The 57671-nt window shown below is 48.4% G+C and carries 59 protein-coding genes and 1 pseudogene; 36 read left to right on the top strand and 24 right to left on the bottom strand.

Annotated features, from left to right (window positions below; all coding sequences use genetic code 11):
• The first annotated feature begins 47 nt into the window (after positions 1-47).
• The gene (locus JHL22_RS03415) at positions 48-815 is read left to right on the top strand and encodes a crotonase/enoyl-CoA hydratase family protein (RefSeq protein WP_200233838.1); all 768 of its coding nucleotides are present in this window, start codon (positions 48-50) and stop codon (positions 813-815) included.
• A 48-nt stretch (positions 816-863) separates the two neighbouring features.
• The gene (locus tag JHL22_RS03410) at positions 864-2393 is read left to right on the top strand and encodes a fumarate hydratase (protein WP_200233836.1); all 1530 of its coding nucleotides are present in this window, start codon (positions 864-866) and stop codon (positions 2391-2393) included.
• 138 nt (positions 2394-2531) lie between these two features.
• Here JHL22_RS03410 and folK read toward each other — a convergent pair whose 3' ends face one another.
• Genes folK through JHL22_RS03385 form a run of 5 tightly spaced genes read right to left on the bottom strand, consistent with a single transcriptional unit; the run spans position 2532 to position 6830 of the window.
• Positions 2532-3002 carry a 2-amino-4-hydroxy-6-hydroxymethyldihydropteridine diphosphokinase gene (folK, locus tag JHL22_RS03405; RefSeq protein ID WP_200233830.1) on the bottom strand — a complete coding sequence of 157 codons (471 nt, stop codon included), beginning with the start codon at positions 3000-3002 and terminating at the stop codon, positions 2532-2534.
• A complete protein-coding gene (gene pcnB, locus JHL22_RS03400; protein ID WP_200233828.1) occupies positions 2999-4387 on the bottom strand; it encodes a polynucleotide adenylyltransferase PcnB in 1389 nt (462 codons plus the stop codon). The genes folK and pcnB overlap by 4 nt, the downstream gene beginning before the upstream one ends.
• A 25-nt stretch (positions 4388-4412) precedes the next feature.
• Positions 4413-5096, bottom strand: coding sequence for an HAD family hydrolase (locus JHL22_RS03395; RefSeq protein ID WP_200233823.1), 684 nt, complete (start codon positions 5094-5096; stop codon positions 4413-4415).
• Entirely contained in the window at positions 5093-5770 is a 678-nt protein-coding gene (gene hda, locus JHL22_RS03390) for a DnaA regulatory inactivator Hda (protein ID WP_200233822.1), read from the bottom strand. The genes JHL22_RS03395 and hda overlap by 4 nt, the downstream gene beginning before the upstream one ends.
• Positions 5763-6830: an AI-2E family transporter gene (locus JHL22_RS03385; protein WP_200233821.1), complete on the bottom strand. Its 1068-nt coding sequence runs from the start codon at positions 6828-6830 to the stop codon at positions 5763-5765. The genes hda and JHL22_RS03385 overlap by 8 nt, the downstream gene beginning before the upstream one ends.
• Positions 6831-6891: 61 nt before the next feature.
• Here JHL22_RS03385 and purM point away from each other — a divergent pair, with 61 nt between their 5' ends.
• Positions 6892-7941 carry a phosphoribosylformylglycinamidine cyclo-ligase gene (purM, locus tag JHL22_RS03380; RefSeq protein WP_200233820.1) on the top strand — a complete coding sequence of 350 codons (1050 nt, stop codon included), beginning with the start codon at positions 6892-6894 and terminating at the stop codon, positions 7939-7941.
• A gap of 38 nt (positions 7942-7979) precedes the next feature.
• Here the strand turns inward: purM and miaA are convergent, their stop codons facing one another.
• The 5 genes from miaA to JHL22_RS03355 form a co-directional block, all read right to left on the bottom strand.
• Positions 7980-8954, bottom strand: a complete 975-nt coding sequence (miaA, locus tag JHL22_RS03375) for a tRNA (adenosine(37)-N6)-dimethylallyltransferase MiaA (RefSeq protein WP_200233818.1) — start codon at positions 8952-8954, stop codon at positions 7980-7982.
• Positions 8955-9093: 139 nt separating this feature from the next.
• Complete coding sequence (gene mutL / locus JHL22_RS03370; protein ID WP_200233817.1) at positions 9094-11013, bottom strand: DNA mismatch repair endonuclease MutL; 1920 nt, start codon at positions 11011-11013, stop codon at positions 9094-9096.
• 129 nt (positions 11014-11142) lie between these two features.
• Positions 11143-12477, bottom strand: a complete 1335-nt coding sequence (locus JHL22_RS03365; protein WP_200233815.1) for an N-acetylmuramoyl-L-alanine amidase — start codon at positions 12475-12477, stop codon at positions 11143-11145.
• Positions 12444-12971, bottom strand: coding sequence for a tRNA (adenosine(37)-N6)-threonylcarbamoyltransferase complex ATPase subunit type 1 TsaE (gene tsaE / locus JHL22_RS03360; RefSeq protein ID WP_200233813.1), 528 nt, complete (start codon positions 12969-12971; stop codon positions 12444-12446). The genes JHL22_RS03365 and tsaE overlap by 34 nt, the downstream gene beginning before the upstream one ends.
• Positions 12972-13220: 249 nt before the next feature.
• On the bottom strand, positions 13221-14126 hold the full coding sequence (locus JHL22_RS03355) for an AEC family transporter (protein ID WP_200233807.1): 906 nt from the start codon (positions 14124-14126) through the stop codon (positions 13221-13223).
• Between the two features lie 138 nt (positions 14127-14264).
• On the opposite strand from JHL22_RS03355, the gene xerD reads away from it, so the two are divergent.
• The 3 genes from xerD (at position 14265) to JHL22_RS03340 (ending at position 16124) form a co-directional block, all read left to right on the top strand.
• The gene (xerD, locus tag JHL22_RS03350; protein WP_200233806.1) at positions 14265-15158 is read left to right on the top strand and encodes a site-specific tyrosine recombinase XerD; all 894 of its coding nucleotides are present in this window, start codon (positions 14265-14267) and stop codon (positions 15156-15158) included.
• Positions 15159-15162: 4 nt separating this feature from the next.
• Entirely contained in the window at positions 15163-15651 is a 489-nt protein-coding gene (gene ybaK / locus JHL22_RS03345; protein WP_200233805.1) for a Cys-tRNA(Pro) deacylase, read from the top strand.
• A gap of 245 nt (positions 15652-15896) precedes the next feature.
• Positions 15897-16124, top strand: a complete 228-nt coding sequence (locus JHL22_RS03340; protein WP_200233802.1) for a hypothetical protein — start codon at positions 15897-15899, stop codon at positions 16122-16124.
• Positions 16125-16177: 53 nt separating this feature from the next.
• Here JHL22_RS03340 and JHL22_RS03335 read toward each other — a convergent pair whose 3' ends face one another.
• Entirely contained in the window at positions 16178-16444 is a 267-nt protein-coding gene (locus tag JHL22_RS03335) for a response regulator transcription factor (protein WP_234041089.1), read from the bottom strand.
• Between the two features lie 169 nt (positions 16445-16613).
• On the opposite strand from JHL22_RS03335, the gene JHL22_RS03330 reads away from it, so the two are divergent.
• The 3 genes from JHL22_RS03330 (at position 16614) to JHL22_RS03320 (ending at position 18822) form a co-directional block, all read left to right on the top strand.
• Positions 16614-17117, top strand: coding sequence for a macro domain-containing protein (locus JHL22_RS03330; RefSeq protein ID WP_200233798.1), 504 nt, complete (start codon positions 16614-16616; stop codon positions 17115-17117).
• Between the two features lie 241 nt (positions 17118-17358).
• Positions 17359-17904: a DUF2889 domain-containing protein gene (locus JHL22_RS03325; protein WP_200233794.1), complete on the top strand. Its 546-nt coding sequence runs from the start codon at positions 17359-17361 to the stop codon at positions 17902-17904.
• Positions 17905-18051: 147 nt separating this feature from the next.
• Positions 18052-18822, top strand: coding sequence for an IclR family transcriptional regulator domain-containing protein (locus JHL22_RS03320; RefSeq protein ID WP_200233792.1), 771 nt, complete (start codon positions 18052-18054; stop codon positions 18820-18822).
• Positions 18823-18860: 38 nt separating this feature from the next.
• Here JHL22_RS03320 and JHL22_RS03315 read toward each other — a convergent pair whose 3' ends face one another.
• Positions 18861-19907: a cyclase family protein gene (locus tag JHL22_RS03315; protein WP_200233790.1), complete on the bottom strand. Its 1047-nt coding sequence runs from the start codon at positions 19905-19907 to the stop codon at positions 18861-18863.
• 183 nt (positions 19908-20090) lie between these two features.
• On the opposite strand from JHL22_RS03315, the gene JHL22_RS03310 reads away from it, so the two are divergent.
• From JHL22_RS03310 to JHL22_RS03220, 19 genes are all read left to right on the top strand, one after another.
• Positions 20091-20369, top strand: a complete 279-nt coding sequence (locus JHL22_RS03310; protein WP_200233786.1) for a muconolactone Delta-isomerase — start codon at positions 20091-20093, stop codon at positions 20367-20369.
• 34 nt (positions 20370-20403) lie between these two features.
• Positions 20404-21288: an MBL fold metallo-hydrolase gene (locus JHL22_RS03305; RefSeq protein WP_200233784.1), complete on the top strand. Its 885-nt coding sequence runs from the start codon at positions 20404-20406 to the stop codon at positions 21286-21288.
• Between the two features lie 59 nt (positions 21289-21347).
• Complete coding sequence (locus JHL22_RS03300) at positions 21348-22472, top strand: ABC transporter substrate-binding protein (protein WP_200233782.1); 1125 nt, start codon at positions 21348-21350, stop codon at positions 22470-22472.
• Positions 22473-22486: 14 nt separating this feature from the next.
• The gene (locus JHL22_RS03295) at positions 22487-22951 is read left to right on the top strand and encodes a nuclear transport factor 2 family protein (protein WP_200233780.1); all 465 of its coding nucleotides are present in this window, start codon (positions 22487-22489) and stop codon (positions 22949-22951) included.
• A gap of 149 nt (positions 22952-23100) precedes the next feature.
• Positions 23101-23781, top strand: a complete 681-nt coding sequence (locus JHL22_RS03290) for a 3-oxoacid CoA-transferase subunit A (RefSeq protein ID WP_200233773.1) — start codon at positions 23101-23103, stop codon at positions 23779-23781.
• Between the two features lie 46 nt (positions 23782-23827).
• Positions 23828-24463, top strand: a complete 636-nt coding sequence (locus JHL22_RS03285) for a 3-oxoacid CoA-transferase subunit B (RefSeq protein ID WP_329610634.1) — start codon at positions 23828-23830, stop codon at positions 24461-24463.
• Between the two features lie 43 nt (positions 24464-24506).
• Positions 24507-25631 (top strand): ABC transporter substrate-binding protein, encoded by a 1125-nt coding sequence (locus JHL22_RS03280; RefSeq protein ID WP_200233769.1) that lies wholly within the window; start codon positions 24507-24509, stop codon positions 25629-25631.
• A gap of 133 nt (positions 25632-25764) precedes the next feature.
• The gene (locus JHL22_RS03275) at positions 25765-26634 is read left to right on the top strand and encodes a branched-chain amino acid ABC transporter permease (RefSeq protein ID WP_200233767.1); all 870 of its coding nucleotides are present in this window, start codon (positions 25765-25767) and stop codon (positions 26632-26634) included.
• Positions 26631-27506 carry a branched-chain amino acid ABC transporter permease gene (locus JHL22_RS03270; protein WP_200233766.1) on the top strand — a complete coding sequence of 292 codons (876 nt, stop codon included), beginning with the start codon at positions 26631-26633 and terminating at the stop codon, positions 27504-27506. The genes JHL22_RS03275 and JHL22_RS03270 overlap by 4 nt, the downstream gene beginning before the upstream one ends.
• Before the next feature lie 2 nt (positions 27507-27508).
• Positions 27509-28264 (top strand): ABC transporter ATP-binding protein, encoded by a 756-nt coding sequence (locus tag JHL22_RS03265; RefSeq protein WP_200233765.1) that lies wholly within the window; start codon positions 27509-27511, stop codon positions 28262-28264.
• Complete coding sequence (locus JHL22_RS03260) at positions 28254-29006, top strand: ABC transporter ATP-binding protein (protein WP_329610624.1); 753 nt, start codon at positions 28254-28256, stop codon at positions 29004-29006. Before JHL22_RS03265 ends, JHL22_RS03260 begins: the two co-directional genes overlap by 11 nt.
• An 8-nt stretch (positions 29007-29014) precedes the next feature.
• Positions 29015-29875, top strand: coding sequence for an alpha/beta fold hydrolase (locus JHL22_RS03255; protein ID WP_200233764.1), 861 nt, complete (start codon positions 29015-29017; stop codon positions 29873-29875).
• Between the two features lie 264 nt (positions 29876-30139).
• Positions 30140-31309 (top strand): thiolase family protein, encoded by a 1170-nt coding sequence (locus tag JHL22_RS03250; protein ID WP_200233763.1) that lies wholly within the window; start codon positions 30140-30142, stop codon positions 31307-31309.
• A gap of 35 nt (positions 31310-31344) precedes the next feature.
• Positions 31345-32550, top strand: coding sequence for an acetyl-CoA C-acetyltransferase (locus tag JHL22_RS03245; protein ID WP_200233762.1), 1206 nt, complete (start codon positions 31345-31347; stop codon positions 32548-32550).
• A 23-nt stretch (positions 32551-32573) separates the two neighbouring features.
• Positions 32574-33320, top strand: coding sequence for an SDR family oxidoreductase (locus JHL22_RS03240; RefSeq protein WP_200233761.1), 747 nt, complete (start codon positions 32574-32576; stop codon positions 33318-33320).
• 14 nt (positions 33321-33334) lie between these two features.
• Complete coding sequence (locus tag JHL22_RS03235; RefSeq protein WP_200233760.1) at positions 33335-34138, top strand: enoyl-CoA hydratase/isomerase family protein; 804 nt, start codon at positions 33335-33337, stop codon at positions 34136-34138.
• Between the two features lie 33 nt (positions 34139-34171).
• A complete protein-coding gene (locus tag JHL22_RS03230; RefSeq protein WP_200233758.1) occupies positions 34172-34459 on the top strand; it encodes a DUF1330 domain-containing protein in 288 nt (95 codons plus the stop codon).
• 23 nt (positions 34460-34482) lie between these two features.
• Entirely contained in the window at positions 34483-35637 is a 1155-nt protein-coding gene (locus JHL22_RS03225; RefSeq protein ID WP_200233756.1) for an acyl-CoA dehydrogenase family protein, read from the top strand.
• Positions 35638-35696: 59 nt separating this feature from the next.
• Positions 35697-36656 (top strand): tripartite tricarboxylate transporter substrate binding protein, encoded by a 960-nt coding sequence (locus tag JHL22_RS03220; RefSeq protein WP_200233750.1) that lies wholly within the window; start codon positions 35697-35699, stop codon positions 36654-36656.
• A gap of 97 nt (positions 36657-36753) precedes the next feature.
• Here the strand turns inward: JHL22_RS03220 and JHL22_RS03215 are convergent, their stop codons facing one another.
• The 10 genes and pseudogenes from JHL22_RS03215 to JHL22_RS03165 form a co-directional block, all read right to left on the bottom strand.
• Positions 36754-37569, bottom strand: coding sequence for an alpha/beta fold hydrolase (locus JHL22_RS03215; protein WP_200233749.1), 816 nt, complete (start codon positions 37567-37569; stop codon positions 36754-36756).
• Positions 37570-38396: pseudogene (locus tag JHL22_RS15910) on the bottom strand (Bug family tripartite tricarboxylate transporter substrate binding protein).
• Positions 38397-38633: 237 nt separating this feature from the next.
• Positions 38634-39617, bottom strand: coding sequence for a Bug family tripartite tricarboxylate transporter substrate binding protein (locus tag JHL22_RS03200; protein ID WP_234041088.1), 984 nt, complete (start codon positions 39615-39617; stop codon positions 38634-38636).
• A 200-nt stretch (positions 39618-39817) separates the two neighbouring features.
• Positions 39818-40567 (bottom strand): ABC transporter ATP-binding protein, encoded by a 750-nt coding sequence (locus JHL22_RS03195; protein ID WP_407926759.1) that lies wholly within the window; start codon positions 40565-40567, stop codon positions 39818-39820.
• Positions 40568-40575: 8 nt separating this feature from the next.
• On the bottom strand, positions 40576-41415 hold the full coding sequence (locus tag JHL22_RS03190) for an ABC transporter ATP-binding protein (protein ID WP_200233744.1): 840 nt from the start codon (positions 41413-41415) through the stop codon (positions 40576-40578).
• A gap of 3 nt (positions 41416-41418) precedes the next feature.
• Positions 41419-42306, bottom strand: coding sequence for an ABC transporter permease (locus JHL22_RS03185; protein WP_200233742.1), 888 nt, complete (start codon positions 42304-42306; stop codon positions 41419-41421).
• Positions 42303-43352: an ABC transporter permease gene (locus JHL22_RS03180; protein WP_200233740.1), complete on the bottom strand. Its 1050-nt coding sequence runs from the start codon at positions 43350-43352 to the stop codon at positions 42303-42305. Before JHL22_RS03180 ends, JHL22_RS03185 begins: the two co-directional genes overlap by 4 nt.
• Before the next feature lie 31 nt (positions 43353-43383).
• A complete protein-coding gene (locus JHL22_RS03175; protein ID WP_200233738.1) occupies positions 43384-44985 on the bottom strand; it encodes an ABC transporter substrate-binding protein in 1602 nt (533 codons plus the stop codon).
• Between the two features lie 98 nt (positions 44986-45083).
• Complete coding sequence (locus JHL22_RS03170) at positions 45084-46466, bottom strand: aspartate aminotransferase family protein (protein WP_200233736.1); 1383 nt, start codon at positions 46464-46466, stop codon at positions 45084-45086.
• Between the two features lie 206 nt (positions 46467-46672).
• Positions 46673-47455 (bottom strand): IclR family transcriptional regulator, encoded by a 783-nt coding sequence (locus JHL22_RS03165; RefSeq protein ID WP_200233734.1) that lies wholly within the window; start codon positions 47453-47455, stop codon positions 46673-46675.
• Between the two features lie 107 nt (positions 47456-47562).
• Here JHL22_RS03165 and JHL22_RS03160 point away from each other — a divergent pair, with 107 nt between their 5' ends.
• From JHL22_RS03160 to JHL22_RS03135, 6 genes are all read left to right on the top strand, one after another.
• The gene (locus tag JHL22_RS03160) at positions 47563-48723 is read left to right on the top strand and encodes a CaiB/BaiF CoA transferase family protein (RefSeq protein WP_200233733.1); all 1161 of its coding nucleotides are present in this window, start codon (positions 47563-47565) and stop codon (positions 48721-48723) included.
• Between the two features lies 1 nt (position 48724).
• Positions 48725-49303 (top strand): cysteine dioxygenase family protein, encoded by a 579-nt coding sequence (locus JHL22_RS03155; protein WP_200233732.1) that lies wholly within the window; start codon positions 48725-48727, stop codon positions 49301-49303.
• A 14-nt stretch (positions 49304-49317) separates the two neighbouring features.
• Positions 49318-50040, top strand: coding sequence for an enoyl-CoA hydratase/isomerase family protein (locus tag JHL22_RS03150; RefSeq protein ID WP_200233730.1), 723 nt, complete (start codon positions 49318-49320; stop codon positions 50038-50040).
• A 22-nt stretch (positions 50041-50062) separates the two neighbouring features.
• On the top strand, positions 50063-52168 hold the full coding sequence (locus JHL22_RS03145; RefSeq protein ID WP_200233728.1) for an acetate--CoA ligase family protein: 2106 nt from the start codon (positions 50063-50065) through the stop codon (positions 52166-52168).
• 20 nt (positions 52169-52188) lie between these two features.
• On the top strand, positions 52189-52926 hold the full coding sequence (locus tag JHL22_RS03140; protein WP_200233726.1) for an enoyl-CoA hydratase/isomerase family protein: 738 nt from the start codon (positions 52189-52191) through the stop codon (positions 52924-52926).
• 88 nt (positions 52927-53014) lie between these two features.
• Positions 53015-53935, top strand: coding sequence for a tripartite tricarboxylate transporter substrate binding protein (locus JHL22_RS03135; protein ID WP_200233723.1), 921 nt, complete (start codon positions 53015-53017; stop codon positions 53933-53935).
• A 77-nt stretch (positions 53936-54012) separates the two neighbouring features.
• On the opposite strand, the gene JHL22_RS03130 is transcribed toward JHL22_RS03135, so the two are convergent.
• Both JHL22_RS03130 and galE read right to left on the bottom strand, forming a co-directional pair.
• Positions 54013-54795 carry an IclR family transcriptional regulator gene (locus JHL22_RS03130; protein ID WP_200233721.1) on the bottom strand — a complete coding sequence of 261 codons (783 nt, stop codon included), beginning with the start codon at positions 54793-54795 and terminating at the stop codon, positions 54013-54015.
• Between the two features lie 118 nt (positions 54796-54913).
• A complete protein-coding gene (galE, locus tag JHL22_RS03125) occupies positions 54914-55948 on the bottom strand; it encodes a UDP-glucose 4-epimerase GalE (RefSeq protein ID WP_200233719.1) in 1035 nt (344 codons plus the stop codon).
• A gap of 343 nt (positions 55949-56291) precedes the next feature.
• Between galE and JHL22_RS03120 the strand changes: the two genes are divergently transcribed.
• Both JHL22_RS03120 and JHL22_RS03115 read left to right on the top strand, forming a co-directional pair.
• Positions 56292-56762, top strand: a complete 471-nt coding sequence (locus tag JHL22_RS03120) for a restriction endonuclease (RefSeq protein ID WP_200233717.1) — start codon at positions 56292-56294, stop codon at positions 56760-56762.
• 143 nt (positions 56763-56905) lie between these two features.
• On the top strand, positions 56906-57562 hold the full coding sequence (locus tag JHL22_RS03115; protein WP_200233708.1) for a YdcF family protein: 657 nt from the start codon (positions 56906-56908) through the stop codon (positions 57560-57562).
• Positions 57563-57671: the final 109 nt, after the last annotated feature.

Below are 57671 nucleotides of genomic sequence, written 5' to 3'. Positions count from 1 at the left end.
GAAAGGGTAAAATGCCCGAATTAACCCCGAATAAACAGGAGACAACAGTGACAGAATTAGTAAAATCCGAAATTATTGGCCGCGTACTGGTCATTACCATCAACCGTCCCGAAGCCCGTAACGCCCTTACGTATGATACTTCTTTTGCGCTGGCGGCCGCCCTGGACCAGCTTGACACCAATAACGACCTGACGGTGGGTATTCTTACCGGGCAGGGCAATACGTTTTGCTCGGGCATGGATTTGAAGGAGTTTGCCAAAACCCAGCGTCGTGCTGTGGTGCCGGGCCGCGGCCTGGGTGGCCTGTGCGAAGCGCCACCTCAAAAACCCCTGATTGCCGCCGTAGAAGGTTATGCGCTGGCTGGCGGCTGCGAACTGGCACTGGCCTGCGATTTGATTGTGGCCGCCGACAACGCCCAGTTTGGTCTTCCCGAAGTAAAACGCGGTCTGGTACCCGGATCGGGGGGCATGTTGCGCTTGCCGCAAAGGTTGCCTTACCACGTTGCCATGGAGATTTTATTAACCGGCGACATGATTCCCGCACAGCGTGCCCAGCAGCTTGGTTTGGTCAATCAACTGACAGAACCGGGCAAAGCACTGGAAGCTGCGCTAAAATTGGCTGACAAGATTGCGGCCAATGGTCCCTTGGCCGTTCGCACGGTTAAACAGCTTGTGGTGCAGTCGCAAGACTGGCGCCAGGAAGACATGTTTGCCCTGCAGCAGCCGCGCATGGCGCATATCTTTGCTTCTGAGGATGCCAAAGAAGGGGCTACCGCATTCGCCGAAAAACGGGCTCCGGTCTGGAAAGGCAAATAAAACAGTAAAGTTGTTAACCGTTAGTTTTTTGAAAAAGTTGATCAAACAATGACTACCATTATCAAAGAAGAGGACTTGATCCAATCCATTGCGGATGCGATTCAGTTCATCAGTTTTTACCACCCCGCCGACTATATTCAGCATCTGGCCCGCGCCTATGAGCGTGAAGAAAGTCCGGCAGCCAAAGATGCCATTGCACAAATCCTGACTAACTCGCGCATGTGTGCAGAAGGGCATCGCCCCATTTGTCAGGATACCGGGATTGTGAACGTTTTCCTGAAAGTGGGTATGGATGTCAAGTTTGACCTGAAACAAACCTTGCAGGAAGCCTGTGATGAAGGCGTGCGCCGTGGTTACACCGACCCCGACAACAAACTGCGTGCTTCTGTGCTGGCAGACCCCATTTTTGAGCGCAAGAATACCAAAGATAATACGCCCTGTATTTTGCATGTGGAACTGGTTCCTGGCGATAAGGTGGATGTGCAGGTGGCAGCCAAAGGTGGCGGCTCTGAAAACAAAACCAAGTTTGCCATGCTTAACCCCAGCGATTCTATTATTGACTGGGTCCTGAACACCGTGCCGCAAATGGGGGCTGGCTGGTGTCCTCCGGGCATGCTGGGTATTGGGGTGGGCGGTACCGCCGAAAAAGCCATGCTCATGGCCAAGCAGTCACTGATGGAAGATATTGATATGTACGAGTTGCTGGCCCGTGGCCCGCAAAACAAACTCGAGGAAATGCGTATTGAACTGTATGAAAAAGTGAATGCACTGGGTATTGGCGCACAGGGCCTGGGTGGTTTAACAACCGTGCTTGATGTTAAAATCAATACTTACCCAACCCATGCGGCTTCCAAGCCCATTGCCATGATTCCAAACTGTGCGGCAACCCGTCATGCCCACTTTATACTGGATGGTTCGGGCGTTGCCGTGTTAACACCGCCTTCTTTGTCAGACTGGCCCGATGTGCATTGGGCTCCCGATTACAACAAGTCCAAACAGGTTAACCTGGATACGCTCACCAAAGAGGAAGTGGCCAGCTGGAAACCCGGCCAAACCCTGTTGTTGTCTGGCAAAATGCTTACCGGCCGTGATGCCGCTCACAAGCGCATCCAGGACATGCTGGCCAAGGGTGAACAATTGCCGGTTGATTTCACCAACCGCGTTATTTATTATGTGGGCCCGGTTGATCCGGTACGTGACGAAGTGGTTGGCCCGGCAGGTCCCACCACCGCCACCCGCATGGATAAATTCACCGACATGATGCTGGAAAAAACCGGCCTGATTTCCATGATTGGCAAGGCCGAGCGCGGTCCTGTCGCGATCGAGTCCATCCGCCGGCACAAGTCTGCCTATTTAATGGCGGTAGGCGGTTCTGCTTATCTGGTGTCCAAAGCGATTCGTGGCGCCAAAGTAGTGGGCTTCGAAGATCTGGGTATGGAAGCCATTTACGAGTTTGACGTGAAGGATATGCCGGTAACGGTTGCGGTTGATTCTGAAGGCACTTCCGTGCATCAAACAGGTCCTAAAGAATGGCAAGCCAAAATCGGTAAAATTCCGGTTGCGGTAGAAATGCTGTAAGCCGTTTCTGTCATTGAAGACAAAAACACCGGCCGGGTTTCATTACCCGCCGGTGTTTTTTTGTATGCGCTTAATGTGGCGTTCCTGTTTTTGCAACGGTCCGTATGCCTTGCTAATGACAGGCGTATAATTTCAGGTTTAAAGCAGTTCAATGCCCTGGTCTTTGCATTGTTCCAATAAGCCGCCAAGGGTGCCTTGGGCCAGGATAAGTCCCGGAGACAGTTCCTGCAGGGGCAAGAGCACAAAAGCCCGTTCGTGTATGCGCGGATGCGGCAGGGTCAGTTCGGCTGATTGATTGATCTCATTGTTAAACAGCAGAATATCCAGATCAAGCGTGCGGGGGGCATTTACATAAGGGCGTTCGCGCCCGTAGCGGTTTTCAAGTTCTTGCAGCCAGTGCAGCAGTTCCAGCGAGGCCAGTGTGGTTTCCAGCCGTGCGACGGCATTGACATAGTCGGGCCCTGAAGAATCAACCGGGCTGCTGCGATAAAAACGGGAGCATTCCAGTTTTTGAATGGCTGTATGGGCAGCAATATCGGCCAGTGCCAGTTGCAAAATATTTTGGCTTTCACCCAGGTTGGAACCCAGGCCGATATACGCGATGCTCATGAGTTGTCGTGCTGCGGTAAAGCGGCTTTCTGGCGGGCGGGTGAGCGACGCTTGCGACGTTTGCGTACGGTGCTGGCTGCGCCTGGTGTGCCTTTTTGTTTTTGCGCCAGTTCATCAATCATCTGGGTTTTACCAGCCAGATCGGTATCGGCCAGGTCCATCCACCATTGTGCCTGAACACTATCAAACTCCCCGCTGGCCGCACGTAACTGCAGGAAATCACAGGCGGCCCGGAAACGGGGCTGTTCGGTCATTTTCCAGATTTGACGCGGAATGGGGCGCTCGAAACGGGGTTGCATGAACCAGATTTCGCGCATGTCGGTGCTATGGCGGCGTTGGATGGCCAGCTTGTGAACCTGTTCTTCAAGCACCTGGTCGGCCGCATGGATAAGTGCCTGCATGGGCGGCTCTTTTTGGGCAATATTGCGTTTCCAGTACACATCCACCAGGCGCCATAAGAGGGCAGCGTATAAAAAGCTGGGGCTGACCGACTTGCCCAAACGGATTCGGTGATCGGTACGGTCAAGCGTGAGCTCTACAAACTTCTGGCCGCCCGGCTGCTTTAAGACCACATCCAGCAAGGGAAGGGTTCCTTCGTGCAAGCCTTCTTCGCGAAGTTGCTTCAGGCAGGCCAGGGCGTTGCCGCAAGTCATGAGTTTAAGCGTTTCGTCAAACAGGCGCGAGTCGGGCACGTTGGAGATGAGCTCGGCCAGCTGCTTGATGGGCTCCTTGGTACGGGGGTCGATGGTGCCGTTTAGTTTGGCGGCAAAGCGAACTGCCCGCAACATGCGGACCGGGTCTTCACGGTAACGGGTTTCAGCGTCGCCAATAATGCGTACGATATGCTTGCGCAGGTCTGACAGACCGTTGTGGTAGTCAATCACTTCTTCGGTAAGCGGGTCGTAATACAGGGCATTAAGGGTGAAGTCGCGGCGGGCGGCATCTTCTTCCTGGGTGCCAAAGACGTTGTCGTTCAGGATGCGGCCGTGTTCATCGGTTTTGTTCTGGCCATTGCTATTGGCCCTGAACGTTGAGGTTTCAATGATTTCGGGCCCGAAAACCACGTGTACGAGCTGAAAGCGCCGGCCAATAATGCGGGCCCGGCGAAAAGAGGCGCGTACCTCTTCGGGGGTGGCATTGGTGGCGACATCAAAATCCTTGGGCTCCAGGCCCAGGATAAGGTCGCGCACGGCCCCGCCCACGACAAAGGCCTGGAATCCTTTTTGGTTTAACACTTCGCAAACCTTGACGGCGTTGCGGGAAACCAGCCGGCGATCGATGCCGTGCTGTTCCTGGTGGTAAACCCGGGCTTTGGTTTTTTTTGTGTCGCTGGCCGGCGGGTTGAACAGGCGGTTAACGAAGCTTTTAATAGTGCTTTTGATCATAGGAACGGGCTTAATGAAGATGTTGTTATTTTAATGCAAATAGATCAAGAACTGGCCAACCATTTTCATGCGCTGTTTTACGTAGTGATTCGTTGGGGTTGGTGGCCACCGGGTGGCTGACGACTTCAAGCAGTGGCAGGTCATTTTGCGAGTCACTGTAAAAATAGGTTTCGGCAAAATCACCCAGTTGCTTGCCCATGGCGCTTAGCCACATATTAACGCGGGTTACCTTGCCTTCCTGGTAACTGGGAAGGCCTTGCACACGTCCGGTAAAACGGCCGTTGATATATTCGGGCAAGGTGCCAATGAGATGCTCTATGCCAAAGGCACGGGCCACTGGTGCGGTGACAAACGTGTTGGTGGCAGTGACAATACAGCACAGGTCACCGTTTTGCTGATGCTGGCGAACCAGGTCGATGGCACTGGCCTGAATAGCTGGTCGCACCACTTCACACATGAACTTTTCATGAAAATGAGCCAGCTCATAGGGGCTGTGCATTTTAAGGAAACCCAGCATGAATTCGGCTGATTCTTCTATTTTGAGGATACCCGCCGTGTATTTATCCATTAGCTCCTGGTTTTTTTGCCGGATGGCTTCAGGGTCGCCGGCCAGGTTGTTGCGGGCTAAAAAGTCAACCCATTCACGATCGGTGTCGATGGGCAGCAAAGTATGGTCAAGATCGAAAAGAGCCAGGTTTGTAGAGGTCATGATTTTGTTTTAATGAAAAAAGCCTTGAGTAAAGGAACAGTAATGGGGCGTCGGGTAGACAATGAATAGGCGTCCAGCGCATCGAGCAGGTTGAACAGGGCGGCAATATCACGCGAATAATGGGTAAAAATCCAGTGCGTGACTTCATGGCTTAATTGCAGGCCTTTATCACGTGCCCGGTTTTGCAAGGCGGTAAGGCGCTGCTCATCACTAAGTTGTTCAAGCCGGTAGACCAGTTCCCAGCCAAGCCGGGTTCGCAGGTCTTCACGCAAAGGCATGGCTAGCGGAGAAACATCGCCCGACACCAGCAGTATGAAAGCCTCGGAGGTGTTCTTGCGCAGTTTCCATTCGTTGTACAGGCTGAACAGTTCGGCCTGCTGGTCTTCGCTTAAATTCTGGATGTCATCAATGGCCACCAGGCGTGGCGTGTTCTGGAATGTAACAGAGGCCAGAAAAGGCTGGCTTTCATGATTGAAATAAGCGCCCTGGTGGCAGGCTGCCATGGCCTTGAGTAAATGGCTCTTACCACACCCCGGGCTTCCCCACAGGTACACAGCCTGCCCCGGCAGGATGGTGCGCAGTGTGTTAATGGCTTCGGCATTTTGCCCTGCAATGAAATTATCAAGGGTTGGCTCGGGAACCGGGGATACTTCAAGCGTTAATTGTTCATTCATTTGTATAAAAAGTACTATTCAGGTATTGACCATAAACGCGACGGATCAAGACCGACAGGGCTGCACTGATTGGCAAGGCAAGCAGAACGCCAAAAAAACCAAAAATTTCGCCAAAAACGAACAGGGCAAAAATGATGACCAGCGGATGCAAGCCAATCCGGTCACCCATAATTTTGGGTGTTAAATATAAACTTTCAAAAACCTGGCCTATGCCGAAAACAATGGCAACGGCAATAAGACCGTAGTAACCATCGAATTGTAATAGAGCAGAGAGGATTGCGAGCAATAAACCCAGCCCGAAGCCTAAATAAGGGATAAAAACCAGTAAACCGGTAATGACGCCAATGGGAATAGCACTGTCAAAGTCGGCAATGGATAATCCGGCGCTGTAATAAATGGCCAGAATTAGCATGACCAGAATTTGCCCGCGCAGGAAACTGGACAGCAGTTTGTCTATTTCATTGCCAATATCAAGCGTGGTATTTAGAAAACGGCGTGGAATGATTTCACTGAAGCGGTTAAGAAAAGTGTGCCAGTCGAACAGTAAGTAAACCAGCACCACCGGTGTTAACAGGCCACTGGCAATATAGAAAACCAGGGTGGAGCCGCTGGCTTTAAGATAGTTGATGGTGGTGGTGACAAGGCTGTCGGTGCCGGTGACGGCATCTTGCAAGAGCAGGCGGATGCGGGAAATATCCAGTTTGCTGTCTACGCCAAGCCATTCATCAATGTTGGGGGCCAGCAGGGTATTATATTGAAGGACCCACAACGGCAATTGTTCCAGGACCAGATTGATTTCCCTGCGCAGCAGCGGAATAATAATGAGCATGACCCCCAAAATGACGGCAAATAGCAAAAACACCATGAGGGAAACGGCTAGCCAGCGTGGCAGATGCAAACGGACCAGTAAATCGACGCCGGGCGCTAAAATATAGGCTAACGCCAGTGCCAGCATGAACGGAGTAAGCACCGGAGACAGGATATAAAGCAGAATTAGCAGGCAAATTCCAACTCCTGACCACAAAAGTGTCTGATTTCTGCGTAAATTTTTCTCATTCATCGTAAAATTGCGTTTACTCCATTTGATTTATGACATTTTTACATATTTAGGCTCGTTTCTCATGACAAATTCAACAAAATCCTCTTTGACCTATCGTGATGCAGGTGTGGATATTGATGCTGGCGACGCATTGGTGGACCGCATCAAGCCTTTGGCAGCCAAAACCATGCGCGAAGGCGTAATGGCCGGGATCGGCGGTTTTGGAGCTTTGTTTGAAGTACCAAAAAAATACAAGGAACCCGTTCTTGTTTCAGGCACCGATGGTGTAGGCACCAAATTGCGTCTTGCATTTGAATGGAACCGCCATGATACGGTAGGTATCGACCTGGTGGCCATGAGTGTAAACGATATCCTGGTGCAAGGGGCAGAGCCACTGTTTTTTCTTGACTACTTTGCCTGCGGAAAACTGGCGGTAGATACTGCGGCCAGCGTGGTGGGTGGTATTGCCAAAGGCTGTGAGCTTTCCGGTTGCGCCCTTATTGGTGGTGAAACCGCCGAAATGCCCGGCATGTACCCGGATGGTGAATATGATCTGGCCGGTTTTGCCGTTGGCGCGGTAGAAAAATCCAAGATTATCAATGGCAAATCCATTCAGGCCGGTGACCGTATTCTGGGTCTGGCATCAAGCGGTGCGCATTCCAACGGGTTTTCACTCATCCGTAAAATTATTGAACGTGCCGGTGCGCAGCCTAATGACGATTTCCATGGCCAGCCTTTGGTAGACGTTGTTATGGCGCCCACCCGTATTTACGTTAAACAGGTGTTGGCCGCGTTGGCCAAGCATGGCACAGATATCAAAGGCCTGGCCCATATTACTGGCGGTGGTCTGTTAGACAACGTGCCCCGTATTTTGCAACCTGGCCTGGCGGCACGGTTAAGCAAAGACGCCTGGGAATTGCCCGAACTGTTCAAGTGGCTGCAAAAAGAGGGCAATGTAGAAGATACCGAAATGCATCGTGTCTTTAACTGCGGTATTGGCATGGTGCTGGTGGTTTCTGCCAGCCAGGCCGCGGACATTACCGCAACCTTGCAAGAACAGGGCGAAACCGTTTACCAGCTGGGTGACATTGTTCAGCACGAAGAAGGCACGGAACAGACGGTAGTTGTTTAAGTTTAAAAATATAAATAAAGGCTTGCTGTTGCAGGCCTTTATTTTTGGCTGATCGACTGCAAAGCGGCATCCATGTCAGGGGCAATGGCGTCAATGACCTGTTCTACTACATTATTGGCCATGCAGTCTATCCGAGCCCTGTCGGGTTGGGCGCGTAACCAGGTAATCTGGCGTTTGGCTAGCTGGCGCGTGGCGGCAATGGCTTTTTCACGGGCCGCTGGCAAATCATACTCGCCATTCAAATGCGTCCATATTTGCCGGTATCCCACGCAACGGATGGAAGGCAGGTCGGCGTGCAGATCGGGGCGTTGTTTCAGTTGTTTAACTTCCTGAACAAACCCCTTTTCAAGCATCTGATCAAAGCGCAAGGCAATGCGGGCATGCAAGTCCAGGCGGTTTTCGGGTTCAAGGCTAATGGTGCGGTAGGGGAACTCACCTGCTTTTTCAGCGGGTTGCTCTAGGAAAGCAGACATGGGTTTACCGGAAATGCGATAAATTTCCATGGCGCGCTGGACCCGTTGGCTGTCATTGGGCGCCAGGCGGGCAGCGGTAACCGGATCAACCTTGGCCAGTTCCGCGTGCAAGGCAGGCCAGCCATGCTGGTGGGCAAAATCATCCAGTTCCTGGCGAATCTGTGTACAGGCGGCGGGTAGTTCATTCAGTCCTTCGCGCAGCGCCTTGTAATACATCATGGTGCCGCCGGCCAGGACAGGAATCCGGCCCCGGGCTTGAATGGCAATAATCAGCCTGGCGGCATCCCGGGTGAATTCAGCGGCGCTATAGGTTTGTGCCGGATCCCGTATGTCCAGCAGGTGCTGGGGCGTTTGCGCCTGTTCTGCTTTGGATGGCTTGGCCGTGCCAATATCCATGCCTTTATAAATGGTGGCTGAATCTACATTGATGATTTCAATGGGCCAGCGTTGGGCAATGGCCAGTACACTGGCGCTTTTGCCCGATGCGGTAGGGCCTGCAATGCAAATAATGGCTTGATGCCTGTTGTCCGGAGTTGGCATGGTATTGGATGGGTGGCAAGAGCCTGTTAAGAAAGAAAAAACACAAAAAAGAACAGGCAGTGTGTGTGCTGCCTGTTCATTGCGTAGTTTAGCATTACCTGACGCTTGATGATTGGGAACTTAAGCGTTTTCTGCCGCTTTATTGGCCGCGCATGAACAGTTTATCAAGGTCGTTCATGGTCCATTGAAACCAGGTAGGGCGGCCGTGATTGCATTGGTTGGCTCTTTCGGTCTGTTCCATTTGACGCAGCAGGGCATTCATTTCTTCTATGCTCAGGCGGCGATTGGCCCTGACGGAACCGTGACAGGCCATGGTGGACAGCAGCTCATTGCGCTGTTCGGTCAGGTGTCTGGACATACCGGCCTGGCTTAGGTCTTTTAAAACATGAAGCACCAGTGATTCGATATCGCCATGGGCCAATAAAGCCGGCACCGAACGCACGGTAATGGCGCTGGGGCCGGCAGCGGTCAGGTTAAGCCCCAGTGTTTGCAAGGCTTCCTGGTGTTCTTCCAGCAAGCCTACTTCTTTTTCTGAACAATGAAAAACCACCGGTACCAGCAGGTCTTGTTTGGGCATGCTGTGATTGTCCAGGGCGGTTTTCAGCTTTTCATAAACCACCCGCTCGTGGGCGGCGTGCATGTCAACCAGTACCAGCCCCCTGGAGTTTTGGGCCAGGATATAAATGCCATGCAATTGCCCCAGGGCCATGCCCAATGGAAACGTATCCTGTTCGGGCAGGGAGGAAGGCTGTGGGTTGCCCGAAGCGCTTGCCGGGTAGGCGGGGTTATTGAAAACAGTACCCGCTGCGCCAGCCGTATCGCCTTCTTGTGTGCGTTCATTGAAGTGAGGCGATGATGGCAGGGTGGGTGATTCTAGCGGGCGGTAAGCTTGGGTCCAGGCCTGTTGATGGTCTAGCCCCAAGGGTGCCTGCCGTTGATAGGGGTTGAAGCTGGACGACGGCGGGTTGGCAGGCGAGGTGCTGCCACTGCCCGTAGTGGTTGTGTTTGGCAAAGGGGCAGGTGCAAGCCCGGCGGGCATTTGGGCCGGTAGCCGGTTCATGGCCTCTTGCTGGCCGCCTGCACTGGCTAGTGTGGCGGCAACGGTTTGCGAGACAAAACGGTAAACCGCGCCACTATCGCGAAACCGCACTTCATGCTTGGCAGGGTGAACGTTCACATCGACTGTATTGGGGTCTATATTCAGGAATAGCACATAGGCCGGTTGGCGGTCACCGTGCAAGACATCGGCATAAGCCGTGCGAATGGCATGGGACACGGTGCGGTCGCGAACATAGCGGCCGTTAACGTACAGGTATTGTTTATCGGCGCGGCTGCGAGCCGCATTGGGTTGGGTGATCAGCCCGTGCAGGCTGGCCAGGCCAACGTCGGCATTTAAGGGAATCCCGGCTTCGATGAATTCGGCACCTAAAACATCGCGAATGCGCTGAAAAGAATCGGTGCTTACCCATTGCCGGTAAGGCTTGTCATTATGAAACAGGCGAATAGCCACTTCGGGAAAGGCCATGGCGATTCTTTCCATGGCCGCCAGGCAATGTCCCAGCTCGGTGGTTTCCGACTTCAGGAATTTACGGCGGGCCGGAATCTGGTCAAACAGCTGACGCATGTCGATGGTGGTACCATAGCCGCCTGCCGCCGGCGTGACTTCATTATGGGCCGCATCTATTTGCCAGGCGTGATCATCGGCTTGTGTGCGTGAGGTAATAAGCAGTCGGGAAACCGAGGCAATCGAGGCCAGGGCTTCTCCGCGGAAACCCATGGAGTTGACCGATTCCAGCTCTTCGAGTGAGGTGATTTTGCTAGTGGCATGGCGCATGAGTGCCAAAGGCAGTTCTTCTTTGGGAATGCCAGTGCCATCATCAATAATGCAAATACGTTTGATACCCCCGCCTTCAAGGCGGATTTCAATCGCCCGCGCCTGTGCGTCGATGGCATTTTCAAGTAGTTCTTTAAGAACCGAAGCAGGACGTTCGATCACTTCACCGGCTGCGATCTGGCTGATAAGTTGATCGGGAAGGGGGGAAATATGGCGTCTTGGCATGTTGCCTAAAGGAAAATTTCAGCTAAATGAAAAAAGGAGCCGAAAAAACGGCTCCGTAAAGGTACTGCAGCAAAATGCATGCGCTACTATCGCATGCATTTTTATTTTGCCTTAAAACTAACGTTGTGTCTAGCCTATACGGGCAAGAGGTGGGTTTGTTGCAAAATAACCTTTGACACCGTTTAAAATTGCACTGGCAATTTGTTGCTGGTTGTTTGTGTTTCTTAGGAAACGTTCTTCTTGCGGATTGGAAATAAACGCGGTTTCAACCAGGATGGATGGAATATCCGGAGCCCTTAAAACGGCAAAACCGGCCTGTTCTACGCGCCTGCTCTGGATGCCATTAACCCCGGCCAAAGAATTAAGTACCCGATGACCGATGTTCAGAGAGTCTTTAATTTGTGCCGTGGTGGACATGTCCAGTAACACACTGGCGGTGTTTTTGTCATGGTCGCCAATATCAATCCCGCCGATCAGGTCGGCCGCATTTTCTTTTTTGGCCAGCCACCGGGCGGCGGCACTGGATGCACCGCCACGGGAAAGGGCAAAGACCGAGGTTCCACGAGCCGATTTGTTGGTGAAAGCATCGGCGTGAATGGAGATGAAAAGATCGGCTTTAACCCGGCGGGCTTTTTGAACGCGAACATGCAATGGCACAAAAAAATCGGCATCACGTGTCATATAGGCCCGCATATTGGGTTGTGCATTGACAAGGTTGCGCAAGCGTCGGCCAATGGCCAGGACGATATCTTTTTCTTTGGTACCCATGCCGCCGATGGCACCCGGATCTTCGCCGCCATGACCTGGGTCTATGGCGATAAGAATGGGCCGATTGGCAGTGTTACGGTTTCCGCCGGTGGCGGGTGTACGGGGCTGCACTTGCCCGTTAACGGATGGTGCAGGGACGTTGCTGCGATTTTTGGCTAGCCGGTCCAGTACGCTGGCCAAAGGGTCGTCGCCGGCCATGTTGGTGCTAAGTGCCAGTAACGGATCTTTGGCTACCTTGGGGTATAAGTCCAGAACCAGACGATATTGGTAATCGCCAACCGGTTTGAGGGTAAAAACCTGTGGCGCAATGGTTTGTTTTAAATCCAGGACGATACGGACAACATCGGCCCGGTTTTGGGCGACCCGCACGGCAGAAATGTAGGGATCATTGGGTTTGATCTTGGAAATGAGCGAGTTCAGGGCACTGCTCATGCTAAGGCCCTGCAAGTCTACCACCAGACGATTGGGGTTGGACAGGGTAAAGTGCTCGGCCTTGAGGGGCGCGTTCAATTCCAGGGTTACGCGCGTGTATTCGTCGGCAGGCCATGTACGCACGGCCAGAATTTGGCTGCTGGCTGCCTTGGCCACTTTTGAAATGACGGGAAGTGACAACAGAGTTGCAGCTGTGCCCAAAATACGACGACGCGTCATTTGACGGGTGGTTATATGTCCATTTGTTGTAGCTGTTTTATCCATGATTGACCCTTTTCCGAAAACGCTTGTATTTTTGCATCGCGACCAGTGGAAGCGTAGTTGAGTGACAGTTCAATATCTGGGGGGGGCAGGCTTGAACCTGCTTTTTCGGCCCATTCGATAAGAACGATGGCATCTTCAAGTAAATTCTCACGAAAGCCCGCATCTTGCCATTCGTTTGTGTCACTAAATCTATAAAAATCAAAGTGATACAAGTATAAGCTAGAAACTTTATAGCTTTCAAGCAGGGTATACGTAGGGCTTTTGATGCGCCCGGTTACCCCCATTGCCTTTAAAAAAGCTCTTGCAAAACTTGTTTTTCCTGCACCAAGGTCTCCTTTCAAGTGGATGCGTCCCCCTTTTTGGGAGGGCTGTTTTTGCTTGCAACCATTTGATATTTCAGTGCTTATTAAAGCCGAAAGCTGTTGCGCCAGACGATTGGTAGCGCTTTCATCTGGTAAATAAACGGTTATAAAATTGTCATGTTGGCTGGACATAAGACCTGAAAATGTGGTTTTTTTAATACTTTTATTATAAATTCAGTTAAAGTAAATTCTAGGAAAAAATAAAAAATTGTGTAAAAACAACAGTTCAGTGTCGTTTCTTCATGCATTTTCATGATTGTCTTTGCCGGCAGGGGTGTTTTTCAGGATTGACAGGCGGATTTCCGTTTTTCGGGCAAAATAATGCGGTTTTTTAGGCCAAAACGGAAATTACGCGAAATTCTATTCAGGGCATGTGCCGCTTTAACTCAACAGTTGCTGGGTAATATAGACCCAGAATGGGATGGTCAGGACGCTAAGAATGGTGCCTGCTGAAATGGTAAAGGCCACCAGACGGCCGTCACCGCCCATGCGGGTAGCCAGAATAAAGGCGGCCGATGCAGTAGGCAGTGAGGCAAACAGCACAAACATTTGGGTGTCGATGACCGAAAATCCCAGTGCAATCGAAATAAGCATGGCAAACACGGGCATGAGGCCAAGGCGGATGGCCAGAATCCAGCCAACCAGCTTGCCATCACGGCTGCCGCCTTGCAATGAAAGGCTGGCGCCTACGCAAAGCAAGCCCAAGGGGATGGAGCTGTTACCCAGCTTGAGAAGAGTGGTGTCCAGAACGGAAGGCAGGGAAAGACCGCTGAAATTCAATAAAAGACCGGCAAAAGTCGCCAATACCAGTGGGTTTTTAAGGATTTCCCTGAACAGATTGCTGCCCTGGTGGCTGGCCAGGGATTTGACAGCCAGGATGTTTACAAGGGGAATGGCAAACCCCACAATCACGGCCATACTGGCCAGACCGGCCTGACCAGCCAGTGATGGAGCCAAAGACAAGCCTATATATGTATTAAAACGGTAGGCACATTGACCCACCGACGCCAGGGCAATGGGGCGGGGTTTTAGAACCGGCTTGGCCAGCCATACGCATAAACTGCCCACTATGGCCAGGGCAGTGGTTGCCAGCAGGAAATTACCGGTGGTGGCCAGTGACATGGGGGTACTGGCAATAGAGCGAACCAGCAAAGCAGGGAATAAAATGAAATAAACCAGTTTTTCAAGCCCTGAAAAAAACTCTTTGGAAAAATGTAGTTTGTTATACAGTATCCAGCCTAAAATAACGATTAAACAATCAGGTAAAACAAGAAAGGCAATCTGCATACACTACGCTTCAATGAAAAATGGTTAAGGGTTTTGTGCCAAATAGCACAATGTCATATCATAAAACAGAACGGGGCCGTAAAGCCTTTTGCATTGCAGACAGGTATGTTCAATAATTCTAAAGGCTGTGAGTAAAACATGAAACAGGCTGATATAGATGCATTTATCGATTCAATATGGCTGGAGGACGGGCTGTCGGCCAATACCCTGGCCGCCTACCGGAGGGACCTGAACGGGTTCGAGCGCTATCTGGGCCGGCAGGAACCCTCCAAATTATTAATTGAAGCCGATGGCAATGATATTCAGGATTGGTTTGCCAGCAAATATGACAGTAGCAAGGCCAGTACGGTAAACCGCCGTTTGGCCTCGCTCAAGCGATATTTTGCCTGGGCACTTAGGGCGGGTTTTATACATAAAGACCCTTGTCTTGACCTGCAGTCTGCCAAACAGCCCCCGCGGACGCCTAAAACCCTGACCGAAAACCAGGTCATGGAGTTGCTGGAAGCCCCCGATATTGATACCCCGGGAGGTCTGCGTGACCGTGCCATGCTGGAAACCCTTTATGCAACCGGACTGCGCGTATCAGAGTTGGTCACGCTTAAAGTGCTGCATTTAAGCCTGAACGAGGGCATCGTGCGGGTGGAAATGGGTAAGGGTGGCAAGGATCGTCTGGTACCGTTAGGTGCGGAAGCCGTGCATTGGCTTGAGGCCTACCTGAAAAACAGCCGCAGCCTGCTGTTGGGTAACCGGCAATCCGATGACCTGTTTGTGACCCGAAGAGGTTGTGCCATGAGTCGGCAGGCCTTTTGGCAATTGATCAAAAAATATGCCCTGCTGGCAGATATCAATGCCCCCCTGTCACCCCATGTACTGCGACATGCCTTTGCCACGCACCTGTTGAATCATGGCGCCGACTTGCGGGTGGTGCAGCTGTTGCTGGGGCATTCCGATATCTCCACCACCCAAATTTACACGCATGTGGCCCGTGAGCGGCTTAAAGCCCTGCATGCACAACATCATCCAAGAGCTTGATCATATGGCTAAAGCAAAACACGTATCTGAAACCCCCGCAACCCAATTCCTGAAAAAAAACGGGATTCCCCATGTTGGACATGCCTATGAGTATGTGGATCATGGTGGTACGGCAGAATCGGCCAGGCAATTGAAGGTGGCAGAACATGCCGTTATCAAAACCCTGATCATGGAAGACGAACAGGCAAAACCGCATGTGGTGCTGATGCATGGGGATCGTGAGGTTTCATTAAAAAACCTGGCGCGGCAAATCGGGACCAAAAAAATGCAACCCTGCAGGCCTGATGTCGCCTCGCGGCATTCGGGATATCAGGTGGGGGGTACATCACCCTTCGGGACGCGCAAGCAAATGCCGGTATGGGTTGAAGCCAGTATTCTTGATTTGCCACTGATTTATATCAATGGGGGAAGAAGAGGGTATTTGGTTGAGATTGATCCGCAGGTGCTGGTGAGTGCCTTGGGGGCGGTTGCGGTGAATGTGGGCAATGAGTAAAACATTTCAAAATGGTTACTTATGTGCCGTATGGCTTGCAATTTAGTCAGGCAGGCTCCTAAAAAACCTGATATTAAAAAAAACAATATGATTTCGCGTTAAAAAAATCCGGTAAAACATGAATCCGTGGTTTTATAAACAAAAAATATATAGATAATTCAATTGTTTATAAGGGTTTGCTTGCAATATTCTAGGGTTTACCCTATAATACTAATATATTCCATAATATGAAAAAGGAGTTTGTTATGCGAAATTACAGCAATCAAATCGTATTGTCAGATGAAGTAAAGCGTGAATTGATGAAGCAGGAAGCCCGTGAGGTTAGATTGGAAAGTATCGTTGCCCCCTTTGCCGCGGTGGCTGTTTCTGTTTATTCAGCCGTTCGTTTTTTTGTTGAAATGTTTGAAGACACCAAAGAAAATATTGCCGAAGTTGAAGAAAGCAGCCAGCATGTTGGCGGTTACTGGCTGTAAAGTGAAGTATTTGTAGTCGTAAATATGTGCAGTATTAGGGTAACAGGTCACAGTTAATGATCGTTATGCCTGTTTGTTGAACGGTAGATTGAGATCGCCTCAATCCTGTTTCTGGCATTCAGCAATTTGAAGATGGCTGAAGCCTGGTTCTTGACGGTTTGTACCGCCAGATTTTTTTGTATTGCTATTTCCTGGTTGGAATAGCCTTGGGCAATCATTAACAGCAATTCCCGCTGACGCGATGTAAGCTCACTTAATAAACCGGTCATTACCGGTGTTTTTCTCTCGCCCAGTCCATTCAGCACTGCTGGTGTTAACAAAACACAATTACTGTTACCGTCACCTACTGAGCAAGCTGAAAAAAACCAATTCCATCCAGCAAGCTCATTGATTTTCGTCATAGATAAAAAACAACTTCATCAGTACACTGATAGTGAAGGGTTGGTCAAGGCATCAGCCCCATAACCTGAAGTAAAAAAGGAACTATCTATGATCCGTGAAGTTGAAGGTGACATTCTGTTAAGCAAGGCACAGTTAATCGCTCATGGCATTGCGCCACTAGAGCATTTTGATACCGGTCTGGCTCGCAGCCTGCGCGAATGTTGGCCGTCACTGGTTCGCGACTACCGCCAGTCAACGCATGTGCACCCGCTCAAACCCGGAGAAATCTGGGCATGGGGTGGTGTTAACGAAGACGGCAGCGTGCGTCGCATTGTTAACCTGCTAACGCAGAATATGCAGGGAGAAGGTCCGGCAGCACGTCCTGGCAAGGCTAGTACGGAAAACGTAAGCCGTGCCCTGAAAGAACTGGCGCGTTTTGTAGAGTCCGAAGGCATTGAAAGCCTGGCAATTCCTCGCCTGGCAACCGGTGTGGGTGGACTTGAGTGGTCGGAAGTCAAGCCATTAGTTGAAAAGCACCTGGCTGACCTGAAGATTCCGGTCATTGTGTATGAAACTTACCGTCAGGGTGAAACAGCGGAAGAAGGCCTGTAAGTGTCAGGAGAAGTAAAAGGGGGGCTTTAGAAGTCCCCCTTTTTTTGTGCTTATGGTTTTTATATGAAATTTGGTATTCGTTGGTTTGCAATAATGCAGATTGTAGATTTGTATTGACATTACGGGTGTATTTTTTATAATACGAACAAATGTTTGTTGTTCGGACAAATAGCAAGCGCTAACATTACATACGCTATGTCTGAATCACATTTTTATTTTTCCTAATTCCAAAGAAAATCATATGACTGCATTATTTTCAGAGCCCAAGGTTGAGCGGACAAAAACGCATACGAGACAAATTCTGATAGAGGGTTACAAGAGACAGGATGGCTTATGGGATATAGAAGGCTATATCAAGGATGTCAAAACGCATGACCATAAACTGGTTAGCCATGTGCATCCGGCCAACAAACCCATTCATGAAATGACCCTGCGTATCACGATTGATAACTCCCTGACTATTGTGGACGCAGAGGCTATGTCGCACTCTACCCCTTATTCACCCGTCTGTGAAAGGATTGCCCCTGAGTATGCCAAATTGAAGGGCGTGCAAATCAAGGGTGGTTTCCGTTCACGGGTGGCAGAATTGTTTGGCGGTACCAAAGGCTGTACGCATATTACCGAACTAATTGGTACCATGGCAACGGCTGCCATCCAGACCACAGTAGGGAATATACCGGTAGACCCAGCAGCCAGGCCTTTATCGGTCAATGGCTGTCATGCGCTGGATGTTTCAGGTTCAATTGTGCAAGAGTATTACCCCCAGTGGTATAAAATGAAAGAATAAATAATTGTGATACAGACAGTTTCAAATTTCTTATAATTCACTCATGTATTATTCGTGTTGTTGTTTGTGCGATGCAAAGCAGCCTCTTGCCTGGTTTCAAACGGGCGGAGCAGTAATTTATATAACTTTACAGGATTGGTATTTTAAATGAGTGAGCCGGATTTTGTTAACTCACTGGCAAGAGGGTTAAACGTACTTGGCTGTTTTGAAAAGGGGCACCAGAAAATGACCCTGACCCAGGTCGCTGCCAGAACAGATCTTACCAGGGGTACCGCAAGAAGGTTTTTGCTGACATTATGTACTTTGGGTTTTGTGGCTTCCGATGGCAAGTTTTTCTGGTTAACGCCCAAGGTGCTGAAATTCAGTAGCGATTACCTTTCCACCTTTGGCTTGGGCGAAGCGGCTTATTCCATTATCCAGAAAGTAACCGATACCCTCGGAGAATCATCTTCAATGGCAGTGCTGGACAATGACGAAATTGTATATGTTGCCCGTGTGGAAAAAGACCGGGTTTATTCCAACAGTATTGAAGTAGGTACGCGTTTGCCGGCCCATACAACCTCAATGGGCATGGTATTGCTGGCAGGCATGAGTGACGACGAGTTTGAGCGCTGGCTGGAAAAAACCGAACTTAAAGAATATACCGATAATACCATTACAGATAGAGAAAAATTCAGGCGAAAAATTGCCGAAATTCGCAAAAACGGTTTTGCCATCAATGATGGTGGCCTGGAAATAGGGGTGCGCTCCATTTCCGTTCCCATTCTGGATCGCGACCAGAAAGCGATTGCGGCGATTAACGTGGTAACCCTGTCCGCCAGAACTTCCCTTAGCCAAATGGAGAAAAAATTCCTGCCCGTGCTTTTTGATGCAGCCAGAAAAATCAGTATGGTGCTGGGTTCGGCAAATATAAGGTAATGGGGCGGGCGTGCCGCGCCATTACCTTGTTTATGGCATTAAACCGTGGCAATAGGGGTCACGGGTGAGCCGACTGCGCCCGGCAGCCTTAATGGGGGGGCGGTTAACATAAAACGTGAGCGTTTGTTTTCCCTTAGCCATTTTGCAAGGTCGCTAAGGTACCATAACTCGGCCAAAGGCATACCCAGCTTGAAAATGCAGTGATGGTGCAATGGCAGCAGGGCGCAGCACCGGTCGGTTAAAGAGCCTCCCGGGTACTCAACACCATAATTGTCTGCCGCAATGGCGGCAATACCAGAATCGGTAATCCATTGCAGCAATTTTTCATCCTGCCCATTCAGAGTGGTGCATATATTATGTACCGTATGGGGGTCCGGGTTTTTACCGGCTTCCAGCAAGTATTGGGCAAACTCCGTGTGTAATACAAGAATATCACCTTGTTCTATCAACACATTATCTTTTTCCATTACCCGCATTAAGTCATCATAGCCAATGATTTTAGGCTCACGGCCATAGTGGGCAGCCAAGTCCACCATAACCCCCCGGCCCTGGATGCCTTTAACGGCAAAATTGGCAATATCCAGTGCTTTGGCAGAAGAGTGCTTAAGGCCGGTATCGCTTTGGGCAAAATTATTGCGCTCATCGTAGTCGGCTGGGCCCTGGATATCCTGGTTGGGCCTGAAACCATTGTAATAAACCCGTTCGGCGTGACCGTCACCATCAGCGTCAAAAAGGGCGCCAACATGGCTCAGGCTATCCCATTGCGACGAGTATTGCAGGCAAAGGGTAACCTTGTCATCGCTAAGCACATCATGCGCACCGGGAACCAGCATGGCCATGGGGAAGTTGAAATAGGGATGGCCTTCCCGTTCAGTTGGTTGCAGTTGTGGGGGGGTACGGCGGGGGTTAAGTACATTGCCACCCGGGTAATCCAGTGGCAGGGACAGGCAAAAGGTTTTTCCTGTTTTTATTTCTGCCGCTGCCTTTAATACTACTTCCTCGGTTAATAAATTCAGTCTGCCCAGTTGATCGTCTGGCCCGTAATCTCCCCAGTTAGAACCATCCGGCCTGTTTTTCCAACGCATTGTCGTCTCCTTTTATGACAAGTTTCATCTTGGTGAAATACAGATAAACAACATTGTATGGCGGTATTTATTTCTCGTGTATTAAGGGAAAAATATAATTGACAAAACAAGAGGTTTATCTATAATACAAACAAAAGTTTGCATAACGAACAAATTATATACCAATTTTCTAGGAGATATGAAATGCTTTATTGCGTAATGATGGATGTAAACGTTCCTGCCGATATAGATCCGGCCGAGCTGGCAAAGCTGCGTGAGGCAGAAAAAAACCGTGCCATTGAAATGCAGAAATCGGGCAAGTTTGTACATTTATGGCGTGTTGCAGGCCGTCCTGCCAATATTTCCATTTTTGACTGTGAAAGTAACGATGAGCTGCATGACTTGCTGTCATCGTTACCCATGTTCCCGTATTTTTCCATCAAGGTAGTGCCTTTGGCCAAACACCCCAGCTCCATCAAATAAATAATAAAAATTATTCCATTCTCAAGGATAGACAATGCAAATCAAACAAATTGGTGATGTACGGGTAACCCGAATCCAGGAGTATTCCGCTCCTTCACATGACCCCAGGTTCCTGCTTCCTGAAATGGATCAGCACGCCCTGGAAGAAAATGAAAGCTGGATGGCCCCCAATCACTGGATTCCACATATGAACAAGCTGATTGTGACCATCCAGTTGTGGGTGGTGCATGCCGGCTCCAATATTATCGTGGTGGATACGGGCGTGGGCAACTTCAAGAATCGCCAGGATATTCCGCGCATGCACATGCTGAATAACCTGATTCTGGAGTGGCTGGAAGCGGCCGGTGCACCACCAGAGAAGGTGACGCATGTGGTGTTAACGCATTTGCATTCCGATCATGTGGGATGGAATACGCGCTGGGTCGATAACCGTTGGACCCCGACCTTTCCGAATGCAAAATATTACATTCCCGAACTGGACTTCAAATTCTGTGAGCAAGGTAAGAATAAAGAAGAAAAAATAGATGTGTTCGGTGAATCTTTTCACGATAGTGTCATGCCTGTTGTTAATGAAGGCCTGGCCGTCATGATACGGCCCGGCATGGAAATTGCCGATTGCCTGCAGGTGGAAGACGCAGCCGGGCACAGTCCGGGTCAAGTTGCCTTCCGGATTCGTTCACAGGGTGAAGAGGCAGTTTTCAGTGGTGATATTTTCCATAGCCCCATGCAGATCGTGATGCCGGAAATCAATTCAGGTTATTGCATTTACCCGGATGTGGCCCGCAATACCCGTTATGAATTTCTTAATAAAGCCGCTGACAGCAACTCACTGATATTGCCCGTGCATTTTGGTGATCCTTATTGCGGGTATATCAGAAGAGATGGAAATGGTTTCAGCTTTGAGCCGTCACCATTTTAAAAAGCGATAAAAAATCAAATTCAATCCACTTTCAATAGAAGAGTGACAGGAGACAAAAAATGGCAATTACCAGACGTGATCTTTTAAAAGCCGGTGCTGCATTGGCCGTTGCGCCTTCCTTTAATGTTTTTGCACAAAGTAAAGAAGCCTACCGTTTGGGTACGCTCTTTCCTATGTCGGGTTCTGTGGCAGAGTTGGGTGCCGTGTTTATGAATGGTGTGACGCTGGCACTGGAACATATCAAACAGGATAACAGGTTGTCGCGTCCTATTGAGCTGAAGGCACAGGACAGTCTGGCAACCCCTCAGGGTGGGGCAGTAGGGATGTCGCGTCTGGTGAACGTGGATCATGCCCAATATGTATTGCTTGGCGTGACCGGTGTTTCAAAAGCGGCGGCGCCTATTGGTATCCGCCAGAAAGTCATTATGATGAATGGCGGCGGGGTTAGCCCGGAACTGGGTGAGTTGTCACCTTATTTCTGGAATATCATTCCTTTGGCTGACCAGGAAATCCCACCTGCCATTCAATGGTTGAAAACCCAGGGCAAAAAGAAAGTAGCACTGGTTTATATTGATGACCCCCTGGGGGCAGCGGTATTAAAGCAATTGAAAGCGGAACTGCCAAAAATTGATGGCGAGCTGGTGGGTTCTTATAGCGTGCCGCCTGGTATGGAGCAGTTTTCCGCGATTGCGGCAAGAATTCGCAATACCGATGCCGAAGTCGTTTATTTTGCGAGCTACGGTTCACAGCAACTGCAAATTATCAAGCAGCTCAGGGATGCCGGGCTGAAGCAGCTGTTAATGACCTATTCAATTGGCAGCCTGCCTTCAGTGGCCAACCTGCCAGAAGCGGAAGGGCTGATTTTTACAACCCAGCGTAATGACCTGACCTTAAGCGATAAACTGACGGCCAGATTTATTAATGAATGGCGTGAAAAATATAAATCTGACCCAACCAGCTATGCCCAGAATTACTATAACGGCACCCTGCTTTTTGCTTATCTGCTTGAACATCTTGAGAAAAAAGGCGAGCCGGTTAATGGCGATACGCTTCTGGCTGCATTGCGTGAAGTGCGCAGTTTCCAATTTGCCGGGGGTGATATTGAGTTCAGTGATAATGCAACGTCAATCATGCCAATCCAGATCAACCGGGTTGAATCAGGTGTTGCCAAAGTAATTGCTTAATTAGAGAGGAAGAAATGACATTATCGTTGGAACAACGTTTGCAAAAAGTGGAAGATGAGCTGGAGATTATCAGGTTAAGGGCGACGTATTGCCACTTGCTGGATGATATGCAATGGGAAGACTTTGTAAACCTATTTACCAAAGACGGGGTTTTTGAAGGGTTGTCCAAAGTGTCTGGCCATGAGGAAATCATGACGTTTTTCTCACAGGATGTGCCTAAAGTGGCAGAACAGTTTTGGCACTTTTGTACCAATGGCACGGTAAATATTGATGGCGATACGGCCACAGGCCGTATTTCCATGGAATATATTTCCATTTCTAACGGTGTGTCTTATACCTCGGCAGGCCATTATGATGATGTGATGGTTAGGGAAAACGGGGTCTGGAAGTTCAAATCCAGAAAAATAACGTTTTATTTTTATAGTCCAGTCAATGAAGGATTCACAGGGTCAGCCCCCCGGTCTTCCAAATTTGACTAAAGATAGATCAAGTGGTTTGTACTATTAGTACAAACCATAGATCAATTTTATATTTTTTTTATTTATAATTCGGACAAATGTCTGGCATACAAACATTTTGCTTGTTGCTTGTACAGCCTGTCCTTGAAAATCAAAATATCAGGTAATTTATGATTTCAAAGTTTGTTAACTCAGTAGCAGAAGCGCTGGAAGGTGTCCAGGATGGTTCAACTGTCCTATTGGGCGGGTTTGGTGCGGTTGGTCAATCGGTTCATCTTATTGAAGGTTTGATTGAGCAGGGAGCAAAAGATCTGACGGTTGTTGCGAATAATGCCGGTTATGGCAAGGTTGGTTTGGCCCGTCTGCTAGAGGCTGGTCGGGTGCGTCGTTTGATTTGCAGTTTTCCAAGGATTGCAGGCTCCACCATTTTTGAAAATATGTATAAAGCAGGAAAAATTGAACTGGAGCTGGTGCCACAGGGAACCCTGGCAGAGCGCATGCGTGCCGCCGGTGCCGGCATACCCGCTTTTTTCACGCCAACCGGTGTGGATACCCTGTTAAGCAATAACAAGGAAGTGCGTGAATATCATGGACGCAAATATGTGCTGGAAGAAGCCCTGCATGGTGATGTAGCGCTGATTGAGGCATGGCAGGCGGATCGCTGGGGGAACCTGACTTATAAACAGTCGGGCAGAAATTTCAATCCGGTTTGTGCGATGGCCGCCAAACTAACGATTGCCCAGACCCAGCACACAGCAGAGTTGGGTGAACTGGACCCGGAGTCCGTGGTGACACCCGGTGTTTTTGTGGATCGCGTAGTACACCTTCCATATGGATCACCCCAGCTCTAGGAGAAAAATAATGTCGACAGTAACAGATAAAGAATTGAATGAAACAGTGAAACCCTGGACCCGCAATCAAATGGCAGAGCGCTTGGCACAGGATATTAATGACGGGTGGTTTGTCAATCTGGGTATTGGTATCCCAACCCTGGTGGCCAATTACGTGGGAGATGATAAAGAAGTCATATTTCACGCAGAAAACGGTGTGATCGGCATAGGCCCGACACCACAGGAAAATGAGATTGAGCCATGGCTGATTAACGCCGGCAAGCAATACATTACCCTGAAACAAGGGGGGTCTTATGTGCATCATGCCGATAGCTTCGCCATGATTCGTGGCGGGCATTTGGATTTGTGCGTGCTGGGTGCTTACGATGTGAGTAGCAGCGGTGATATTGCCAACTGGGCGCTGTCAGAAACAGATACCGCACCTGCCGTAGGCGGTGCAATGGATCTGGCGGTGGGTGCTAAAAGGCTTTGGGTGTTAATGGAGCACACCACCAAAGACGGTAAACCCCGCCTGATGAGTAAGTGTTCTTATCCCTTGACCGCCAGTGATGCGGTATCACGGGTGTATACCAATCTGGCCGTGCTGGATATTACTGCAACCGGTTTCCAGGTGGTGGATATGGCACCTGGGGTAAGCAGGGAGTATTTACAGGAAAGGACAGAAGCAAAGCTTTCTTTTTAAAAAACAGTTCGTAGCAAGCGATTAATAAAACGGAGACATCTATATGTACAAACTCAGGAAAATCACTTCTTTTGTGTCAGGCCTGGCCCTAATGGCCGCAGTGTCAATGAATGCCAGTGCCCAGTCAGGGCCTTACGTTGTTGGGACGCTGTTCCCGATGTCAGGCGCCAATGCCGAGGCAGGCGGGATTTATACCAATGCCGTGCAACTGGCTTTTGATCATATCAAAGAAGACAATTTGCTTAAGGGTAATGTTGAAATCAAAAGTGCAGACAGTCTTGGCACACCACAGGGTGGTGCTATTGGCATGAGCCGTCTGACCAGTGTCGACAAGGCTGTTTATACGTTGGTGGGTTTTACCGGCGTATCCAAGGCAGCCGCACCGATTGGCCAGCGGGCCAAAACCATGATGATCAACGGTGGTGCGGTGGGACCAGATCTGGCTTCGTTGTCGCCCTATTTCTGGAACATTATTCCTTTGGCTAACCAGGAAGTGAAATTCCTGATTCCATGGCTGGGTGAGCAAAACATCAAGAAAATATCGGTCATTTATGTTGATGACGCATTGGGGCAGGGGATTTTTCAAGAGCTGAAAACCGGTTTGCCAACAAATGGCGGTAGCGTTACTTCTGCATACAGCGTACCACCGGATTTGCAGCAGTTTTCTTCTATTATTGCAAGATTGCGTAATGACCAGCCCGATGCCATTTATATCGCAAGCCCCAATATTTCGCAGATTGGTCATATTATCAAGCAGGTGCGTGATGGTGGCATCAAGCAGCAGCTACTAACCTATGGTGCAGCAAATTTCCCTTCAATCTCGAAACTGCCTGAAAGTGAAGGTCTTATTTTTACCAGCCAGGGCGCTGACTGGAAATCGGATCAGCCTATCATGAAGCGCTTTGTGGACAGCTGGCGCGAAAAGTTCAAAACCGAACCAACCACTTATGGCCTCAATTATTACAACGGCGGGCTGCTGTTTGGTTATCTGGCCAAAGGCCTGGAAGATGCGGGTAAACCTGTAACGGGTGATACGCTGGTAGAGGAACTGAAGCGGGTGGGTAAATTTGAACTGGCGGGTGGAGAGGCAACTTTCCATGACGGTACCGTAACCGCAGCCATGCAAATCAATAAAATCATTAACGGCATTACCGAGAAAATCAAGTAATTGACTCACTCATCATCGCAACCTGATGGGGGCTGGTCTGGTTCTGGTTTTAAAAACCGGCCGCCATCATAACTTTGCCGATGTTTGGTTTTTGTATCACTGTTTTAATGGTTCCTTTGAAAAGGGATAGATAATGCTTTTTCTTCAACTTTTGGCATCAGGTATTCAGACGGGTATTCTTTATGCGCTGACTGCTGCCGGTTTTGCACTGATTTTTGGTGCGACCAAAATATTTCACGTGGCGCATGGCGCAACTTTTGTTATTGCCGGGTATGCTTTTTATGAGTGTATCCAGCTGGGAATGTGGTGGCCTTGGGCAACCCTGGTTTCCTTTGTCATGGCGATACTGGCTGGCATCTTGATGGCCGTTTTTATTTATCGTCCCATCCAGCGCAGTGAGGGATCGTTTTTTACCGTGTTCGTGGCCGCCTTTGGGGTGAGTATTGCCGTACAAAGCCTGATCCAGTATTTTTTTGGTCGTGGTTCGGTCACGGTCAGTTCCTCGCTGACCATGGCCAGTGAGGTGATTGAAGGCCTGTATCTGGCCCCCATACTGGCAGTGGCGATTGGCGTTTCAATTGTGCTGTTCAGTCTGGTCGTGCTTTTTCTGGAAAAGAAAAATGCCGGACTGGGTCTGCGTGCCCTGTCAGAAAACCCGGGCCTGCTGGAAGCTTTTGGTTTAAATGCAAAGAATCTTACCGTGTTGGCTTTCGTGATTGGATCGGCCCTGGTGGTGCCTGCCGCCATCTTAACCAGTATTTCCATTGGTATTCAGCCCTCATCCGGTTCCAAAGTCATGCTGATCAGTCTTGCCGCCACGATTGTGGGTGGTATTGGCAGCCTGAAAGGGGCAGCGCTGGCCGGTTTGCTTCTTGGAATTATTGAAAACCTGGTCATTACGGTTGTGGACACGCAATGGAGTGAAGCGGTCAGTTTCTTTATTCTGTTTGCATTTATTATGTTCCGTCCTAGTGGCATGTTTGGAGCGCCAGTAAAACGATGATTAACTATATTCTTAACTTGTTGACACTGGCTACCATCTACAGTATTGCGGCGGCCAGCCTGAATGTGCTGGTTGGTTATGCCGGTATTTTCAGTATTGCCCATGCCATTTTCTTTGGCCTGGGGGCTTATGCCGGTGCCCAGTTTGCTTTGTTGATTGTGCCTGATGTGTTGCTGGCCAGCCTGATTGGTGCGGTGGTGTCCGGTGCCTTGTCACTCCTGCTTGCCTTGCCGGCGTTACGGGTACGGGGTGAATACTTTGTGGCGGCTGGCCTTGGTTTGCAAATGGTGGGTATTACCATTTTCAGTGAAGCGCATTCCCTGACAGGCGGGCATGGCGGCCTGGTGGGTATTCCACCGGCAACCCTGTTTGGTTTCGATGTGTCTTCTCCGGGGGCTTTTCTGACTGTATGTCTGGTTGCCTTGTTGATATCGCTTGCCGTAATTCGTACCCTGATGCGCAGCAGCTTTGGCCGGGCCCTGATGTCCATTCGTGATAATGAAAGTGCGGCAGAAAGCTTTGGCAAAAACGTGCCTTTGCTGAAAACCCTGGCTATGGTTGTCGGATGTGCCATTGTAGGGGTGGCAGGTACTTTGTTTGCTTTTAACCTTGCCTTTATTAACGTTGAAAGTTTCACGCTTGAGCAGTCTATCCTGATGCTGGCAATGGTGGTGATTGGGGGCGTTGGTACGCTTTCCGGCCCCTTGATTGGTGCGGTGTTTTTGCTGATTTTGCCAGCCATACTCACCTTTATTCCCTTTATTCCTCCGACTGAAATCGGTACAGTCCAGCAATTCATTTATGGTTCACTCATGGCTTTGCTGATGATTTTTAAACCATCGGGTATTGCCGGTAAAACAGGAGGAAAATAGAAATGTCGAATGTATTGCTTTCTATTCGCGGACTTAGCAAGAACTTTGGAGGTCTGGCTGCCGTGCAATCGGTGGATATGGATCTTCAGGAAGGGGTTGTAACGGCGCTGGCGGGCCCCAATGGTGCCGGTAAAACGACTATTTTCAACTTAATGACCGGTAATCTGGTTGCCAGTGCCGGTGATGTCCTGCTGCATGGCAAGTCAATTATTGGCAAGAAGCCATATCGTATTGCCCAGATGGGTATTGCACGCAGTTTCCAGGATTTGCGGCTGTTTACGCATATGAGTGTACGCGATAATGTACTGGTTGCGCTTGAACCGGAATCATGGTTCTGGCAACCGGGCGGTAAGGCTGCCTGGCATAAGCGTCTTGAGGGGGTTGAAAAGGCGCTGGAAAGAACCGGGCTGTCCGCCATGGCAGATAAGCGGGCAGTGGATTTGTCTTATGCTGAAACCAAATTCCTGTCTCTGGCACGGATTCTGGCAACCGGATCAAAAATCTGGCTGCTTGATGAGCCTGCTTCTGGCCTGGACCTGCATTCACGTAACCGCTTTATTAATATTTTGCGTGAGGCAACCGCAGAAGGTGTCACGATTTGCCTGATTGAACATAATCTGGATGTCATGACGCAGCTTGCAGACCGTATCGCTTTTCTGGACCAGGGTAAAAAACTGGCAGAAGATGTTCCTGATAAGGTTTTACGTGATCCAGAGTTAATTGCCATTTATTTTGGGAAGAGTCAGAGTGGAAACTAAAAACAATATGGCAGCCAATGCTGCAGACCGGCCGGAATCTGCCCTGGAGGCACAAAATCTTTCAGCCGGCTATGACGATCATAATGTGTTTGAAAACATTAATCTTGACCTGAAAAAGAATGAGATTTTATGTTTGATTGGTCATAACGGAGCCGGTAAATCAACCTTGCTGAAGGTCCTGTTCGGGCTGCAGCCTTATTCGGCGGGTAATGTATTGCTGAATGGTCAAAAGATCGTGCCTTCTCCCAGTGATATGGCGGGACATGGCATTTCTTATGTGCCTGAAGGCAGGGGGGTGTTTCCCGGGCTAACCGTCAAGGAAAATTTTGCATTGGCCTTATGGTCAGCCAAAATGACCGGTACGGTTGCCGATGAACGGATAGAAGAGGTGTTGGGCATTTTGCCCAAACTGAAAGATTTCTGGACTCGCAGGGCAGGTCAGTTGTCGGGTGGCCAGCAACAGATGGTGTCAATTGGCCGGGCCATGTTGTGCAAGCCTTCCATTCTTCTGCTAGACGAACCGTCCATTGGCTTGGCTCCTAAACTGTTCCAGGATTTGCTGGAACCGATCAGGGCCGTGCAGAAACAAAGAGGCATGTCAATTTTGCTGGTGGAACAGCAGGTGGGCGAAGCGCTAAATGTATCGGATCGTGTGGTGGTCATGAAATCGGGAGAAATCATCTACCGGGGTGTGCCTGCCGATTTTGAGGGTGATCATACAAAATTGATGGAAATGTTCTAAGGATTAACATGGCTTGGATGGAAGTAAATGATTGTGCCATCAGGTATGAATTCAGGCAGGGACAAGGGCCTGTATATGTATTGATGCATGAAATGGGTGGGACACTGGAAAGCTGGACCGAAACGCTTTCGCATTTTCCTGAATCAGCGCAGGTGTTGCGATATGACCAACGCGGTTTTGGCCTGTCTGAAAAGATAGTTGATGAGGTCAGCATAGAACAGCATATACAGGATCTTGCCGTGTTGCTGGATAAACTGGGCATAACAGAGCCGGTGGTGCTTGCTGGTGTGGCGGTGGGGGCAGGTATTGCGATTGGATTTACTGCACGTTATCCAGAGCGGGTCAGCCACTTGGTGGCCTTTGCCCCGGCTTGTGGTATTGCCGCAGAAAAACGTGATGGTGCCATGCTCAAAGCCAGTGAAATTGCCCTGAAAGGAATCCGTGCCGAAGGCCAGGCAATTTTCGATCTGGCTTTTCCTGAAAGCCTGCAGACAGATAAGCAGAAATATCATGATTATCGTTGCGCTTGGCTGGCGTCTGATTCAAGAGGGTTGGGGGCTATTTATAAAATGCTGGCGTCGCTGGATTTATCCGAAGCGTTGCCCAAGCTGTCTGGTTCAGTTGTGTTTGTTGGTGGTGAGTTTGATGTGCTGCGCCCACCGGCTGAAATTGAGCGTCTGGGCCGTTTGTGCCCGGCTGCGGATATCGTCATTGTACCTTCTGGACACTTCATGCAGGTGCATAGCCCGAAATATGTGGCCAATATGCTTTTACGGGTGGTGGGCGGCAATGAAAAAGCCGGAACAATATCGGATGAATTTCTGAAAAAAGATGAAAACAGGATAGGAGCCGTTGGTCACGCGGCCTGATTGATCGGGGAAATGTCTTTTTAAGATATTTTTACTGAATTAATGACACCTTTTTAATGTCTGTTTTTTTTGTTGGCAATAAGAATTCCTGTTCATTCTGGGAGGCTTCTTATTGCCTTTTTATTTTATATTTCAATTAAATACGGGTAAAAATAATGCTTGGAAAAAAGCAATAAATGATTTATTATATCTATAATACGAACAAATGTTCGGATAGAGAACAAATTTAGTAAGTGAAAATAGCGTCAAGGAAAAGGAGTTGATATGCGTAAGGTTGTTATAGCGGGTGTAGGTATGACTGCATTTGGCAAATTTCTGGATAGAAATTTGAAATCCCTGTCAGAGGAAGCCGTCAAAATTGCTTTGGATGATGCCGGTGTCCAGGCGAAGGATGTTGATACCGTTTATTTTGGTAATGCGGCGGCAGGTGTGGTAACCGGACAGGAAATGATACGGGCCCAGTCTTCATTGCGAAACACCGGGCTGGCAGGCAAACCCATGTTCAATATTGAAAACGCATGTGCTTCAAGCAGTACGGCATTCCATCTGGCGCATTTGGCGGTGGCATCAGGCCAGTGTGAAACGGCTTTGGTAGTTGGTACAGAAAAACTGTCTCATGAAGACAAAGCGGTTTCATTTGGTGCATTTGGCAAGGCGGTTGATTTGGAAGAGCCCCTGCCAAAAGATCTGGGCAAGGGCAGCGGATCATTGTTTATGGATATTTATGCGGCCAAAACACGTAAATGGATGGAAAAAACAGGTGCCACAGCCGAAGATTTTGCTGCTGTTTGCGTTAAAAGCCGTAAAGCGGGCTCATTGAATCCCTTTGCACAATTTCGCAAGGAAACCTCTATAGAGGAAGTGTTGAACAGTCGTATGGTTAGCGATCCATTGACTTTATTCATGTGTTCTTCCATTGGGGATGGGGCTTCAGCCATCTTTATCTGCTCTGAAGATTATGCCAAAAAACTGGATGTGAAACCGGTGTATGTCAGGGCCAGCAGTATCGTGACTGCCACCGACCCAATGACGGAATTGGTTGCTGTCAGGGCTGCCCGTAAAGCGTACGAAGAATCTGCCATTGGCCCGGAAGAAATTCATGTGGCCGAACTGCATGATGCCTCGGCCCCCGCCGAACTGATGCACTATGAAAACCTGGGTTTCTGCAAAGATGGCGATGCACCAGCCCTGATCCGTTCGGGTGCCACCGATATTGGCGGCCGGATTTCTGTTAACCCAAGTGGCGGTTTGTTAAGCCGTGGCCATCCGGTAGGCGCAACAGGCGCTGCACAGATTGTAGAGTTGACCTACCAGTTACGCGGAACAGCCGGTAAACGCCAGCGTCCGGATGCCAAGGTTGCCCTGGCTGAAAACAATGGCGGACAAATGGCGGGTGATTCCGCAGTTGCCCTTGTGACGATTCTGTCCGTTTAAGCCTGTTGTGCAATTATTTTGGTAAAGAGAAAAACATGTCTAGATCAGATGCATATATCGTTTCCCCGTTACGTACCGGCATAGGAAAATTTGGTGGCGGGTTGATGTCATTGAAAGCGGAAGAATTGGCCGCTTTCATGATTAATAAAATTGTTGAAAATACACAAGTACCAACAGAGCTGATTGAAGAGGTGGTGGTTTCACAATCCTATCAGTCAAGTGAGGCGCCATGCATGGGCCGCTATGCCGGTAATCTGGCGGGTTTGCCCGTTGAAATTCCAGGCTATACGGTAGACCGTCGTTGTGGTTCAGGATTGCAGGCGCTTGTAGATGCCGCCATGCAGGTGCAAACCGGCGTGCTGGATTGCGCCATGGTGGTTGGTGTGGAAAGCATGAGCAATATCGAGTTCTACACAACTGATATGCGTTGGGGCAAACGCCTGGGCTCGGTCCAGCTGCACGACCGTCTGGAGAGCGGGCGCGTCCGTTCCCAGCCGGAAAGCCGTTTTGGCAAGTTCTCGGGGCCTATTGAAACGGCCGAAATCCTGGCCCGCGAATATGGGATTACCCGGGAAGCGTCTGACGCTTTTGCGGTTGGCAGCCATCAAAAAGCAATGGCGGCATGGCGTGACGGGAAGTTTGAAAAAGAGGTGGTTGCCGTGCCTGTTCCGCAGCGCAGGGGTGATCCGATCCTGTTCAAGGAAGATCAGGGGATCAGGGCAGATGCCAGTGCCGAGGTGATGGCCGGTTTAAGGCCGATTATGTCTGGTGGCACAGTAACAGCGGGTAACGCCAGTCAGCAGAATGATGCCGCGGCGGGTTGTCTGGTGGTTTCAGAAGATTTTCTGAAAAAAACCGGCCTGACACCTATGGCAAAATTGGTGGGTTGGTCTGCCGCCGGATGTGATCCATTCAAAATGGGCATTGGTCCGGTACCGGCGGTTGCCCGCTTAATGCCAAAAATCGGACTGTCCCTGGATGATATGGGCATTATTGAAGTGAATGAGGCATTTGCTGCCCAGGTGCTGGCGGTGCTGAAAGAGTGGAATATCCCTGCCGATGACCCACGCCTTAACCCTAATGGTTCGGGTATTTCGCTGGGCCATCCGATCGGGGCGACCGGTCTTCGTATTCTTACAACCATGCTGCATGAAATGGAACGGACCAACGCACGCTATGGTTTGGAAAGCATGTGTATTGGTGGTGGTCAGGGTATGGCCGCTGTTTTTGAACGGGTCTGAACAAATACAGGCAAGGTGAGAAAATGAATAAAGAAATTGCAGTTGTAACGGGTGGGGCAAACGGTATTGGATTGGGCGTTACCAAGGCGTTGCTTGAAGCAGGTTATAAAGTGGCCATGTTTGATATTAATGATCAGGCGATTGAACAGGCTCAAAACGAACTTAAAGCACATGCGGATTCCCTGATGGGGGTTCGTGTTGATGTGACGTCAAGTGAAGATGTCAAAAAAGGCGTTGAACAAGTAAGCCAGAAATGGAAAACCCCGGATATTCTTGTTAATAATGCCGGGATCGCCAGAGACAAAAGAATTACCAAAATGACAGAGGAAGATTGGGACTTTGTTATTAACGTGAATCTTAAATCACAGTTTCTTTGTGTGAAAGAAGTCATTCCGGGCATGATTGAGCAAAAATACGGCCGGATTGTCAATATCTCTTCACGCGCATGGCTGGGTGGCTTTGGCCAGGCCAATTATTCGGCAGCTAAAGGTGGCGTCGTCAGTTTGACCCGCTCCCTGGCTATCGAGCTGGCAAAAGAAGGCATCACGGCCAATGCCATTGCCCCGGGTATTGTTGAAACGCCCTTATTTAATAACTTCAAGCCTGAAGTAAAAGACCGCCTTAAAACCAGTGTCCCGGTAGGCCGCATTGGGCAACCGGAAGATATTGCCCAGGCGATCCTGTTTTTCATCGGGAAAAACTCGTCTTACATTACCGGACAGACATTATATGTTTGCGGCGGCCGCTCTTTAAGCAGCCCAAGTGTTTAACGGGAAAGGCAATTATGGCAATTCAACATACTATTGAAAATTACATTGCAACGGTTGTGCTGGATGCACAAGAGTCGCTGAATGCACTGACCATTGATGATGTTTTGCAGATGCGGTCCTTATTGGTGGATTTGCAGAATGACGACAATGTACGTGTCATTATCCTGACGGGTGCCGGTGACAAGGCCTTTTGTGCCGGTGCCAACCTGAAAAAAACCATGCCGCCCGACTCCAGCTTTATCAAAGGGCAGCTTTATGGTCGTAACAAAGAGGCTTTGCATGGCGGTTACACAAGGTTGATTGACTTGAGCGATCTTGAAATATGGAAACCGCTTATTGCCGCCATTAACGGCTATTGCCTGGGCGGCGGGCTTGAGCTGGCCTTGCAATGTGATATTCGCATTGCCAGTGACACGGCCTCTTTTGCCTTGCCCGAAGTCAAGGTCGCCAGCGTACCTGCGGTGGGTGGTGTGCAGTATTTGATGCGTACCACCGGTTCGGCCAATGCGCTTAAGATGGCGCTGACCGGCGACCGTATCAATGCGCAGGAAGCCTTGCGTATGGGTATTGTTAGTGATGTGGCGGAACAGGGCGGTTTATTGCCGATGGCGCTTGATATTGCCGGCAGAATTGCACAAAACGGCCCTCTGGCGGTGCAGGCAGTTAAAAAACTGGCGGTTGAAACGGCTCACCTGGCTCCGCGTGACTTTGTATCGCACTCAAACCTGCAGTGGGGTTTGTTGCGTGATTCAACAGACCGGATAGAAGGGCGGGTGGCTTTTGCGGAAAAACGCAAACCTGAATATAAGGGTGCGTGACGCCTGACAGGACAGAAGTGGAGGAGACAAAATATGGCTGCATTGATGATTGTTGTAACCAAAGTGTTAAAGAGTGAGGGATGGGAACCCTATCAGTCCAGGGTCGGTGAATGCTTCGCTTCTTATGGCGGGAAATATGTGGTTAAGCGTGAAACGCCCATCGTGCTGGAGGGCAGATTTGATAAAGAACGCCTTACCGTATTTGAGTTCCCCTCCCTGCAGGCGATCCAGGACCTGTGGGATTCTGATGAATACCGGGAAATCAGGAAATTAAGGGATGGTCTGGGAGAGCTGGATGTACTGGCTGTCCAGACAGTATGAATTTTGTATGAGAGTGAAAAGAAATGGATTTTAAATTAACAGAAGACCAGGAAATGATGGTTTCGGCAACACGTCGTGTTGCCAAAGAGTTTATTGAGCCTTTGATTGCACAGTATCCGGTAACAGAGCCCTTGCCAAAGTCTGTCATGCTGCAGATTTTCGAGCAGCTGGCCGAGCTGGGTATCACAGCCCCGCGCTTGTCGGTGGAGGATGGCGGTGGCGGCTTGAATATGCTGGACTTTGGCATGATCGTTGAACAGTTGCCGCCAGTGATTGCGCTGTCGCTTATTTCCCATGAAGGAACGATTTCCCGGATTAATGCGGGTTGCCCTGAAGAAATCCGCCAGGCTTATTTGCCCGATCTTATTGCCGGCAAAAAAATTGCTTGTACTGCCAATACAGAGCCAGAAGCCGGTTCTGATTCCAATGCGGTAAAAACCAAGCTGGAAATCGAAGGGGAATATGGTTATATCACAGGTCGCAAAATCTGGATTACGAATGCATCCATTTGTGATGTCATGAACGTATCCTGCTATAGCGGAACCGATGAAAACGGTCGCCCGTTAACGCGCCGTGTGCTGGTGGATTTGAGCCAGTCAGATGTTGAAATAAGGGAAATTCCCGTTAGTGGTTTGCAACAGGGACATTTGAGTGAAGTTGTTTTTGAGCGTACCAAAGTGCCTGTTTCCCATATTATTGGTGAGCCGGGCGATGCCGGTAAATACCTGACACTGGCATGGAATGCCAACCGTCCCCTGCTGGGCCTGATGACGGTTCATGATGCGCAGAAAGCATTGGAAATGAGCCGTGAATACGTCTCAACCAGAAAACAGTTTGGTAAGCTGCTGGGTGCGCACCAGTTGGTGCAGCAGGATCTGTCTGATATTGAAACACAGGTTATCAGTGCAAGATTAATGTGTTATTACGCCCTCAGTTGCATGGATCAGGGTTTGCGCTCAAATGGCACGTCAGCCATGGCCAAACGCTATGCAACCCATGCCAGCGAAAGAGCCATCAATCTTGCCATGCAATTGCATGGTGGTATGGGCATCAGCCAGGAGCTGGGTCTGGAAAGAATGTGGCGCGATGCACGCATGTTCCAGGTACCTGACGGCACGATGGGCATCCTGGCCATGATTCATGGCCGTGAGCTGACCGGTATGGCGGCATTCAGATAAAAAAGAATAGCCATCTTCCCCGGGAAGATGGCTGTTAAATCATTCAAGGAGATATGGTTTTGATTAAAAAAATAATGTTGGCCGGTATTGGCCTGTGTGTTTCGCTTGGGGTCAGTGCCCAGGAATTTCCCAATAAACCGATCCGGGTTATTGTGCCTTTCCCGGCCGGTGGCACCGTTGACCAGGTTGCCCGTGCGGTTTCCAGTAAAATGCAGGATGTTCTGGGGCAGTCCCTTGTTATTGAGAACAAGGGCGGTGCCGGCACCCTGATCGGTTCAGACCAGGTAGCCAAAAGCAATCCTGACGGCTATACGCTTTTGTGGACGGCAATCCCATTGGCGATTAATGCATCACTGGTTCCAAAAATGCCCTATGACACCCTGAAAGACTTAACCATGGTGGGTGATGTGGCTGCGGTTCCCCTGGTGGTGATTGTGCCCCCCTCCTCGCCAGCCAAAACAATCCAGGAGCTGGTGGATATCGCCAAGGCAAAACCGGACTCATTGAATTATGGTTCGTCGGGCGTGGGCGGGTCTGCACATTTGGCGGCTGCCATGTTTTTGCATGACGCCGGCATCACCATGAACCATGTGCCCTATAAAGGAAGCGCGCCGGCAGTAACTGACCTGGTAGGTGGGCACCTGGATATGGTGGTGGATACTTTATTTCTGGCACGTCCTTATGCTGAGTCAGGCAGGGCCCGTGTTCTGGCGCAGTCCGGTGCTACCCGCTCCGGTTTGATGCCCGATGTACCTACCATGATTGAATCAGGTTTCAAGGACTATACGGTAGAGTCATGGCACGTGGTTGCAGTTCCTTCCGCAACCCCTAAAGATGTCATTGAAAAACTTAATTCCGCTTTGAACAAGGCACTGGAAAACGAAGACGTCAAGAAAACGCTCGTGGAACAAGGTCTTGAGTTAAGGGGAAACACGCCGGAAGAGGCTAACAAGCATTTCCAGGAAGAAGTGGTTCGCTGGGGACAGGCGGTTAAAAACTCGGGAGCCCAGGCACAATAATCAGTGTCAGCGTTTGGCTTGAGTGACATGTTTAAAGGGATTATCTTGTTGGATAATCCCTTTCTTTTTTGTCACTTCATTGTTGCGCTTAACGATGTCAGGCGCTTTCCCGGGCCGGCGTTAAGGTAGTGGCCCAGTCTGCCAGGGCATCACAGACGGCCTCCGGTTGCTCGGGAACTAATGCATGGCCCGCATTGGGAATGACAGTAGTGCTTACGCGATCTCCCAGTTCCGTTTTCAGAACGCTTGAAAACCGTCTGGGCGCAACGGTATCCTGTTCGGCCTGTACATCCAGTAAAGGTGCTGTGCCGGCGGCAAAATAGCTGTCGATGGGGGTTGCCTGCCATGCATCCCATTGCGTTTTTTTCATGTCAGGATACCAGCCCTGCAACCATGAACGGCAGTCGTTACCAGGGGCAAAGAAGGCTTTCTGCAAATGGGCAATCCGCTCGGTTTCATTGAGGGTCAGATTACCACTTTGGGTCACTGACTCCAGAACGTCAGGCGGAATGGACGGCTCTCCAGAGGGGGTTTTTCCGGCAGAGGCGGCCAGCAGGGCAACACCACGAACAAGCCTAGGGAAAATGGATGCGGTCATGCGCGCAATGAAATTGCCCAAGGCATGTCCGGCCACAATGGCATCCGGGGCACCTTCGGCCTGAATGACCATGGCAACATCAGCGGCCAGGTCTTTCAGGGTCAGGCCAGTCATGGGGCCCTGGCTGCCGTTAATGCCACGGGGGTGGGGCCTGATGACTTTGAATCCGCGTTTTTCCAGAAGAACAGCCAGCTCATCGTAGTCTGTTTGACCCCTGCCCAATGAGGGAAGAATAATGATGGGTGTGCCCGTGCCCTGGACGATATATTCGATCGTAACGTTATCGTGCCGGATTTGTTTAATGGTTTGTGTCATTTACTCTTTCTCTATACCAGATTGCGCAATTACCTGTTCCCACTTCCTGTTGTCATTCTGGCGGCGTGCCAATAATGTGGTTGCATCCATATAAGCGGGTTCCAGCCCTTGCTTTTGCAGGTTTTCACGGAAGGTTTCTTCTTGGGATATGCTGTTGATTGCATCCGAAACAAGATTGACAATTTCAGGCGGCGTTCCGGCCGGGCTGGTTACCAGGAACTCAAGCTCTGCCTCAACGCCGGTAATGCCGCTGTCAGTGGTTGGCGGTATCTCGGGCCACATGGTGTTTTTTCGGCCGAGGCCAGCGATAAAGTCTGTACTTTTTCTGTCTTGACGTAAGGGGCTATGGTAGCCGCAGACACCATAGCCAAATCAATATGACCGGCAATCAAATCATTGAGGGATGCCGCCATTCCCCGATAGGGAGCGTGAATCAGTTGGATATCAGCCTGGTTGGACAGCATTTCCATGGCAACATGGGCAAGCGATCCATTTCCTGTCGAACCGTATTTCAAGCTGTCTGGTGCCGCTTTTGCCGCATTCACAAGGTCACCCAGGGATTTGAACCCAAGCTTTGGGTTGGACTGGATGGTGTAAGGCACACGGGCGATTCTGGCAATATCCTGAAAATCGGCCATTGGGTCATAGGTAAGGTTTTTTTTGACTTGTGGCAATAAGGTCAGGGCATCCAGGGTGGTCAGCAGTAATGTATAGCCGTCGGGCTTTGCTTTGGCCACATGGGCGGAACCAATTTGTGAGGCTGCGCCATCACGGTTTTCAACAATAATGGTTTGGTCCAGCTTTTCGGATAAGGCTGAGGCGACCATGCGCCCGACGTTATCTACCGCTGCACCGGCAGGGTAGGGTACAACCAGTTTGATGGGGTGGTTAGGGTAGTTCTGGGCGAGTGCTGAACTGGCGGCCATGCCGGATGCCACGCAGGTGAAGAGCATCGCCTGTATCAGTTTTTTGGTTTTTTTATTCAAATTTTCCTCCTTGAAAATCAAGAATTAAAAATATTATTTAATCTTGAAGCAAAAAAACAGCGAGTGATTGTTACTGTTTTATTGTGGTTCAATACCCGCTTCTTTGATCATGTCTCCCCAGACATCCAGCTGGGCGGCAATGAATTGTCCGAACTCATCCGGTTTGGAACCGAAAGCGTCAAATCCCATATCTGACAATTTTTTGTATACGGCAGGATCGGCAATAATTCTGTTAAGCTCGGTGTTCAGGCGGTTTACGATTGCCGGATCCATCTCGGCCGGTCCAAAGACCCCCATCCAGGCGCTTAAGTCAAAATCGTTAATACCCGCCATTTCCATAGACTCCAGGTCTGGTGCAATGGCGCTGGGTTTTGCACTGGCAACAGCCAGCGCCTTGATTTTATTGGATTGGATATACGACAGGCTGGATGGCAGGTCATTGAACATGACATCCACCCGTCCGCCCATCAGGTCAGTCAGTGCATTGGGTGACCCTTTATAAGGAACGTGCAACATATCAATGCCGGCCCGGTTACTAAAGGTGGCACCGGCCAGGATGCCGGTGGCATTACCGCTGGCATAGGTTATTTCACCTGGTTTTTGTTTGGCCAGGCTGACCAGGTCCTGTACTTTATTGGCAGAGACATTATTGTTGGCAACCAGAATAAAGGGGATGTTTCCTATTCTGCTGATAGCGGTAAAGTCTTTGATGGGATCATAGCCAACATTTTTTAATAGCCATGGCGCGGCTGAATGTGAGGTATTGGTGGTCAGGAATAAAGTATAACCATCAGGTTTGGCCTTTACCGCATGTTTTGCCGCGATCGTCGCATTGCCACCGGGCTTGTTTTCGACAACGACAGGTTGACCCATAGACTTGCTTAATTCTGATGCAAAAATCCGTCCAATGGAGTCAGACGTGGTGCCAGCAGGGAAGGCAATTACCAGGCTGATTGGTTTTTGGGGGTATTGGGTATCATTGGCAAGAGCCGGATTCAGGGGCGTTAAGCTGATACCGCAGGCCAGTCCCAGCAGTGCCAGCATTTTTTTTGTGGTCGTCATGTATTGTCTCCATATTTATATAAAATAGAAATGTTCGTATTATGAACATATGTTCTTTTAATGAACTTATGGTTATTATAAAGAAATATAAAATCGTGTCAATGGTGCAATGAAAAACGCCTTGTTTGCCAGAAAACGTTTGGCAGGCAAGGCGTTGGTTTTGTAATATAGATTTTTTTGTATAAACAATGCTCTATAAGTCAGGCCGTATTTTCAACTATTTCATAACCATAGCTGGCCTTGATCAACTCCCTTGAATAGGGCGCTTCTGCCGATTTGGCAAAGAGCACATTGGGTGTCATTTCTTCTATAATGACCCCCCGGTTCATTACTGCCAGCTTGTCACACATATGTGCAATGACGGCCAGATTATGACTGACCAGAATATAAGTAAGATTGCGTTCTTGGCGCAAATCATCAAGCAGGTTCAATATTTCTGACTGCACAGACACATCAAGGGCGGAAGTTGGTTCGTCCATGACCAGAATTTGTGGTTCGGTAATCAAAGCCCGGGCGATGGCAACACGCTGGCGCTGTCCACCGGACAGTTGGTGGGGGAAACGGTAGCGAAAACTCTGATTCAGCCCGACATCCTCAAGGCTTTTGCAAACTCTGGTTTCAATATCTGTGAATCTTTGAATATGCAGAGGTTCGGATAAAATCCGGTCTATGGAGTGTTTGGGGTGGATTGAACCGTAAGGATCCTGGAATACCATCTGGACTTTGCGATAAAAAGCTTTGTCACGCTTATGATTGTGTAATGGCGTGCCTTCAATTTCAATCTTTCCCGTATGTTTGTTCAGACCCATAATGGTTTTCAGAATGGTGGATTTACCTGAGCCGGACTCTCCCACCAGGCCGTAACATTCACCCGCAGCAACATTGAAATTAATATCATGTAATACCTGGTTGGCACCGAAAGAGACATTCAGGTCTGAAACATTAATAATTGCCTGACTCATTCAAAACTCCTCAGTTTTTCGCGATTAAGCACCTCTAAGCGTTTTTTCTTATGGTCAAGACTGGGGACGCAATTAAGAAGACCCTGCGTATAAGGGTGTTTTGATGCGTGCAGTTGTGAAGCGGGACATTCATCCACAATGCGTCCACGATACATGATAAGAACCCGGTCACAAAAGCGGGAAACCAGGTTCAGGTCGTGACTGATAAAAATCAGCCCCATATTTCGTTGGGTTACCATTTCATTAATTAGTGACAGAATCTGATTCTGTACCGACACATCAAGGGCAGAAGTAGGTTCATCGGCAATTAATAATTCTGGCTCGGGAATCAGCATCATGGCAATCATGATTCTTTGCCCCATGCCACCACTGATTTCATGTGGGTAAGCATTAAAGACATGTTCAGGGTTATTGATTCTTACCGACTCCAGCATTTTCAGCGTTTTGGCTTTGGCTTCGGCTTTACTGACTTTATGATGTGTCCGGTAAGACTCCATAATTTGTTTGCCCACACTCATGATCGGGTTAAGCGAGTAATGCGGGTCTTGCATAATCATGGATATTTTCCGGCCGCGAATTTTGCGCCATTGTGAGTTGTCCAGATTGCGTAAGTCCGTGTCATGAAATGATATCTCATCAGCCTCTACAAGCGTGGGCTTTCTTAATAAACCAAGTACTGATTTGCTGGTGATGGATTTACCTGAGCCTGATTCTCCCACGACACCGATTTTTTCCACTCCCATGCTGAAATTGATATCCTTGACGGCATGAAAGGGGCCTTTGGGGGTAGAAAAAGTCACATTAAGGTTCTTGATGGATAAAATTGGTTTTTGCATGTTCTACCTCGTCTTGGGATCAAGAACATCCCTTAAACCGTCGCCCAGGATATTGAATCCCAGACTGACAATACATATTGCGATACCTGGGATAGTGGCGATCCACCAGTAATCAAGCAGATAATCCCTGCCGCTGGCAATCATGCTACCCCATTCAGCCAATGGTGGTTGGGCGCCCAGTCCCAGAAAACCCAGCCCGGCGGCAATAAGAATAATGCCAGCCATATCCAGGGTAAGGCGGACAATGATGGAAGGCAAACAAAGCGGCGTGATATGACCGTATAGAATACGGGCGGTGGAAGCGCCCTGAAGTCTGATAGCCTGGATGAAATCGGAATTTTTGTACATCAGGGTTTCGGCACGTGCCAGCCTGGCATACGCGGGCCATGAGGTAATTGCAATGGCAATAATGGCACTGTAAAGGCCCGGCTCTAGTACTGCGGTAAAAGCCAGGGCCAGGATAAGGCGTGGAAAAGCCAGAAAAATATCCGTGATGCGCATCAGGACACGGTCAATCAGGCCACCCGAAAAACCGGCCAGAATGCCCACCATCAAACCGACGGGACCAACAATAATGGCAACCGTAAAAATAACGGTTAGTGTAGAGCGTGAGCCATAAACGATTCTGCTCCAGATGTCCCTGCCCAAGTTATCCGTACCCAGCCAATGTTCGCTACTGGGTAAAAGCAGACGGTCAGTTAGTGATTGGGTGTAGGGATCATGGGTGGCGATATAGGGAGCCGCAATGGCAAAGATGACCAGTGTCAAGACAATCAGCAGTCCGATCACAGCCAGGGGATTGCGGATGAATGACAGGCAAATCAAATAGAACTGTCCGCATGAGGCCTGAAAGCGGGAAGCAGGTGTTTCTGATAAGAGCCATGATTTCATGTTGAATTCCTGCTAAAACGTGGGTCAAAAAACCGTCCAAGCGCATCAGACGAAATATTAATGACAACAAAGCAGATACCGATAATGACTGTTCCTCCCAACACTGCGTTCATGTCTGCAGAAAATAATGAGTTGGTAATATAAAGACCAATGCCGGGCCAGGCAAAAACGGTTTCTGTTAATACAGCTCCTTCGAGAAGGTGTGCAAATGTTAGGGAAATGACTGTAATCAATTGAGCCAGAATATTTTTGAATGCATGAAGAATGACCCGGTATTCACTTAATCCTTTGACACGTGCGGTTGTAATGTATTCCTGACTTAACTGTTCAAGCATGAATGAGCGGGTCATCCGTGTAATATATGCCATGGATAGATAGCCCAGCAGACTGGCTGGCAGAATTAGGTGCGACAGGAAATTGGCAAGAATTTCCCATTGCCCATGGAGGATCGCGTCTAACATGATGAAGCCGGTTTCCCGCTCAATAATGTACTCATAGGCAACGTCAAGGCGACCCACGCCGGCAACCCATCCCAACTTGACATAGAAGATCAGCAGGCCAACCAGGCCCAGCCAGAAAATGGGGATAGAGTATCCGACCAGGGAAATGACGCGGATGATTTGATCTAGCCAGCTGTTTTTATAAACGGCTGAAAAAATACCCAGGGGGACACCCAAAACGACGCCAATAAACGTGCCTGCGATAGCCAGTTCAATCGTGGCAGGAAAATAAATGGCAATATCGTGAAGGACAGTTTGGGAGGTAAGAACCGAGGTACCAAAGTCACCTTGCAGGATTTTGCCCAGATAATTGAAGAACTGCTGCCAGAGCGGTAAATCCAGTCCCAGTTCATCTCTTACCCTGGCATATACTTCAGGACTGACCCGGTCACCTGTGATAGCCAGCACCGGATCAATCGGGATCACCCTTCCGATGAGGAAGGTGATCAGCAGCAGGCCCAGAATGGTAATCAATAAGGTGATTGTCTGGTCTCCTGCTATTCGGAAGTATTTACCAATACGTTTTAAATTAAATAGTTGAGACAAAATACAGTTCCTGTCAATTTAATCTGTTTGTTTATTGGGTTTTTTCTACTTTCCAGTAAAGTGCGGTATCAAATCCAGGGCCAGAAATGAAGTTATTGACGTTATTTTGCATGACAGAGCTTTCAATAAGCTGGAACATCATAATCATGGGAGAATCATTTTGAACAGTACGCTGTTGCTCAAAATAGATGTTTCTGCGTTTTTCGGCATCCTGTTCCATCATGGCTTTTTCGGTCATGGCAGATATTTCAGGAATTTCCCAGCCATTACGCCATGCCGCCGTTTTGTTTTTGGAGTCGTCCGAGTTGTCCGTGTTTCTTACAAAAAACTCGGCGGTTGAGTGGGCATCAAGATAGTCGGGAGACCATGCCGCCAGCATGATGTCGTGTCCACGTGAACGATACTTGGTTAAACCCTGTGCTTTATCGCTTTGTATCAGGTTGAGCTTGATACCTGCCTGGCCAAAGGTAGACTGAATGGATTGGGCAATATCGGTTTGTGGCGGAGTGTTGTACAGGTCCATAGTAATGCTGAAACCATCGGGATAACCGGCTTCAGCTAGCAAGGCTTTGGCTTTTTCCACATCCAGTTTATAGGGTGTTTCCTGTATGCCATCCGGACCGGTCAGGAAGGACTGGTGTACTTTATAGTAACCATCCAGAAAGGTGTTAGCCATTGTCTGGTAATCAACCAGCCAGCGTAGGGCTTCCCATACTTTGGGTTTTGCCAGGATTTCATTTTTTTCCGAGTTCAGACCAAGATAATAGGTGCTTAATTTTTCGGTAGTAGATACCTTGACCTTGTCATTGGAACGGGCCTGCTTGATCTGGTCGGCACTTAAGTCCCTGGCAATATCAATGTCACCCGCTGTGAGTAGAAGTCTTTGTGCTGAAGGTTCTGCAATATGGCGAACGATGAAGCGTTTTGATTTTGGTGCGCCCAGGTAAAAGTCGGGGTTTGCTTCCATTACGACGGCATCTTTGGGTTTCCAGACAACCAGTTTATAAGCACCAGAGCCGGCTGAGTTCGTTTTGAGCCAGTTGTAGCCATAGTCATTGTCTTTGATGTGTTTGGATACTTCCACGCTGTCAACAATAGAGGCGACGCCGGCTGAAAGGATATTGATAACCAGTGAATTTGCATATGGCTGGGCAATTTTCAGAACCAGGGTTGAGTCATCAACTGCTTTAACCATATCATCAACGGTATCAGGTTTCCAGCCCAGTTGGTTGAAAATAAAGACCGGCGTTTTACTTAGATGAACAACGCGTCTTAATGAGAATTCGGCGTCTTTTGCCGTAACTGGGTTGCCAGAGTGAAATTTCAGCCCTGGCCGAATTTTAAACTCATAGGTCAGCCCGTCATCGGATACTTTCCAGCTTTCAGCGACACCACCAGTCAGCTTGGTAAAGTCATTTGGATCAAGAGTGATCAGACGGGTATAAAGGTTATTAATGATTTCACCACTGCCCCATTCAAATACTTCAGCTGGATCCAGTACTTTAATGTCATCAATTTTTCTGGCCATGATAATGGTGTCTTTAGGCGTTGCACTTAAAGCGGGAGTAGCCAGTCCCAGTGATAAGCTGATTACCAGAGATTTTATAAGGCCATTCATTTTAAATTTTTTCATGTTTGTACCCTTTAACAATATAAAAAATGAATTTTTAATTCAAAATTAAAATATATTGTTGGTTTGACTAATGGTGGTTAATATTGGAATTATGTTTCTTAAACGGATACAGCCGATTTTTCAATGTCTTCTAATACTTCGTCCAGGCCCTTTTCCAGACTGTCAAACAGTTCGTCTATTTGTTCAATGGTAATAATCAGAGGGGGGCAAAGGGCGATGGCATTACGTATGCCACGTACCAGAACGCCATGTTTGGCCACATTTTCCTGAACCCGTTTTTCAATTTTTACAGAGGAGTCAAACGGTTTTTTACTTGCCTTGTCCTGCGTCAGCTCGATCGCGCCAATCAGGCCAATGCCACGTGATTCGCCAACCAATGGGTGACTGGCAAGGGCATGCAGACGTTTCTGGAAGTGAGGCGCAACTTCCTGTACATGGGCAACAATGTTGTCTTCCTGATAGATTTTTATGGTTTCCAGTGCCACGGCAGCACAAATCGGATGACCGGAGTAAGTCACGCCATGTGCAAAGACACCTACTTCATCACTTTGTTCGGCAATTTTGTCGTAGATAGCCTGGCTGATCATGGTTGCCGAAATGGGGAGATAGGATGATGACAGGGCTTTGGCCACGGACATGATATCCGGTTGCAAATTAAACGTGTCGCAGCCAAACATCATGCCGGTACGGCCAAAACCGCAAATAACTTCATCAACAATAAACAGGATGTCATATTTTTTCAGGACTTTCTGCACACCTTCAAAATATCCTTCTGGAGGCACAATAACGCCCCCTGCACCCATCACTGGTTCGGCAATAAAAGCACCAACTGTCTCAGGGCCTTCCTTGAGGATAAGCTGTTCAAGATTATTAATCAGGCGTTGTGTGAATGCCTCCTCTGATTCACCGGATTCGGCACCATGATAATAACTGGGGCAATCGGTATGAAGAATGCGGTCAATGGGAAGATCAAAGTGCAGGTGATTGGCCGGCAGGCCTGTTAGGCTACCAGAAGCAACGGTGACACCGTGATAGCCGCGCAGACGGGAAATGATTTTTTTCTTTTCTGGCTTGCCAATGGCATTATGATAAAACCATACTAGCTTGACCGCAGCATCATTGGCTTCAGATCCCGAGTTGGCATACAGTATCTTGGATAGATTTTTTGGTGCGATTTCCAGTAGTTTGGCAGATAGCTCAATGGCCGGTGTATTGGAGCGGGAGTTGAATAAATGGTAATAAGGCAGTTTTTTAAATTGTGCAATTGCCGCATTAACCAAGCGCTCTTCCGAAAAACCCAGAGAGGTGCACCATAATCCTGACATGCCTTCCAGGTAACGCTTGCCATGATTATCATAAATATAAATACCCTCGCCACGATCGATAATCATCGGGCCTTTATTAAGGTGGTCACCTAAGTTGGTGTAAGGGTGCACAAGGTTTTTGACATCAGTTGTGGAGCTTAAGGTTTCACTGCTCATTTAATCCTCCTGGGTGGACGGTATCCATCAATAAAGACTTGTTTGTGTTAAGGGAAAAAACACGTCATAAACAATGTGTTTGCATGTTTCAGCACATTATGAATTTAATTTTTTTAAAAAACAAAGTTTCCATATAATAGAACTTTGGTTGCTTAACCAAGGCACGCATAGACGTTCTTCCATGAAGGGGAAATGCAGGGTTTTCTTTACCACAAATGCGTGATTCTTTGTAAGTTCAAATGACCGTTGCCGCCACCTAGTGCAAAGGTAATGGCAGAAGAGGCCTGTGTGAGTAACTGGGCAAACTCTTTTATTTTCTGGGGCTTGAAACGGTTGGCCGGGCCAGACAGGCCAATGGCGGCAATCACATTGCCTGATCCATCGGAAATGGGGGTTGCGACACCATAAACGCCATCGCGCCATTCTCCCTTGTTCACCGCATATCCCTGCTTGCGTATTTTCTCCACTTCGGCAAATAGTTTTTTGGGATTGATAATGGTATTGGGCGTGAATTTCTCCAGGTTTTTGGCGACTCGCTCAATGAAAACATCTGATTGATAGGCAAGCATAATCTTGCCGGTTGCCACGCAGTACAGCGGGACTCTGCCACCGATTTGCGTATAGGCACGAACAGGATTGGGGCTGTCTATTTTATGGACATATACAACCTGCATATTATCGATGACTGATAAATGTGAGCTTTCTGAGGTGAGTTGGGTAAGGCTGTCCATCCATTTTTCTGAGTGTTTGCGTAAATCCAGCTTGGAAAGTACGGCGGATCCGAGCTCCCATAACTTGATTGACGCATTGTATTCACCGGTTTTTTCATCTTTAATCACGTAATTTTGCGCAACAAGAGTCTGTAATAAACGATGCACATTACTTTTCATTAATCCCAGTTCATTGGCGATGTCTGTCAAGCGTAACGGTCGGTCGCTATGGCATAGCATTTCTATTATTTGTATGCCTTTGATCAGTGTATTGTTCATTTATGAAGTTCCATAATATAGAAAAGTAGGAGCTTTAAATGGAAACCAGTAGACTTTGCTCATGTCTTTTTAGCTGTCAGCTTATTATTATTGTCAGGAATAAATATATGCCTATTTACCCTAATCTTCCGCTTGCCGGTGTCAAGGTCATTGAGTTTTGTAGTGTTGCAGCGGGCCCTTTTTGTGGCATGTTACTGGCTGATATGGGCGCTGAAGTTATAAAAGTGGAACCGCCTGCTGGCGATACGCTAAGGCAGTGGCCCCCTATTACAGATGGATTCAGCGAGAACTTCGCTTCACTTAACCGTAATAAGTACTCTTTGGTTCTGGATCTGAAAAATGCAGAGGATTTACAGCGGGCAAGAGAATTGGTATTGACGGCCGAAGTTCTGATTGAAAACAATCGCCCTGGTGTCATGGACAGATTAAACCTGGGCGCTATGTCTTTTAAAAAAGAGCATCCGGATCTGGTGTATTGCTCCATCTCCGCTTTTGGGCAAGAAGGGCCCAGAGCCAACGAGGGTGGCTTTGATGTCACTATTCAAGCCGCTTCAGGTGTGATGAGTGTGACTGGAGAGCCCGATGGTGCACCAGTAAAATGCGGAGTTCCTATTTCGGATTTTGCCTCAGGCTTATATGCTGCATTTGCCATCAGTTCAGCGCTGTTGAAAGTGAGAAACGGGCAGGGCGGGAGCCGTATTGATATTCCCATGCTGGGCTGCACCTTGGGTATTGCCGCTTTGCAGACCAGTGAGTTTTTTGGGACGGGCATCAATCCGGTTAAATTGGGTGCGGCTCACCCACGTAATGCACCCTATGAAGCATTCAGGTCTCGAGACGGTTATTTTGTGATTGCGGCGGGTAACCAGAAATTATGGAAATCGGTGTGTGATGCTACGGAACTGCCGGAGTTGTTTGATGATCCGCGTTTTGCCACCACCATGGATAGGGCAAGAAACCAGAAAACACTCAAGATCTTGCTGGAAGAAAAATTTGTGACCCAGGATACCGATTATTGGGTTAAGGCATTTAACGAGGCTCAGGTACCACATAGCCGCATTAATGATTATGAAACTGCGTTAAATGATCCCCAGGTGCAACATATGGGATGGGTACAGGAATTAAGCTTGCCCAATGGAGCGAAGACGAGAACTTTTGTTTCTCCCATACGTATTGATAATGCCAATTTACCAGTGCGTATGCCACCACCGGAAAAAGGTGCGGACAATTCTAGGTTTATGAGTAGCGTCTTGAAAGAGGGGGTGTAGCATGAGTCAGGTACGATTATTGGAGGCAGTCAAACAACTGACCCGGCTAGTGGAAAAAACAGGATTAAAAGAGCTTGACATCCTGGAGCAGGCAAAACTGATCATGAGTGATCTGGTCAGCAAGGATGACTGGCTGGATGAAAGTTTTGCAAAACCGCACCCTGAGTATTATCAACAATACTTATTGTATGGTGATCCGTTAAACCGGTTTTCCCTGGTCAGTTTTGTCTGGGCAGGTGGGCAGCAGACACCGGTTCATGATCATACAGTCTGGGGAGTAATTGGCATGCTCAGGGGGGCAGAAACCGAAAGGCATTTCGCCTTCAATGAAAATAATATTCTTGAAGCGACGGATAAGGTTGCAACGCTGAAACCGGGGCAGGTAGCCTGTGTGTCACCTTCCATTGGAGATATTCATCAAGTCAGCAATGCTTTTCAGGACCAGACCTCTATCAGTATTCATTTATATGGCGGCAATATAGGCAGAATCCAGCGGCATGTTTTTTATCCGGAGACAGCAGAAAGCAAACCGTTCATTTCAGGTTATTCCTCTCATTTGACACCCAACCTCTGGACTTGAAAAAGGCAAAAGAAATGAGTAAAGAATGTGAGTTGATGCACCGGGAAGATATTAGCACGATTATCTTAAAACGTGCAGGTAAAGGCAATAGCCTGTCTCGTGATTTGGTGGCTTCGTTGCATGAGATGCTGGATCGCTGTTTTGAGAATAATACAAAAGCGTTGCTCATACGTGCCGAAGGCAAGCACTTTTGCACCGGGTTTGATCTGGCCGATCTTGAGTCAGAATCTGATGACAGTCTGCTTGCCAGATTTGTTGAAATTGAACTGTTGCTGCAGAAAATATACTGGGCGCCTTTTGCAACGCTGGCTATTGGACAGGGTAGCGTTATTGGAGCCGGTGCGGATATTTTCGCTTCCTGCACTTATCGTATTGCACTGGACACGTCTTCGTTTACCTTTCCCGGCGCTAAATTCGGATTGGTGCTAGGCAGTCGCAGACTGGCTGCGCGCGTGGGTACTTCTCTTGCGAGAGACTGGATCAATGCCAGCAGAAAAATAAGTGCCGCAGATGCCCTGACTTGTGGATTAGCAACTCATCTCAGTCGTATTGAAGAGCAGGATAGCCTGGTGGCTGAGTTGCTTCAGGGACAACGGTTACCTCAGTCTACCCAGCGACAGGTTTATCGTGCAACGGCACAGGATCAGGAGAGTCAGGCAGCAGATTTGCAGGCACTGATATTGTCCATTATGCCGGGCGGTATCAAGCAACGCATAACCGCATATGTAAATCAATAATATATCAAATGGAATTTGAGACATGACTTCTACAACCCCGGCAGCCAGTCTGGCTGCGCTTATGAATCCACAGTCTGTCGCTGTAATTGGCGCTTCCGAAGATCAGACAAAGTTTGGTGGACGTCTTTATAAAACCTTGATTCGCCATGGTTACAAGGGAACGATCTATCCTATTAATCCAGGCCGGGAATCTTTGTTTGGCATTAAAACCTTTCCTGATATTACGGCCATTCCAAATGCACCGGATATGGTTGTTATGGCACTGCCCACCGGAAAAATAAAAGATGAAATTAAAAAATGTGCCGAAAAAGGGGTCAAATGCAGCATTATCATTACCTCCAAGTTCTCTGATGCTGGCCCTGAAGGGGCGGCTTTGGAGCAAGAGATTGTGGAAATAGCCAATAAACATAACATGCGATTGATTGGCCCCAATTGTCTGGGGCTGATCAGTCCTGCCAATGAACTGGTTCTGTGTTCTTCGCCAGCGCTTAATGTGGATGCGCTTATTAAAAGCCCCATCGGTTTTATCAGCCAGAGTGGCGCCCTGATGGGAACCCTTTTTGACAAGGCTCATTCACAGGGAATTGGCTTTAGCCATTGCTTTTCAATTGGCAATCAGGCCGATCTTGAGTTATGTGATTTTCTTGAAATGCTGATTCATGATGATGGCACTTCGATTATTTGTGCCTATATAGAGGGCTTGAAATCACCTCAGCGCTTTATTGAACTGGCAAAATTGGCACGCCAGAAAAACAAGCCTATTCTGGCCGTCAAGGCCGGGAAAACGGAAATAGGCAGTAAGGCTGCATTTTCTCATACAGCCAGTTTGGCTGGTGATTATGCGTCACTAAAAGCGATTTGCAAAAGCCAGAATATTATTCTGATGGACGACCCCATGGCGATGTTCTTGCTGGCCCTGAGCATGTCCAAATTTCCTGGCCAAAAAATTGGCAATGCAACCATCATTACCACATCTGGCGGAGGTGGGGCATTAACAGCTGATGCGTTATCAGAACAGAATATTCCTTTTTCCGAATTTTGCACACAAACGAAGGAGTCGCTTGCCGGATTGTTTACCCCCGGGCAGGCGTTCAATCCGATTGATTTGGGTGGACGCAGGCATGATGTACTGGATACCGACAAGATTTCCGAGCTGACAGCGGAAATTGTCATGAAAGATGAAAATGTTGATGCCGGCCTGTTTGTCTTGACGACTGCACCCTCTGTATTGAATACGACGACCAGCCTGGTAACAGGGGCGGAAAGAACGTCGAAACCGTTTATTGTGGTTATGTTGCCGGGTCAGGCGGCTAATGCCGCCAGAGGGTATCTGGTGGCTAAAAACATTCCTTTTACCAATACACTTGGTGAAGCGGTTGCCGCACTGAAAAACTGGCAAGAATGGTCTGGTTTTAAAGCATCGCCAGCGGTTATTTGGCCTGATGATTTGCCTGATATTAGTCAGGTAAAAGGCATTCTTAATGAGTCTGAATCCAAGAGGTTAATGGCTTCGTTTGGGATTCCGGTAAATAAAGAGATTGTGGTTGCTGATATAGCAGCTGCCGTGAATGCAGCCAGTGAGATTGGTTTTCCTATGGTTGCCAAGGTGGTTTCCAGCCAGATTGTGCATAAGTCCGATGTGGGTGGGGTGATACTTAATATCCAGTCGGTCAAAGAGCTGGAGCAACGGCTGATGATCATGCTTAGCAATATTAACAAGACGTTGCCTGGCGCCAAAATAGAAGGGTTTTCTTTGCAGAGCATGGAGTCAGGGGAGCTGGAGCTGATTGTGGGCGCCAGAAATGATGCCCAGTTTGGTCCACAGGTCATTATAGGCAGTGGTGGCATTCTGGTTGAGTTATTGAAAGATACGTTGGTATTGCCAGCGCCAGTGCATGTGGAAACGGCAAAACAGGCGCTTGAAGAACTGAAAATAGCCCCTTTGTTAAAAACCTATCGCGGCAGGCCTGCTCTGGATGTAGAAACAGTGGCACAGACCATTCACCGTTTGAGCCTGCTTGCCTGCAGGCTTAAAAACAGTAATTTTGAAATAGAGATTAATCCGCTTAAAGTGAAGCAGCAGGGTAGCGGGTGTGTGGCAGTTGATGCCAGGGCACAAATCAATTAAAGACAATTCAGGAGAGAAAAATGAGCGTTGTAACCATTGAACAGTTTGACAAAGTAACTCTGTTTACGATTAATCGCCCCGAAAAACATAATGCTATTTGTAAAGATACGGCCTTGGCGCTGCAACAGGGCTTTGAAGAGTTTGATTTATCGGACCAGCGTGTTGCTGTTATCACAGGAGCAGGTGAAAAAGCATTTTCTGCTGGCGCTGACGTGACGAACTTGCCAGAGTTGTGGCGTTGCATTCCAACCGTGGGCATACAAACGGAAAAACCCATTATTGCAGCAACTGCAGGCTGGGTGGTAGGCGGTTCCATGGTCATGCACATGATGTGTGACTTGGCAATTGCGGCTGACAATACCCGCTTCTCCTATCCAGAAGCTAAATTGGGCTTTACCGGGGGCATGATTGCAGGACTGGCTGCCCGTATTCCACATAAGGTAGCAATGGATGTGATTTTGTGCGGTGAGATACTGGATGCCCAGCGGGCTTATGAGGCTGGTTTGGTTAACCAGGTTGTACCGCTGGGGCAGCAGGTGGGCATTGCACTTGAAAAAGCCCGAAAACTGTCCAAGGCTTCGCCTTTGGTATTAAAGACCCTGAAGCGCTTTATTACGCGTGATGTATTGCCGCAGGGACCTTCTGAACTAATGGCCCGTACCATCAGGGAATTGAGTATTGTCCGGGAAAGTGATGACCAGAAAGAAGGTGTGCAGGCATTCAGGGAAAAGCGCGAACCGGTTTATAGTGGCAACTAAACAATAGTATTAATAGATGTAATGGCGGGGTAAATCAATGAGTGTTTTCGTAAAAATAATAATAGGTACTTTAAGTATATTTGGTGTTTTGGCTGTTATACCCGTATCCATGGCAGCGGATTTGCCAGATATTTCATCGGTGAAGCTGGTTGTCCCTTATCCTGCCGGTGGTAATGCGGATAGTTTGGCGCGTGTCTTTGCTGATGAAATGGGTAAAGAAATGAATAAAAATTTTGTTGTTGAAAATAAAGGTGGGGCAGCGGGTGCCATAGGTGCACAGCAGGTAGCTCGCAGTAAGGCAGATGGAGCCACTTTGTTGTTGGCGCCGGCAGGTGTAATGACGATTACACCTTTCCTGCGTCAGGTTAATTACAACCCTTTTACGGATTTTGAACCAATTTCCAAATTATCTGAATCAATTGGTATTGTGGCTGTCCGCAAGGATTTTCCTGGCTCAACGTTGCAAGATTTGGTTGAGTATGACAGGCAGAATCCCGGTAAAATAACTTATGGTTCTGCAGGGCAAGGTACATTAACGCATTTACAGGCGCTGATCCTGGCAAAAAAACTGGGTATTAGCGCTTTACATATTCCTTATAAAGGCTCAATTGAAGCACTTAACGATTTGTTAGGAGGAAGAATTGATTATCAATATGACAGCGTTACCCTGTCGAATGTGATAAATGGTAATTTGAAGGCGCTGGCCATTCCGGATTCGCTGAAACTGCCGGCATTGAAAAATATCCCTACATTTTCACAGCAGGGTATTGACTTGAAAACGTCCAGTTGGTTTGGTGTTTTTGCTCCTGCAAATACGCCACAGAGCCTGCTTGAAGAATATGAACGGGCAGCACAAAAAGTCATGAGCAAACCAGGTATGGGTGAGCGTCTTTTGCAATTTGGCCAAATACCGGCATACTTGGGCACCAAAGACTTTATCAGGCAGAATAATGATGATATTTTTCTTTATGAAAATATCATCAAAGAAAACAGTATTGGCCTGAATTAAAAAAACAACCGCCTTCATTATGGCGGTTGTCTTGTATTTATAACCTGCAAGTTGGTTTTTTATTGTGAAACCAGCTTTTACCAGGAAAGAATCAGGCGTTGCAGGTTTGCCGATTGATCATGCTCATTAGGTAAGCCTGTAATGCTTTGGGCAGCCTGTATGAGCAGGCCAGCATACTTATTAATAGTTTTTGTCGTAAAGCGTTCACTGTGTCCGGACAGTCCGATAGCTGCAATAATATTTCCCTTTTTGTCGATAATGGGTGCAGCAACGCCGTAAACCTCTTCTTTTAGTTCACCTTTGTTAATGCTATACCCTCTTTTCTTGATTTCTTTAAGCTCTATTTCAAGTTGAGTGGCATTGATAATAGTATTGCTGGTTCTGGGGTTTAGGTTTTGCTTTATTTTTTCAATAAAAAAATCGTTTTTATAGGCAAGAAGGGCTTTGCCAGTGGCCACACAGTATAGGGGTACCCGTCCACCGATATGGGTATAGAACGGGATAGGGGCAGGACCGTCCACTTTGTGCAGATACACCACATCATGTTGATTCTGAATGGATAAATGAACACTTTCTGCTGTTTCATGCATTAACTGTTGCATGATGCCTTCTGCCTGTTGTTTTAACGCCAGGTGAGGAAGTACGGCAGAGCCAAGTTCAATGAGTTTGCAAGAGGTGCTGTATTTGCCGGATTGTTTGTCCTGAACGACATATCTTGATTCAATAAGCGCCTGAAGCAAGCGGTGGGTACCGCTTTTGACAAGACTGAGGTTGTTGGCAATATCAGTCAGCCTCATGGGCTGACTGCTGTAAGCAAGCATTTCCAGTATTTGGAGACCCTTAAAAAGCGTATTGTTCATGGTGAATCATTTTCTGTATTAAGTGCAATGCAGGAAAACAATTTAACCATATGAGTCTGGAGGTTAATAGAAATATTTTGTTATATGTATATGGTTGAAGTGCTTGCTTTATAGCGGGTCAATACCCTTCAGGATTCCGGCTTTGCCAGTTCCAGCCATCGCGGCACATGTCGTCGATGCTGCGGGTGGTTTTCCAGCCCAGCAATGATTCTGCCAGTTCGGGGTTGGCCCAGGCTGCGGCAATATCACCTTCCCTTCTGGCCTGAATGGCGTAGGGTACTTTAATATTGTTAACTCGCTCAAAGGCACTAATCATTTGCAGCACGCTGGTGCCGGTGCCGGTGCCCAGGTTAATGGCGGTAAAGCCGCTATGGGCGCTTTCATTCACATAATTCACGGCTTTGACATGCCCCTGGGCCAGGTCGCTAACGTGCAGGTAATCGCGCACGCCAGTACCATCAACCGTGTCGTAATCATTCCCGAAAACATTCAGTTTTTCTAAACGGCCAACCGCCACCTGGGTAATGAAGGGGAACAGGTTGTTGGGAATATCGCGCGGGTTTTCGCCAATCAGGCCGCTTTCATGGGCGCCGATCGGGTTGAAGTAGCGCAATGCAATCGCTGAAAAGTTTTTATTGGCGACACAGGTGTCTTGCAGGATCTGTTCCACCTGGGCCTTGGTCCAGCCATAAGGATTGGTAGCTGCAATACAGTGTGATTCGGTATAAGGCAGGAACTCGGGTTCACCGTAAACGGTGGCCGAAGAGCTGAACACGATGCGTTGTACACCAGCGTCTTGCATGGCTTGCAACAGGGTAATGGTGCCGGCCACGTTGTTTTCGTAATATTCAAGCGGGCGTTTGACGGAATCACCCACGGCTTTCAGGGCTGCAAAATGGATCACTCCCTGGATAGGCGTGTTTTGGGCAGCATGCTCTGCAAAAATGCTATCCAGCAGCTTGCGATCGCGGATGTCTCCATTAATGACTTTAATGTTTGCCCCAGTAATGGTTTTTAAACGCTCAAAAACCTGGTGGCTGCTATTGGAAAAATTATCCAGGACAACGGGCGTATAACCTGCCTGCAACATTTCTATCAGTGTGTGGGAGCCGATATAGCCGGCTCCGCCGGTGACTAAATAATGAAGACTCATGCTGTTGAAAACCTTGTAGGATTGACGTGTCCTGATTGTACTATCGTGTCCTAAAAAGGGGAGAACATATTGTTTAATTATTTTTAAACATAAAAAATTGAAACTAAATGAAAGTTCAATAGATGTTTTATTGTGAGGAAGTATTTTTTTATTAATCTATTATGTTAATATTTTACTTATTGTTCCAATTGTGTGATTTTAAGCTACGATAGCCATTATAATGACATCAAAAAAATGTAAATTGTTTTTATTAGTAATTTTTGAAAACATTAAAAAGAGGGGAGTCAAATGGTTTGCGCAGTAGTCCTCAATATTATAAATATACCTATTAATGAGGTCTGAGATGGATACTTACATTGTTCTATCACTGCTGATTGTGGCTGCCGCTTATTTTATCTGGAGACGGAAGAAATCTTCTGTTTCCTATATTCAGCTTAACAACCGGCGCATACCTCTGTCAGAAGTGCAAGGGTTTCCTGAAGAAAAAATTGCTGCGTTAATCACCAGTCTTTTTCAATCCAAAGGGTATCGGGTTCAAAATACCCGTGATGAATTGCATAAAGTTGCCGATTTTCTAATTGAAAAAGAAGGTAGCCGTGGTTTTGTTTCTGTCCGCCATTGGGGGGCAACAAAAGTGGGGGTTAGCCAGATTTCCCAGGAAGTGATTGGCATGAATCAGCAAAACAGTGATCACAGCTACATTTTTACAACCGGCAGGTTTGAGAAAGAAGCCAGTGAAATGGCAAAATATAACCGTAACCTGTTTTTAGTTGACGGCCGCCAATTGAACATCATGATCGCCAACGCCAAATAAAATGCCTGGTAAGACTGTGTATGGCAGTTCAAGCTTGCTGCCAAAACGTTTTGTTGCCAATGCCAAACGGCGGTGCCGGCAATAATTTTTAGAAGATAATACGGTTTTTAATAGTTGTGTTGTGTTTAAACCTGTTTCCCGCCATGACTCTATTTACCAGCAAAATTATTTCTTCTGCCCTGTTAATTCCCTTTAACCTCATTATTCTGTTGTTTATTAGCTGGCTGTTGCTGGGAAGCAGGTTTAAAAAATGGGGGCGGGCACTATTGTTATTTTGTCTTGTCGCCTTAACGCTAACAAGCCTGCCAATTGTGGCCAATGCGCTGGTAAAGTCCCTTTATAACGAACCCGTCTTATCCTTGAATCATGCCAGGCAGGCCCAGGCCATTGTTGTGCTGGGCGGAGGCACTAATCGTAACCAGCCAGAATTTGGTGGCAGTTCTGCTGCGGTTTCTACACTTGAGCGGATGCGCTATGGGGCTTATTTACATCAGAAAACAGGCTTGCCCATTCAGGTAAGTGGTGGTGGCTGGCCGGGTGACGAGCCGGTAGCCCAAGTTATGCAACGCGAACTGGAAACCCTGTTTCATACGCCTGTAAAATGGGTGTTGTCTGAACCGGGCACGACTGCTGAAGAAGCCCGTTATTCACGCGATTCGCTGGCCAGGGAAGGTATCAATACCATCTTGCTGGTAACCAATACCGTACACATGAAACGAGCCAAAATAACGTTTGAGCGAGCCGGTTTCAAGGTTATTGCGGCCCCCACGGTGATGCCTGATCGGTATCTGTCAAGCTAGTTGGAACATAAGTCACGCGGCCTCTAACACTTTTTTGTGTTGAATGATCTCCTGGTGTTTATCGGGATTGAGCCATACTTCCCCAATCGGTTGCCAGTTACGTGTCTGA

Origin of the sequence: Advenella mandrilli (assembly GCF_016595155.1) — a bacterium.
GTDB classification, from domain to species: Bacteria; Pseudomonadota; Gammaproteobacteria; order Burkholderiales; family Burkholderiaceae_B; genus Advenella; species Advenella mandrilli.
This window is presented reverse-complemented; position numbering and strand designations above follow the sequence as displayed.

Coding starts and splice junctions, on each gene's coding strand:
- JHL22_RS03275 (WP_200233767.1), top strand. CDS start 25,765: ATGCTTTTTCTTCAACTTTTGGCATCAGGTATTCAGACGGGTATTCTT.
- JHL22_RS03320 (WP_200233792.1), top strand. CDS start 18,052: ATGAGTGAGCCGGATTTTGTTAACTCACTGGCAAGAGGGTTAAACGTA.
- JHL22_RS03270 (WP_200233766.1), top strand. CDS start 26,631: ATGATTAACTATATTCTTAACTTGTTGACACTGGCTACCATCTACAGT.
- purM (WP_200233820.1), top strand. CDS start 6,892: ATGACAAATTCAACAAAATCCTCTTTGACCTATCGTGATGCAGGTGTG.
- JHL22_RS03325 (WP_200233794.1), top strand. CDS start 17,359: ATGACTGCATTATTTTCAGAGCCCAAGGTTGAGCGGACAAAAACGCAT.
- JHL22_RS03140 (WP_200233726.1), top strand. CDS start 52,189: ATGAGCGTTGTAACCATTGAACAGTTTGACAAAGTAACTCTGTTTACG.
- ybaK (WP_200233805.1), top strand. CDS start 15,163: ATGGCTAAAGCAAAACACGTATCTGAAACCCCCGCAACCCAATTCCTG.
- pcnB (WP_200233828.1), bottom strand. CDS start 4,387: ATGATCAAAAGCACTATTAAAAGCTTCGTTAACCGCCTGTTCAACCCG.
- JHL22_RS03225 (WP_200233756.1), top strand. CDS start 34,483: ATGGATTTTAAATTAACAGAAGACCAGGAAATGATGGTTTCGGCAACA.
- JHL22_RS03305 (WP_200233784.1), top strand. CDS start 20,404: ATGCAAATCAAACAAATTGGTGATGTACGGGTAACCCGAATCCAGGAG.
- JHL22_RS03385 (WP_200233821.1), bottom strand. CDS start 6,830: ATGAATGAGAAAAATTTACGCAGAAATCAGACACTTTTGTGGTCAGGA.
- JHL22_RS03245 (WP_200233762.1), top strand. CDS start 31,345: ATGTCTAGATCAGATGCATATATCGTTTCCCCGTTACGTACCGGCATA.
- JHL22_RS03265 (WP_200233765.1), top strand. CDS start 27,509: ATGTCGAATGTATTGCTTTCTATTCGCGGACTTAGCAAGAACTTTGGA.
- JHL22_RS03365 (WP_200233815.1), bottom strand. CDS start 12,477: ATGGATAAAACAGCTACAACAAATGGACATATAACCACCCGTCAAATG.
- JHL22_RS03200 (WP_234041088.1), bottom strand. CDS start 39,617: ATGACGACCACAAAAAAAATGCTGGCACTGCTGGGACTGGCCTGCGGT.
- folK (WP_200233830.1), bottom strand. CDS start 3,002: ATGAGCATCGCGTATATCGGCCTGGGTTCCAACCTGGGTGAAAGCCAA.
- tsaE (WP_200233813.1), bottom strand. CDS start 12,971: ATGTCCAGCCAACATGACAATTTTATAACCGTTTATTTACCAGATGAA.
- JHL22_RS03215 (WP_200233749.1), bottom strand. CDS start 37,569: ATGACACAAACCATTAAACAAATCCGGCACGATAACGTTACGATCGAA.
- JHL22_RS03340 (WP_200233802.1), top strand. CDS start 15,897: ATGCGAAATTACAGCAATCAAATCGTATTGTCAGATGAAGTAAAGCGT.
- JHL22_RS03130 (WP_200233721.1), bottom strand. CDS start 54,795: ATGAACAATACGCTTTTTAAGGGTCTCCAAATACTGGAAATGCTTGCT.
- JHL22_RS03250 (WP_200233763.1), top strand. CDS start 30,140: ATGCGTAAGGTTGTTATAGCGGGTGTAGGTATGACTGCATTTGGCAAA.
- miaA (WP_200233818.1), bottom strand. CDS start 8,954: ATGCCAACTCCGGACAACAGGCATCAAGCCATTATTTGCATTGCAGGC.
- JHL22_RS03190 (WP_200233744.1), bottom strand. CDS start 41,415: ATGCAAAAACCAATTTTATCCATCAAGAACCTTAATGTGACTTTTTCT.
- JHL22_RS03395 (WP_200233823.1), bottom strand. CDS start 5,096: ATGACCTCTACAAACCTGGCTCTTTTCGATCTTGACCATACTTTGCTG.
- JHL22_RS03315 (WP_200233790.1), bottom strand. CDS start 19,907: ATGCGTTGGAAAAACAGGCCGGATGGTTCTAACTGGGGAGATTACGGG.
- JHL22_RS03280 (WP_200233769.1), top strand. CDS start 24,507: ATGTACAAACTCAGGAAAATCACTTCTTTTGTGTCAGGCCTGGCCCTA.
- JHL22_RS03170 (WP_200233736.1), bottom strand. CDS start 46,466: ATGAGCAGTGAAACCTTAAGCTCCACAACTGATGTCAAAAACCTTGTG.
- JHL22_RS03290 (WP_200233773.1), top strand. CDS start 23,101: ATGATTTCAAAGTTTGTTAACTCAGTAGCAGAAGCGCTGGAAGGTGTC.
- JHL22_RS03150 (WP_200233730.1), top strand. CDS start 49,318: ATGAGTAAAGAATGTGAGTTGATGCACCGGGAAGATATTAGCACGATT.
- JHL22_RS03145 (WP_200233728.1), top strand. CDS start 50,063: ATGACTTCTACAACCCCGGCAGCCAGTCTGGCTGCGCTTATGAATCCA.
- JHL22_RS03355 (WP_200233807.1), bottom strand. CDS start 14,126: ATGCAGATTGCCTTTCTTGTTTTACCTGATTGTTTAATCGTTATTTTA.
- JHL22_RS03255 (WP_200233764.1), top strand. CDS start 29,015: ATGGCTTGGATGGAAGTAAATGATTGTGCCATCAGGTATGAATTCAGG.
- JHL22_RS03165 (WP_200233734.1), bottom strand. CDS start 47,455: ATGAACAATACACTGATCAAAGGCATACAAATAATAGAAATGCTATGC.
- xerD (WP_200233806.1), top strand. CDS start 14,265: ATGAAACAGGCTGATATAGATGCATTTATCGATTCAATATGGCTGGAG.
- JHL22_RS03120 (WP_200233717.1), top strand. CDS start 56,292: ATGGATACTTACATTGTTCTATCACTGCTGATTGTGGCTGCCGCTTAT.
- JHL22_RS03330 (WP_200233798.1), top strand. CDS start 16,614: ATGATCCGTGAAGTTGAAGGTGACATTCTGTTAAGCAAGGCACAGTTA.
- JHL22_RS03235 (WP_200233760.1), top strand. CDS start 33,335: ATGGCAATTCAACATACTATTGAAAATTACATTGCAACGGTTGTGCTG.
- JHL22_RS03160 (WP_200233733.1), top strand. CDS start 47,563: ATGCCTATTTACCCTAATCTTCCGCTTGCCGGTGTCAAGGTCATTGAG.
- JHL22_RS03240 (WP_200233761.1), top strand. CDS start 32,574: ATGAATAAAGAAATTGCAGTTGTAACGGGTGGGGCAAACGGTATTGGA.
- JHL22_RS03295 (WP_200233780.1), top strand. CDS start 22,487: ATGACATTATCGTTGGAACAACGTTTGCAAAAAGTGGAAGATGAGCTG.
- JHL22_RS03155 (WP_200233732.1), top strand. CDS start 48,725: ATGAGTCAGGTACGATTATTGGAGGCAGTCAAACAACTGACCCGGCTA.
- JHL22_RS03310 (WP_200233786.1), top strand. CDS start 20,091: ATGCTTTATTGCGTAATGATGGATGTAAACGTTCCTGCCGATATAGAT.
- hda (WP_200233822.1), bottom strand. CDS start 5,770: ATGAATGAACAATTAACGCTTGAAGTATCCCCGGTTCCCGAGCCAACC.
- JHL22_RS03300 (WP_200233782.1), top strand. CDS start 21,348: ATGGCAATTACCAGACGTGATCTTTTAAAAGCCGGTGCTGCATTGGCC.
- JHL22_RS03115 (WP_200233708.1), top strand. CDS start 56,906: ATGACTCTATTTACCAGCAAAATTATTTCTTCTGCCCTGTTAATTCCC.
- galE (WP_200233719.1), bottom strand. CDS start 55,948: ATGAGTCTTCATTATTTAGTCACCGGCGGAGCCGGCTATATCGGCTCC.
- JHL22_RS03185 (WP_200233742.1), bottom strand. CDS start 42,306: ATGAAATCATGGCTCTTATCAGAAACACCTGCTTCCCGCTTTCAGGCC.
- JHL22_RS03175 (WP_200233738.1), bottom strand. CDS start 44,985: ATGAAAAAATTTAAAATGAATGGCCTTATAAAATCTCTGGTAATCAGC.
- JHL22_RS03230 (WP_200233758.1), top strand. CDS start 34,172: ATGGCTGCATTGATGATTGTTGTAACCAAAGTGTTAAAGAGTGAGGGA.
- mutL (WP_200233817.1), bottom strand. CDS start 11,013: ATGCCAAGACGCCATATTTCCCCCCTTCCCGATCAACTTATCAGCCAG.
- JHL22_RS03410 (WP_200233836.1), top strand. CDS start 864: ATGACTACCATTATCAAAGAAGAGGACTTGATCCAATCCATTGCGGAT.